Origin of the sequence: Amycolatopsis nalaikhensis, assembly GCF_030264295.1 — a bacterium.
Classification (GTDB): domain Bacteria; phylum Actinomycetota; class Actinomycetes; order Mycobacteriales; family Pseudonocardiaceae; genus Amycolatopsis; species Amycolatopsis nalaikhensis.
The window spans coordinates 1659795-1716523 of the sequence record NZ_CP127173.1 but is presented as its reverse complement, the minus strand read 5'-3'; the positions used below and the strand labels follow the sequence as shown (position 1 = coordinate 1716523).

Sequence of the window (56729 nt, the reverse complement as noted above, 5' to 3'; positions counted from 1 at the left end):
GTCGACGATCTGCTGGATCCGCGGCTGCAGGGCCTTCATGCGCTTGACGGTGAATTCGCCGACGACCTCGCGCCGCGCCGGACCGTGCTCCGGCGGGTCCATGTTGATCAGCGACGCGGTGAAGTTGCTCCGCCGCTGCGGCCGCCCCGACTTCAGGAGCACCGGGAACCCGGGGTTGAACCGGTCGGAGCTGAACCGCGGGTCGGTGAGCATCTGCCGGACGTCCTCGAGCCGGGTGATCGCCCACGCCTCCTGCCCGGACTGCAGCCGGACGCGCTGGACCGGGCCCGCTTCGCGCAACTCCTCGTAGGCCGGCGGCGGGGAGAACGGGCAGCTGCGTACGAGCGGGAACACCTCGCTCCGCGTGGCGGATTCGGCGACTTCGGTCATTTCGGGCCCCCTAAATCGGACGGAAAGTATGTGGAGGATTACATTCCGGTTCTATGGCCCAAGGTACCGATGTGGAAGGACTTCGTCCACTAGCTAACGGGTGACGGCTTGCGGATGCGGTGTGTGGCCGTCTGACCATGCGAGAATCACCCCGCGCGATTAAGCGGAAGGCGAACAGGCATGACGGCAGACCCCGAGACCACCCTGCGGGCGGACGCGCGGCGCAACCGCGACCAGATCCTGGCCGCCGCGAAGACCATCTTCGCCACTTCGGGGCCCGAGGTGCCGATGGAGGAGATCGCCCGCGCGGCCGGCGTCGGCGTCGGCACGCTGTACCGGCGGTTCCCCGACCGAGACGCGCTGGTCCGCGCGGTCGCGATGGACAACTTCGAGCGCGTCCTGATCGACGCCAAGGAGATCGCCGCGGAGGAGACGTCGTCGTGGCGCGCGCTGGAGCGCCTGCTGCGGCAGTCGGTGGAACTGCAGCTGAGCGTCCAGCTGGCGATGGTGTCGCAGCGCGCGCTGGTGATCCTGAAGAGCGACCCCGAGGTCCGCCGGCTGCGCGACGAGATCCTGGCGGTCCTCGACGACTTCGTCGCGGGCGCCAAGGCCGAGGGCAAGCTGCGCGAGGACGTCGGGGCGGGGGACATCGCGATCCTGTTCGCGACGCTGCTGCGGCAGATGCGCGCGAAGTCGGCGGACGTGGCCGAGATGGCGGCCCGCCGGTGCGTCGGGATCATGATCGACGGGCTGAGCGCGCGCCCGGGAACCGAGCTGCCCGGGCGGCCGATCACTTCCCGTGACCTCGACCCGGACTGAATTCCCCGTTTTTCGTGTTAGGGTTCCGCCTCGTTCTGCCGAAATGGTGCTGCGGGCGGGAAAATGCGACGAAGATCGGGTTTGTTGGTCATTTCCTTTCTTTTGCTCGCCGGGTGCGGCGACGGTGGTGGTGGCGCGGTGGCCGCGCCCCCGGCGTCCTCGCCGACGCCGGTCGCCTCGGTCGCCCCGCCGACGTCGGTGGCCGCGCCGTCCACGGCGTCAGCTACGCCTCGGCCTGCGGTTTCTTCGCCGCCGACGCCGGTGTCGACGCCGGTGCGCAGCTGCCGCAGCCCCGAGTTCACGACGAGTGAGCCGGACGGCGGCTGGGAGACCGGCGGCTACTACGTCCACAACAACATGTGGAACGAGGACGAAGCGGGCCCGGAAACACTGCGTGCGTGCTCCCACGACAATTGGTACGTCGATTCGACCCAGCCGTCGACGACGTCGGTGAAAACCTACCCGAATGTGCACAAGGACATCAACAGCCTGGACGGGAAACCGTTCGACGGCTATTCGGCGATCACCTCGACGTTCGCGGGCCGCGGTCCGGGGGTGGGCATCTACGACGTGGCGTACGACGTGTGGCTCAACGGAGTCGGCGACGGCGACGGCGTCACCGAGGTGATGGTGTGGACGGAGAACCTGAAGCAGGTCCCGTCGGGCGACAAGCTGACGACGTACACGGCGGGCGGCTTCACGTACGACGTCTGGACGAACGACGAGGGGTACGTGGCGTTCGTGTCCCGCACGACGCAGTACTCGGGGAGCGTGGACCTGAAGGCGATGATCGCGTGGGCGATCGGCAAGGGCCTGATCCCGCCGAACCCGACGGTCAACCAGATCGGCTACGGCATCGAGTTCTGCTCGACCGGCGGCGGGCAGGCGCGGTTCACCCTGACGGACTTCTCGGTGACGATGAACTAGCTGTAGCGGTGGATGGTCTCGCGGGAGGGCCGGAGCAGGGGCCACCCGATGGCGACGTCGACGACGCCGAGCGCGAAGGCGACCAGCGGCATGAGCAGGTAGACGGCGATCCCGAAGGTGATCTTGATGTAGCCGTGGGGGTTGTCCGGCCCGGGGTCCGACCAGGTCAGCGGGGTCGCGTAGAAGAGGTAGAAGAGCGGGAGCCCGACGATCGACGCGGCCCCGCCGCAGAGCGGCCCGACCGAGACGGAGGCGGGGCGGAGCCGCAGGATGTGCCCGGACCCGCCCGGGTGGTGCCCGACTTCCACCCAGGTGGGCGCGAACAGCAGCGCGACACCGGACATGAGCAGGAGAACGGCGCTGAACATGGCGACCATGACGGAGATGCCGTTGGTGGTGCTGTGCTGAGTGGGCAGGCTGTACCCCATGACGGGAACGGCGACGCACGTCGCGAGAGCGACGGCGGTGGTCACGGCGCCGAGCAGGGGGAGTGTGCGCTTCAGCTTGGCGACCATCCGGGGCGGGATCCAGACGTAGGCCCGCGAGTCCATCGGGGTGTACACGGCCTCAGCGTGGCGCAAAGCCGCGGGGGCCACCACCCGAGGTGGCGGCCCCCGCGGCTCCGGGAACTCAGACGCCCAGCGGGTGCCAGACCGTCTTGGCCTCCAGGTACCGGCGCAGCCGCGACAGGTCCGGCGCCGCCGTCCAGTCCGGCTCGGACTCCGGGACCGTCAGGACCCTCTTCACCGTTCCCGCCGCTTCGCGGGCCAGCTCCGGGCGGTCCTCCGGGGCCGCTCCCGTCGGGTCCAGCGCGTTCACGTCGCCGTGCGAAGCCAGCCACGAGCCCAGCTCCGACGCGCGCCCTGTCAGGATGTTCGCCACCCCGCCCGGGACGTCCGACGTCGCCAGGACCTCCGACAGCGTGATCGCCGGGAGGGGACGCTCCGCGCTCGACACCACCACCGCCGTCGAGCCCGTCGCCAGCACCGGGGCCAGGACCTCGACCAGGCCCAGCAACGACGACCGCTGCGGGGCCAGGACCGCGACCACGCCCGTCGGCTCCGGGACCGTGAACGAGAAGTACGGGCCCGCCACCGGGTTCGCCGCGCCCAGGACCGTCGCGATCTTGTCCGTCCAGCCCGCGTACCAGACCCAGCGGTCGATGGCCGCGTCCACAGTGGACTCGGCCTTCTTCGCCGACAGGCCCTCCGACGCCGACACCTCCGCGGCGAACTGGTCGCGACGCCCTTCCAGCACCTCGGCCACCCGGTACAGCACCTGGCCGCGGTTGTACGCCGTGGCCGACGACCAGCCCGGGAAGGCCTTGCGCGCGGCCACCACCGCGTCGCGCACGTCCTTGCGGGACGCGTGCGCCGCGTTCGCCAGGAACTTGCCCTTCGGGTCCGTCACCGGGTACACCCGGCCCGACTCCGAACGCGGGAACTTGCCGCCGATGTACAGCTTGTACGTCTTCGCGACGGAAATCCGGTCAGACATTCAGGTACGCCTCCAGCCCGGTGCGGCCGCCTTCGCGCCCGAAGCCGGATTCCTGGTAGCCGCCGAACGGGGCGGCGGGGTCGAAGCGGTTGAAGGTGTTGGCCCAGACCACGCCCGCGCGCAGCTGGTTCGCCATCCACAGGATGCGGGAGCCCTTTTCGGTCCAGATGCCCGCCGAAAGCCCGTACGGCGTGTTGTTCGCCTTCGCCACGGCCTCGTCCGGCGTGCGGAACGTCAGCACCGACAGCACCGGGCCGAAGATCTCCTCGCGCGCGATCCGCATCGACTGGTGGACGTTCGCGAACACCGTCGGCGCGAAGAAGAACCCGCGGTCCGGCACCGGGCACGGACTCGTCCAGCGCTGCGCGCCTTCGGCGTCACCCGACTCGACCAGCCCGCGGATCTTCGCCAGCTGCTCGGCCGAGTTGATCGCGCCGATGTCGGTGTTCTTGTCGAGGGGGTCGCCGATGCGCAGCGTCGAGACGCGGTAGTGCAGCTTCTCCAGCACCTCTTCGGCGATGGACTCCTGGACCAGCAGGCGCGAACCCGCGCAGCAGACGTGGCCCTGGTTGAAGAAGATGCCGTTGACGATGCCCTCGATGGCCTGGTCGAGCGGCGCGTCCTCGAACACGACGTTCGCCGCCTTGCCGCCCAGCTCCAGCGTCAGCTTCTTCGGCGTGCCCGCGACCTGACGCTGGATCGCCTTGCCGACCTCGGTGGAGCCGGTGAACGCGATCTTGTCGATGCCCGCGTGCTCCACAATGGACGCACCGATGTCGCCCGCGCCCGGCAGGATGTTCACGACGCCCGGCGGCAGCTCCGCCTGCTGGCAGATCTCCGCGAACACCAGCGCGGTCAACGGCGTCGTCTCGGCGGGCTTCAGCACCACCGTGTTGCCCGTCGCCAGCGCCGGGGCGATCTTCCACGCCAGCATCAGCAGCGGGAAGTTCCACGGGATGATCTGGCCCGCGACGCCGAGAGGCTGGGGGTTCGGGCCGTAACCGGCGTACTCCAGCTTGTCGGCCCAGCCCGCGTGGTAGAAGAAGTGCGCCGCCGCCGTCGGGACGTCGGAGTCGCGCGACTCCTTGATCGGCTTGCCGTTGTCCAGGCTTTCCAGCACCGCCAGCTCGCGCGAGCGCTCCTGGATCAGCCGCGCGATGCGGAACAGGTACTTCGCGCGCTCGGTGCCCGGCATCTTCGACCAGACGTTGTCGTACGCCTTGCGCGCGGCCTTGACCGCGATGTCCACATCGGACTTCGACGCCGTGCCGACCTCGGCCAGCACCTCTTCGGTGGCGGGGTTGATCGTCTTGAGCGGCTCACCCGAGCCGTCGACGAACTCGCCGTTCACGAACGGCTTGTAGGAGTCCTTCAGGTTCGCGATGGCGCGCGACTCCGGCGCCGGTGCGTACTCGAAAACAGGCATCAGTCCACCGTCACGTAGTCGGGGCCGCTGTAGTGGCCGTCCACCTGGGTGCGGCGCTGCAGCAGCAGGTCGTTGAGCAGGCTGGACGCGCCGAAGCGGAACAGGTCCGGGGTCAGCCACTGCTCGCCGGCGACCTCGTGCACGGCGACCAGGTACTTGATCGCGTCCTTCGTCGTCCGGATGCCGCCCGCGGGCTTGACGCCGCGCAGCTGGCCGGTCTGCCGGTGCCAGTCGTGGACGGCCTGCAGCATGATGTGGGTGACCGGCAGCGTCGCGGCGGGGGAGACCTTGCCGGTGGAGGTCTTGATGAAGTCCCCGCCGGCCAGCAGCGCCAGCCACGACGCGCGCCGCACGTTGTCGTAGGTCGCCAGCTCGCCGGTCTCGAGGATGACCTTCAGGTGCGCGTCGCCGCAGGCGGCTTTGACGGCCTGGATCTCCTCGAAGACGTCCATGTAGCGGCCTTCGAGGAAGGCACCGCGGTCGATCACCATGTCGACTTCGTGCGCACCGGCGTCGACGGCGATCTTGGTGTCGGCCAGCTTGATCTCGCGGCTGGTGCGGCCCGAGGGGAAGCCGGTGGCGACGCTGGCGACGTGCACGCCGCTGCCCTTCAGCGCTTCGAAGGCCGTGGCGACGAGGTCGGGGTACACGCAGACGGCGGCGACGCGCGGGGTGTCCTGGCGCTCGGGATCGGGGCGGACCGCCTTCGCGGCGAGCGCCCGGACCTTGCCGTGGGTGTCGGCGCCCTCCAGCGTGGTCAGGTCGACCATGGAGATGGCAGTGTCGATGGCCCACCGCTTGGCGTCCTTCTTGATGCTGCGCGTGCCGAGGCCCGCCGCGCGCTGCTCGACGCCGACCTGGTCGACACCGGGCAGCCCGAGCAGGAAGCGGCGCAGGCTCGCGTCGTCGCGAGTCGCGTCCGCCAGCGGTGCCGGGGTGGCCGGCGCCGCTGACGTGCTGGTCGTGGCTGTCATGCGCCTGAGTCTAGGCGGCGGGTCCGACAGCGCGCGGCGTCCGGCAGTGGGTCACCCGGTGTGACGCTCCCGGCTTGGTGTGTCACTGCGGCAAGCGCCCCAATGTGGCCTTCGGTGCGTCAGACGCAACCAAGGCGGCCTTCGGTGCGTCAGACGCAACCAAGGCCACATTGGGGCGCTCTGGGCCGCGGTCAGGCGCCTTCGATCCGCGGCGGCTCGGTCCGCTGAGCGGGTTTCCGGTAAACGACGACCCCGCCCCAGAACCCGAGCCCGTTGATCTTCACCGTCGGCGCGGTCGGCGGCGCGGGTGGTGCCCCCGACTTGTCCTCCAGCACGAACCCGCCCATGAAGCCGATCCCCGTGACGTCCACGTTGATGTCGTCCGGGACCGTGATCTGGATGCCGCCCATGATGGCTACCGCCGTGATCGTGCAGTGCTTGTCCGCGAAGCGCGCCTGCCTCAGGTCAATCTCCGTGCCGCCCCAGAACGCGAAGCTGTTGTGCTGCGGGGGCAGGACCCAGCTGCCCTTGCGGACCGCGCCCGACAGCACGCCGATCGACACCGGGGAGCCCGGGTGGCCGCCGATGCGCTGGTCCGGGAAGCCCACTGCCCGCGTCGTCGCCGGTTCGACCGCCGCCGACGCCGACGGGAGGTCTGCCGTCACCGGCTTGAGCTCCCCCAGCGTCTTCGCCGCGTAGACCGTCGAGAGCCGCTCTTCCAGCTCGTTCACCGTGATGCGCCCTTCCGAGAGGGCGTTGTGCAGCACCTGCGCGACGCGCTCGCGGTCCGCGTCGGAAGCCCGCATCTGGTCGGGCGTCAGTTCGCTCACCCGGGGCAGCCTAGCGGCGAAAACCACCCACCGTGTCCATCTTCCGGAGGACAATGAGCCGATGGTCGAGTTTCCGGACGGCACCCGCGTGCAGGGGCGTGGGCTGGCGCGCCCACGCCCCGACGGACCCGAGCCCGATTTCGGGCTCTACCTGGGCACGAGCAGGCTGCGGCGCAAGCACGGCGGTGGCCTCACCTGGCCGCACGAATGGGTCACCTGGCCCGACTTCCTGCTGCCGGTGGACACCGCGGACGCCCATCGCAAGATCAAGGCGCTCCACGAACGCGCGAAGACCGAGACCGTCGAGGTCGCCTGCTACGGCGGCGCCGGGCGGACCGGCACCGTGATGGCCTGCCTCGCCGTCCTCTCCGGCGTCCCCGCGGACCAAGCCGTGGCCTGGACCAGAGCGCACTACCACGAACGCGCCGTCGAAACGCCCTGGCAGCGCGGCTGGGTGAAACGCTTCGCGGGACGGCTAGATTGACCCGCATGGATGTGCACGTCGTCGACCACCCCCTCGCGAAGGCCCGGCTCTCCACGATGCGCGACGCGCGCACCGACAGCGCCGCGTTCCGGGCCGCGCTGCACGAACTGACCGTCATGCTGGTCTACGAAGCCACGCGCGACGTGCCGGTGAAGACCGAGCGGATCCACACGCCGGTCGCCCGCACCGAGGGCTACACGCTGGCCAAGCCGCCGCTGCTCGTCCCGGTGCTGCGGGCCGGGCTCGGCATGGCCGACCAGGCGCACAAGCTGATCCCGGACGCGCAGATGGGCTTCGTCGGCCTCGCGCGCGACGAGGAGACGCTGAAGCCGACGCCGTACCTGGAGTCGCTGCCGGAGTCGCTCGCCGACCGGCCGGTCATGGTGCTCGACCCGATGCTCGCCACCGGCGGCTCGATGGAGTACACGATCCGGCTGCTCACCGACCGCGGCGCCGACGACGTCACGGCCATCTGCGCGCTCGCCGCGCCGGAAGGCCTGGCGCACCTGGAAAAGACCGGCCTGCCGGTCCGGGTGGTCACCGCCAGCATCGACGAGCGCCTCAACGACTCGGGCTTCATCGTCCCGGGCCTCGGCGACGCCGGCGACCGCCAGTACGGCGCCGTCTAGCGTTGCCGGTCCTGAAGTGGCGGTGACCGCCGTCGCGGTCACCGCCGGGCTGCTCTGGCTCTTGTCAGGGCAACCGGACGCGCCGGTGCGGATCGACGCGGGTCCGCTCCGGGGACCGGTTCGAGTTCTCGTGGAGGCTCAGTTCGGTACGAGGTAGAGGTCCTGCCTCCCCAACGTCGGCGCATCGATGACCCAGTGCGCGAGAGCATCCGGCGGTGGGCTCGGCAGGCGACGCAGCACCAGATCGGGACGCCGCGGCTGGACGTCGTAATCAAAGAACGCATAGTCCACCCGAAGCGCCGCACGAAGCCAGCGGTTGCCCGAACCGCGAGCGTCGATGGCCGCTGGAACCAGGCCGCGGTCGGCGAACACGTCGACGATCGCGCACTCGCACGTGTACGCCAGCACGCCGATCTCCCCCGCGCTGCCGACCACGCGCGACCCCGCCAACTCCCGCAAGTCGCGGCCGATCGACGCGTACTTCGCCGTCGACGCGTAGTTCGACGTCAGCGGTGCGAACTCCCGCGACGAACCCACGTACGCGACGACGGAAGCCATCACCACCGCGAGGACGGCCCCAGTCGCGACCCGGCGAGAAGCCGCCCAAGCGCAGACGCACACCGTCGCCGCGGTGATCCCCGGCCCGTAGTACCAGTGGTAGGGCGGCACGTTCAGCAGCACGTACGCCCCGTAGTACAGCGCGGCACCCCAGGCCAGCGGCGCGAACGGCCGGAGCCGGAACGCGAAGGGCAACGCCACCAGCGGCAGGAACGACAGCACCGTCGGCCACGGTGCCGTCCGGATGTAGAACAGGGGCCCGTTGGCGAAGGTCCACTCACCCCACGTCCGTTGCGCGCCCTGCAGTGTCTTGATCACGAACGTGTCCGGCACCGCCGCGCCGAGCACCACCCAGCTGAACGCGAACCACGGCAGCGCGACCAGCACCACCCCGAGCAGCGCGCGGCCGGAGCGCACCGAGATGCCCAGGACCGCCGCGAAGATCAGCAGGTCCAGCCGGACCAGGGCGAGCGCGCCCGCGGTGAGCCCGAACTCCAACGGCCGCCGTTCGACGGCGAACACCGTCAGCCACCCCAGCACCGCTGCGCCCAGTGCGACCTCAAGCCCGATCGACGACAGCAGCAGCGGGTTCGCCGTCAGCGCCGCGAACGTCAACGCGGGGAACCAGCGCGGCAACGCCGTGCCGAGCCGGCGTAGGGCCAGGACGAACGCGACCTGGCACAGCACGTACAACACCCCGGCCGCGACGACGGCGTCCCGGACCACGAACGTCAGCGCGGCCAGGGCCAGGACGTTCGCCGGTGACGTCGCCGAGTTCGACGTCGCGTCGGCCAGCAGTCCCCAGTGCCCGTGGAACGCCAGGTTGCGCGCGTACGCGAGCGTGATGAACGTGTCGTCGACCAGGTGCCGCCGGGCCAGCACGAACACCGCCGCCGACACGCAAGCGACCACCACCGGGAGCACGCGCTTGTCCGTGGTCCGGACCTGTCCCATGATCACGACCGGAAGTGGCCGTCCGGTGCCGGGAAGTTGCGCGCAACAATCCGGCCGGTGCCGGCCACAGAGGGGTGTGACCAGCCATGCGACGGGGGCGCCGGTGGGCGATCAGGCGCTGTGGGACCGGGCCGCCGAGGGCGACGAGGCCGCGTTCAGCGAGCTCTTCGAACGGCACGCCGAGGCGGTCTGGAACCACGCCTACCGGCTGACCGGCTCGTGGTCGGGCGCCGAAGACCTGACCTCGACGACGTTCCTGACCGCCTGGCGCCGCCGCGCCGACGTGCGGCTCGTGCGCGACAGCGCCCTGCCGTGGCTCTACACGGTGGCGGGCAACGCCGCCCGCGACGAGCACCGCGGCGCGAGACGGCGGCTGCGGCTGATCCGGAAGATCCCGGACCCGCCGGTCGTGTCCGACCACGCCGACGCCGTGGCCGAACGGCTCGACGGCGAGCAGCGGCTGCGCGAGGTCGTCGACGCCGTGCGGAAGCTGCCGAAGTCGCAGCGGGACGTCGTCGAGCTCTGCCTGCTCGGCGAGCTGAGCACCGCCGACGCCGCCGAGCTGCTGGCCGTCGCCGAGGTCACCGTCCGCGCCCACCTGTCCCGGGCCCGCGCCCGCCTGCGCACGCTGCTGGAGGAGAAATGAGCGACGACCTCGGCCTCCCGCCGCGGCGGGACCTGCCCGACGACGTTCGCGACCGCCTCCGCGCCGAACTCCGCCGGGGCTTGGCGAAGCGCGGACCGTCGAAGGTCTGGTACGCGGCCGCGGCGGCGGTCGTGCTCGCCGCGGGCGCGCTCGTCGCGTCCCAGGTGCTGCGGCCGCAACCGGTCGCCGCTCCGCCGCCGGTCCCGGACCCGATCCCCGGCGATCACCTCACCCTCGACCCGAAGGTGGCGACGTCTTCGCTGGACCGCTGCTGGGCCGCGGTGCGGGCGGCGGGCAAGACGGACCGCGTGCCGCCGCGCGAAGACTGGGTCCCCCTCTTCACGGATGTCCAGGGGACGGACTCGGTGGTCGCGGCGACCGCCGGCGGCAAGCCGCTGTTCTGCGAGACCACCGAGACGACCGTGACGCTGTCGGACCCGGGAGCCACGCCCGCGTACGTGCCGGGCACCCGCACCGGGCTGCTGCTGCACACCGCGACCGGTGTGGTCGGCGGGGTGCTCGACCCGGCCGCGAAGGGCGCCCACCTCGACTCGTGGATCGAGGGCGGGGACTCCATGTCGCAGACCATCCGCCCGTCTTCGGTCACCGGCCAGTTCGTCGGGATGACCCGCTCCGACCCGGCGCGGACGACGCTCACCGTCGGCAAGCCCATGGACCCGGACCAGAAGACGCTGCCCGCCGCCCCGCCGCCGCTGGTCGCGGTCGCCGACCGGCCGATGGCCGCCGACCGGACCTCACCCGCGGGCCGCGCGCTGGGTGACTGCCTGGCCGCGGCGCGGACGGAGGTGATCCCGGACGCCGCGGCCTACTCCCCGGGGCCGCTCCTCGAAGCCGGGGACTTCCGGGTGGTCATGGGCCGCTTCGGCGGTCAGGTCGTGGTCTGCGAAACCCAGCCGGACTACCAGCGGCCCGGCCGGACGAAGTCCCGCGCGTTCCCCGACTTCACCGGCCCCAAGACCGAGGCGGCCCGCACGCTGACCGTGGACACCTTGGGCCACCCCGAGTCGGGTGCGCCGCCGGGAACGGCGCGGCACCCGTACGTCGCGGCCCTGCCCACGACCGCGGTCGAGGCCACCCTCGACTTCGGCATCGGGACGAGCGCCGAGGTCGAGGTCGTCGACGGCATGGCCGCCGCCTGGATCCCGGCGAACATCGCCCTCACGCCGGAGGCGATGGTCCACGTCCAGGCCCGCGACGCGCAGGGCAAGGTCGTCTACGACGGGTCGCTGCGGCTGGTCTGAGGCCGCAGCCAGCCGGCGGCGTTCGCGCGCAGGGCCCGCTCGTACGAGGCCGTGACGTCGAACTCCTCCGGCAGGTTGCCGGTCAGCTCCAGCGAGACGAGCCCGTGCACGCAGGCCCAGCAGCCGACCGCGATCGTCTCCGGCGGGACGTCGAGGAAGACGCCGTCGGCGATCGCGCGGCGGATGATGCGTTCCAGGGGCTTCAATGTCTGGCGGGCGAGCTTCTCGGCGTCCTCGTTGGGCTCGAACCCGGGCACCGACCTGGTGAACATGATCCCGTAGAGGTTCGGGTCGGCCAGCGCGCTCGCGCGGTAGGCGCTGCCGAGGGCGACGAGGTCCTCGACGGCGTCGCCGGTCAGCGGGGTGCCGGCCATCCGGGCGCCGAAGCGGCGGAAGCCTTCGGTGTAGAGGGCGTTCACCAGGTCGGGCTTGCTGCCGAAGAGGGAGTACACGGCGGTGGTCGACGTGCCGGCGTCGGCGGCCAGCTTCCGCAGGGAAAGCGCCTTCGGCCCGTCCGCGGCGATCAGCTCACCGGCGCGGTCCAGGAGCTTCAGCCGGAGCGCTTCGTCGTGCGTGCGGGGTCGAGCCATCGCCCCAGCGTATCGCAACACTGTTATGGAAGGCAGAGCGAGGATTTGACCTGGAGTGCACTCCAGGTCGTAGTGTCGGGCGCATGAGCTACTCGATAGCGGAAGCCGCTCGACGTAGCGGGCTGTCCATCGACACCCTCCGGTACTACGAGCGCATCAAACTGCTCGACCCGCCCGCCCGCGACACCGCGGGCCGCCGGGCGTACTCCGACGACGACCTCACCTGGCTCGGTTTCCTGACCAAGCTGCGCACCACCGGGATGCCCATCAAGAGCATGCGCGAGTACGCGTCGCTGCGCCGCCACGGCGTCGCGAGCGCGGGCCGCCGCAAGGCCCTGCTGGTGGAGCAGCGCCGGTCGGTGGCCGAGCGGATCGCCGAGCTGCAGACCTGCCTCGACGTCCTCGACTACAAGATCGACAACTACGAACGCATCGAGCAGAGCGTGCTCGGCGCCGGACCCCGTGTGGAGGGAATTTCCGCGTGAAGAACAGGAAGCTGGGCGGTCTGGAGGTCGGCGCCCAGGGGCTCGGCTGCATGGGGATGAGCCAGGCCTACGGCGTCCGCGACAACGACGAGGAGTCGATCGCCACGATCCACCGGGCGCTCGAGCTCGGCGTGACGCTGCTGGACACCGCGAACGTCTACGCGAACGGCGTCAACGAGGAGCTGGTCGGCCGCGCGATCGCCGGCCGCCGCGACGAGGTCGTGCTCGCGACGAAGTTCGGCATCGAGTGGACCGACGGCGTGATGGGGGCCCGGGGGGACGCCGCGTACGTCAAGCGGAGCTGCGACGAGTCGCTGCGCCGCCTCGGCGTCGACCACATCGACCTCTACTACCAGCACCGCGTCGACCCGGACACCCCGATCGAGGAGACCTGGGGCGCGCTGGCCGAGCTGGCCGAGGCCGGGAAGATCCGGTACGCCGGGATTTCCGAGGCGAGCGCCGCGACCATCCGGGCCGCGCACGCCGTGCACCCGGTGACCGCGCTGCAGAGCGAGTGGTCGCTGTGGACCCGCGGCATCGAAGGCGAAATCCTCGACACGTGCCGGGAAGCTCGGCATCGGCGTCGTGCCGTTCTCGCCACTCGGGCGGGGTTTCCTGACCGGCGCGGTGACGTCGGTGAAGGACCTGCCGGAAGACGACATGCGCCGCGGGCTGCCGCGGTTCGCCGAGGGCAACTTCGAGCGGAACCTGGCCATCGTCGACGCCCTGCGCGCGCTCGCCGAGCGGAAGGGCGTCACCGCCGGTCAGCTCGCGCTGGCCTGGGTGCAGGCCCAGGGCGAGGACGTCGTGCCGATCCCGGGCACCAAGCGCCGCAAGTACCTCGAGGAGAACGTGGCGGCGGCTTCGCTGGAGCTGACGGCGGAAGACCTGGCGGCCATCGAGGCGGCGGCGCCGGCGGACGCGATCGCGGGGGAGCGTTACCCCGAACGCCTGGCCCGCGCGGCCGGAAGGTAACCACTTCTGAGCCTTTTCTGAGATCTCCGGAGCAGGCTCGGCGCCGATCAAGCGGTCGGTGCCGAGTCGCAGGAGGTCGTCGTGGCGGAGGAAGTACTCGATTATCTGGTCGTCGGGGCCGGGCCGGCCGGGCTGCAGCTGGGGCAGCACCTCGGCCACGCCGGGCACCGGTACCTGGTGCTGGAGGCGGGGTCCGCGCCCGGCCACTTCTTCGAGACCTTCCCGCGGCACCGGACCCTCATCTCCATCAACAAGAAGCACACCGGCTACACCGACCCGGAGCTGAACCTCCGGATGGACTGGAACTCGATCCTCGCCGACGGCGACGCCGACCCGGTCCTGTTCACCGACTACAGCGAACTGCTCTTCCCGGACGCCCCGGACTTCCTGCACTACCTCGCCGATTACGCGGCGAAGCACCAGGTCCGCGTCCGCTACGACACCCGGGTGACGCGCATCGGCCGCGATCCGGAAAGCGCTCTCTTCGTCCTCACCGCCGGTGACGAAGAGTTCACGGCGCGCCGGCTGGTCATGGCCAGCGGCGTCACGAAGCCGTTCATCCCGGACTTCCCCGGTGTCGAGCTGATCGACCAGTACGCCGACGTCAGCGTCGACCCGGACGAGTTCACCGACCAGCGCGTCCTGGTGCTGGGCAAGGGGAACTCGGCCTTCGAGACCGCCGACAACCTCATCGAGAAGGCCGCGGTCGTGCACGTCGGCGGGCCGCGGCCGGTGAAGCTGGCCTGGCGCACGCACTTCGTCGGCCACCTGCGCGCCTACAACGCGGGCATCCTCGACATGTACCAGCTCAAGCTGCAGCACGCGATCCTCGACGGCGACGTGCGGGAGGTCCGCAAGGACGCCGACGGCTACCACGTCAAGTTCGCGTTCGCCCGCGCCGACGAGGTGATCAAGGAGATCCGCTACGACCGCGTGATCTGCTGCACCGGCTTCCGGTTCGACGCCTCGCTGTTCGACGAGGACTGCCGCCCGGAGCTGGTCATCGACGGCCGCTTCCCGGCGCAGACACCGGACTTCGAGTCGGTGAACGTGCCCGGCCTGTACTTCGCCGGCACGATCACCCAGTCCCGCGGCTTCAAGAAGGCCACCAACCCGTTCATCCACGGCTTCCGCTACGGCGTCCGCGCGCTGGCCAAGGTGCTGAACGAGCGGCACCACGACACGCCGTGGCCGCACGTCGAGCTGCCCGCCAAGCCGGACGCGCTGACCGAGGCCGTGATCGGCCGGATCAACCGGACTTCCGCGCTGTACCAGCAGTTCGGCTTCCTCGCCGACGTCCTGGTCGTGGACGGCGACACCGCCCGCTACCTCGAAGAGGTGCCGGTGGACCGGGTCCTGGCCGACCCGCCGGACGACGCCTACGTCGTCACCCTCGACTACGGGCCCGACCACGACAAGATCGACCCGTTCGACTTCGTCGCCCGCGCCGCCCAGGACAAGGCCAACGACCACGGCGAGGGCCACTACCTGCACCCGATCGTCCGGCACTACCGGCGCGGCGAGCTGGTCGCCACCCACCACGTCACCGAGAACCTCGAGAACGAGTGGGACAAGGAAGTCCACATCGGACCGCTGGCCGCGTTCTTCGCGCGGGAGCTGTGATGCGCACGGTTGCGGAGTTCGAGGCGTCGGCCCGGCAGCGCCTCGACCCGGTGCACTACGACTACTTCGCGGGCGGCGCGCAGGACGAGATCACCGTCGCGGAAAACGAGGCGGCGTTCAAGAGGCTGCGGCTGCTGCCCCGCGTGCTGCGCGGCAGCGACAAGCGCGACCTGAGCGTGACACTGCTCGGGACGCCGTCGTCGATGCCGATCCTCGTCGCGCCCACGGCGTTCCACCGGCTCGCCCACCCCGACGGCGAACTCGCCACGGCGCGCGCAGCGGCGCGCGCGGGCACCGTCCTCATCGTCAGCATGGCCGCCACCACGGCGATCGAGCACGTCGCCGCGGCGGCCCGCGAAGTGAGCCCGGACCCCGGCCTGTGGTTCCAGCTCTACCTGCAGCCCGACCTCGAGTTCACCGAGGCGATCGTGCGGCGCGCCGAAAACGCCGGGGTGAAGGCGTTCGTCGTCACCGTGGACTCGCCCGTGCTCGGCCGCCGCGCCCGCGACGACCGCAACGGCTTCCACGACCTGCCCGCCGGGCTGGCCGTGGAGAACCTGCGCGACATCGGCGAAAACCGCAGCGGTGGCACCACCAGTCACGTGCGTGACATCGTCATGTCGGCCGCGCTGAACTGGGACCACATCGCGTGGCTGCGGAGCAAGACCAAGCTGCCGGTGCTGATCAAGGGCGTGCTGCACGCCGAGGACGCGCGGCTGGCCGTGCACCACGGCGTCGCCGGGATCGTCGTGTCCAACCACGGGGGCCGTCAACTCGACACCGTGCCCGCCACGATCGACGTCCTGCCGGAGATCGCGGCGGCCGTCGGCGGGGCGATCCCGGTGCTGCTGGACGGCGGGATCCGCCGCGGCACCGACGTCGTCAAGGCCCTCGCGCTGGGCGCCGACGCGGTCGGCGTCGGCCGCCCGGTGGTGTGGGGGCTGGCCGCGGGCGGGCGCGAAGGCGTCACGGAAGTCCTCGAGCTGCTGCGGGCGGACTTCGACCAGGCCCTCGCCCTGTGCGGCGGGCGGCACCCGGCCGACCTCACCCCGGACCAGGTCCGGCGATGATCGGCAAGGTGCTGGCCGCGGCCGCGGTGGCCTCGGCGCCCGCGTGGCTGCCCGGCCGGGTCGTGGCCCTGCGGATGAAGATCTTCTCCCTGGTCAACGGCCAGGAAGTGGTGACGATCCCGGGCGAGCAGGTCGGGGCGCGGGACTTCAAGCGCGTCTACGCCGACCCGGCGGCGAACGGCCGCAGCCGCGGCGCCGCGCTGTCCGACCTGTTCTGGTACTGGCTCGCGCCCGGGCCCGAGGTGCACCAGGAGCACCTCGAAGCCGGGCCGCGCTACGACGAAGTCGCGAAGTGCACGCGCCACATCCTGGTCAAGTCCAAAAAGGACTCCGAGGAGCTGACCCGGCGGGTGGCCGCGCACGTGCTGGCCGACGTCCGGCCCGGGCTCGTCCGGCTGCGCGACGCGATGATGCCGATCTGGGCCGAGCTGTACTACGAGCTGGTCTTCGACGAGCCGTGCCCGCCCGAGGCGCGGGACCTCATCGTGGGCCACGCCGACGACGTCGTCTCGGCCCTGAAGTGCGTGCGGCCGCGGAACATGCGCCGCCGGGCGCGCCTGACGAAGTACCTGCGGCGCCGCCTCGACGACGTCCCGCACCCGCTGCCGGAATCACTGACGCGCGAGGAACAGGCGTACTACCTGCAGGGCACGTTCTTCAACACGGCCGTCGTGCAGATGTCCGAGGCGATGGCGCACCTGCTGATGATCATCGCCCAGCGGCCGGAGCTGCGGGAACAGCTGGACGACGACGCCTTCCTCGACCGCGTCATCGACGACGGCCTGCGCGAGTACCCGCTGTTCGGCATCGCGCACCGGATCTCCACCGGCGACATCGAGCTGGAGCACCTGACGATCCCGGCGGGCACCGTGTTGTGCTTCAGCTACCCGGGTTACGCCGCGCAGTCCGCAAAGGACGCTTTCATCCCCTTCGGGGTGGCACAGAACCGCGCGTGCCCGGCCCGCGGGCTCGCGCCGGTGACCATGCGGGTCGTGGCACGCGAAGTGCTGCGCCGCTTCGACCTCGCCTCGTCCGCCGGGCACACGCGCTCGATCCCCAACCGCGGCCCGGCGCTGCTCACCCCGCGCGGCGCGCGTCGCAAGCGCTGGCCGCTGGCGTGGCTGGCGGTCCGCGACCGCTGGGAAGACGTCTGGCGCAGCCTCGCCCAGCTGGTGTTCGGCACGTACATGGTGCTCGACGCCCGCCGCCAAGCCCTTTGCTCGAACTACTTCGCCGGAGGCGACGCATGACCCCGTCCGAAGCGGCACCGGTCTTCTTCCTCGCCGTCGTGGTGATCCTCCTGGTCGTGCGGCTGGTCTGCGCGGTCGCCGTGAAGCTCGGCCAGCCGCCGGTGGTCGGCGAGATGGTCGCCGGCGTCCTGCTCGGCCCGTCGCTGTTCGGGCTGCTGCTACCGGACGTGCAGGCGGCGCTGTTCCCGGACGCGGTCCGCTCGCTGCTCTACACCGGTGGCCAGATCGGCCTCGTCATCTACATGTTCGGCGCGGGGTACGAGTTCAACCTGCGCAGCATCGCGAACTCGCGGAAGTCGGTCGCCGCGATCTCCTCGGCCGGGACGCTGGTGCCGCTGGCGCTGGGGATCGCGGTCGCGGTGCTCGGGACGTCGTGGGTCGGCATCGGCAAGGAGGGCGTCTCCCCGGTGGTGTCGGCGGCGTTCGTCGGGGTGGCCGTGGCGATCACGGCGTTCCCGATGATGGTCCGGATCATCACCGAACGCGGGATCGCCTCGACGAAATTCGGTTCGCTGGCGCTGGCCTGCGGTGCGCTCGACGACGTCCTCGCGTGGCTGCTGCTGGCCGTCGTGCTCGGCATGCACGCGGGGTCGGCCGGGCCGGTCGCGCTCGCGCTCGGCGGTGGCCTGCTGTTCGCACTGCTGGTGTTCCTCGTCGGGCGGCGGCTGCTGAACCGGATGATGGGCAGCGACCGGGTGAGCGTCGACCAGCGGGTGCTCGTCACGGCGCTGATCCTGTTCGCGGCGGCCTGGTTCACCGACACCATCGGGCTGTACGCGGTGTTCGGCGCGTTCACCGTCGGGGTCGCGTTCCCGCGCGGCGCCGCTTCCGACGCCGTGCTCGCGAAGATCATGCCGATCGGGCGGATCGTGTTCGTCCCGCTGTTTTTCACCTATTCCGGCCTGAACACCCGGTTCGCGCTGCTCGCCGACCCGAAGCTGCTCGCCTTCGCGCTCGTCACGGTGGTGGTGGCGATCATCGGGAAGCTCGGCGCGTCGTGGGGCGCGGCCCGGCTGGCGGGGGAGCCGCCCGCGATCGCCACCCGCGTCGGCGTGCTCGTCAACGCCCGCGGGCTGATGCAGCTGATCGCGTTGAACGTCGGGCTCGCCGCCGGGATCGTCTCGTCGGCGTTGTTCACGGTGCTGGTGCTGGTCGCGTTGGTGACCACGATCATGACCGCGCCGGTGCTCGGCTGGCTCGACCGCCGCGATGCCCGCAAGGGGAGTACCGAGGTGCTCCTGATGGCCGATCCGGTCCCGGTCACCGGGAAAAGTTGAGGGTTCAATTTCGGAAAATCACTGCCAGTATGGACGTGTGCACGATGGGGCGGCGAAACCGAGGGTGCTCCTGGTCGAAGACGACCGCGAACTGGCGGGCATGCTCGCCGAGCTGCTCGCGGACGAAGGCTACGAAACCGAAGCGGCCCACGACGGCCAGCGGGGCCTGCACCTCGGGCTCACCGGGCGGTACGACGTGATGATCATCGACCGGCGCCTGCCGGTGCTGGACGGGCTCGAGCTGCTGCGGCGGCTGCGGGCCCGCGCGGTGACCACGCGGGTGCTGGTGCTCTCGGCGCTGGGCGAGCTGGCCGACCGCGTCGGCGGGCTCGACGCCGGCGCGGACGACTACCTCGTCAAGCCGTTCGAGGCGGAGGAGCTGCTCGCGCGGCTGCGGGCCCTGACGCGCCGGGACCTGGACGGCGCGGAGTGCCTCCCGCTCGGCGCGGCGGCCCTCGACCTGCAGCGGCACGAGGTCGTCCTGCCGCGCGGGGAGCGGATCACGCTGTCCGGGCGGGAGTTCGAGCTGCTCCGGACGCTGGCGCAGCGGCCGAAGGCGATCCACCCGCGGGCGGTGCTGCGCACGAGCGTGTTCGCCGACTCGACCGGTGAGTCCATTGTGGACACCTACGTGTACTACCTGCGGCGCAAGCTCGGCCGGGACGTCGTGCGGACCGTGCACGGCCTCGGCTACCAGCTCGGTGCGGTATGAGACCCGACGCCGAAGAGCGGGCCCTGCGGCGGGCGCGGTGGGCGATCACCGCGCAGATCGGCGTCGTGGTGTCGCTGCTGGTGGCCGTCGCGGGCGGGATCGCGTACGGGATGCTGCTGTCCGGGCAGCACGCCGACGCCGACCGGACGCTGGCGCGGACCATCCAGCTCGGCCCGGGCACCACGCCACCCGGCTGTGTCTGGCTGTTCACCCCGGCGGGACACGCACCGGCTGGCACCCCGCCGGCCGGGATGCCGCTGCCTGCCCTGACCGCGACGGTGCCTTCGCCCGGCGACGTCCACACGGAACGGCGGTCGATCGGCGGGATGACGTACACGATCCGCGTGGAGAACCGCGGCGGCGTCGTCTCGCAGGCGTACTTCGAGGAGGTCTACCAGATCCAGGACCGCTCGTCGCTGCTGTTCGGGCTCGGCGTCGCCGAGGTGCTCGCGCTGCTGGCGGCGCTGGTGTGCGGGCGCGTGCTGGCGTGCCGCGCGATCCGCCCGCTGGCGGACGCGCTGCGGCGGCAGCGGACGTTCGTCGCGGACGCGTCCCACGAGCTGCGCGCCCCGCTGACCCGCCTGCACACGCGGGCGCAGCTGCTGGCCCGCCGCGCGTCGAGCCGGGACGCGGCCGACCTCGACCAGCTGGTGCGCGGCACGCGCGAGCTCGGCGAGGTCGTCGAAGACTTGCTGCTGTCGGCACAAGCGTGCGACCGGCCGTCGCTGGAACCGGTGGAGCTGGGCTCGCTCGCGGAGGAGGCGGTGGCGGCCGAGGCCGTCCGCGCGGACCAGAGCCAGGTCCGCCTGGCGGTGACCCGCGAGCGGCGGCCGTACGTGGTCCAGGGCGTGCCGACGGCGTTGCGCCGCGTGCTGTCGGCGTTGCTGGACAACGCGTTGGGCCACACCCCGCCGGGCGGGTCGATCGAGGTGTGGCTCGGCCTGCCGGACGAGCGGCACGTGGAGCTGCGGGTGCGCGACACGGGCGTCGGCTTCCCGGCGGCGGACGCGGAGCGGATCTTCGAGCGGTTCGCCCGCGGTTCCGACGGGGACGGACGCCGGTTCGGCTTGGGGCTGGCGCTGGTCCGCGAAGTGGTGACGGGCCACGGCGGCACGATCGCCGCCGCGGGCCGTCCCGGCGCGGGCGCGACCTTCACCCTCCGGCTGCTGCGGGCCGACCCAGTGTGAACCGGATCCGGCGGGCCAAGCCCTCGGGCACGCGCACGAGCAGCGCCTCGATCTCCGCGGCCAGCTCCGGCGACGGTGTGGAGTAGATCCCGGCCGACTGCGCCAGCCACGTGTGGAGATCGCGGTGGGCGCTGTCGGCGAGGTCGTCGTCCCGCAGCAGGGCGAGGTCGGTGTGCAGGCGCGTCCAGACGTCGCGGTCGCGCAGCAGGGCCGCGGCCGCCCGGCGCGTGTGGAGCGGCTGATCGGCGGCCAGCAACGCCCGCAATGCGGTGCTGTCGACCGGCTTGCCGCGCAGGAACGCCACCACCTGCCGGGTCACCGCGGGCGACGGGTCGGTGAGCAGCGGCCGCACGGCCGCCGACTCCGGCGCGATCCGGCGCAGGCCGCGGACCGCCGTCGCGCGGACCCGGGGCCGCTCGTGGGTGAGGGCCTGTTCGAGCCGTCCGGCGTCGGCCGCGGTCCCGGTTTCGCCGAGCCCCGCGATCGAAGCCGGGGACACCGCCATCGCGCGGTAGCGGGCCGCGGGATCGCCGCCTGCCTTGAGGACCAGGGCCTGCGCCATCGACCGGACCGCCGCCGACCGGTCCGCCAGGCACTCCCCGGCCCGGTCGACCAGGGTCAGCGCCCGCATCCGGACCTTCGGCGCCCCGGCCGCGAGCAGCTCCTCGACGCACTCGCCGCGGTCGAGCAGCGCGGTGCCGCACAAGGTCCGGACCACGAGGTCGCGGTCCCGCGTGGCGATGTCCAGCAGGCGTTCGCGCGGCAGCAGCCCGAGCGCCTCCCGGTGGGCCCAGCGGCGGCTTTCCCGGTCTTCCAACGCCAACGCGGCTTCGAGGGCGTGCGGCAGCGCCTCGCGGAACAGCGCGGTCATCCAGTCGTCGACCTGGCGCCGCCGCAGGACGCCGATGAGCGGCAGCATCGCCCGCAGCGTTGGCTTGTCCAGTTTGGACAGGACCAGCGGGCGGGCGAGGTCGCGGATCGGCCGGACCCAGTCGACGCACCGGACCAGCAGCAGCGGCACCACTTCGGGGTCGTCGCGGACCGCCAGCTCCAGGACCGCCGCCTCCCGAAGGTGCCCATTGGCGTGGCAGGCGGCGACCGCCAGCACGTCGCGCGACGGACGGCGGCCCAGCCGCATGTCCCACGAGACCCACCACGCCCGCCGCACGGCCACGTCGAACTCCGCCCACCGCCGCGGGTCACCCGCGGCGAGGGCGTCGAGATCGGGCTGCTCGGTTTCGAACACCCCTCCAGCGTGGCAGGGGTGTCGAACCGATTTACGCCAGCAGCGCCTGGACCGCGGCCGGCGCGTCCGCGATCGCGACCGGGTTCTGCTCGCGCGTCGCGAGGCTGCGCACGGTCACGTTCCCCGCCGCCCAGTCCTCCTGGCCGACGATCACCACCGCGACCGCGCCCGCCTTGTCCGCGCGGCCCAGCTCCTTGCCCAGCTTGCGGTGCTCGATCGGCGTCGACGTCCGAAGCCCTGCGGCCCGCAGCGACGTCGCCACCGACCGGGCCGCGTCGAACAGGTCCTCGGTCACCGGGATCACCATCACGTCGACCTCGCTGCGCGGGGCCGGCGTGAGGCCATGCGTGTCGAGGAAGTCGATCAGCGTCACGTCGCCCATGCCGAAGCCGATGCCCGGGATCTGCTGCGGCGTGAACATCGACGCGAGGTCGCTGTAGCGGCCGCCGCCGAACAGCGCCCGGCGGTTCTCCGGCGAGGTGTCGAACACCTCGAACACGGTCGACGTGTAGTACGCCAGCCCGCGCACGATCATCGGCTCGTACTTGACCAGCGAACCCGCGCTGCTGTTCAGGACCCGGACCAGGTTGGACTGCTCGCGCACTTCGGCGGGCAGCTCGTCGAGCAGGGCCTCGCCCGCGTCGAGCGTCTCGGCCAGCTTCTCGAACTGCTTGTCCGACAGCCCGATCTCGCCCGCGTTCTCGGCCAGCTTCTCGCGCGGGTACTTCTCCCAGCGGTCGACCAGCGCGAACACCTGGGCGAGGTGGTCCTCCGAGACCCCGGCGACGTCGGTGAGCGCCGACGTCAGCAGGTTCCGGTCGTTGACGCGCAGCACGAACATGTCCGGCGTCGCGCCGAGCGCGGCCATCATGTCGTGCACCAGCTCGAAGATCTCGATCTCGCAGTTCGCGCTGTCCGAGCCGAAGATGTCCGCGTTGATCTGCCAGTGCTCGCGGACGCGGCCGCGCTGCGGGGCCTCGTACCGGTGGCAGTTCGGGTGGCTGTACCAGCGCACCGGGAACGACAGCGACTTCGCGCTCCCGGCGATCATCCGCGCCACCGACGGCGTCATCTCCGGCCGCAGCGCGAGCCGCCGCCCGCCCTTGTCCGTGAGGGTGTACAGCTGCTTGTCCGCGATCTCCTGGCCGGACTTGCGCTCGTAGATCTCGGCCGACTCGAGGATCGGGCCGTCGTAGCGGAGGAAGCCGCGGCGCTCGAGGACGTCGTAGAGATGACCGAACACCTGGGTACGCACGGACATTTCGGCGGGCAGGAAGTCCCGGGTCCCCTTGTAGGGCGCGGTCGGCAGGTATTCAGGCACGTCACCCAGCTTAACGACCGGCCGCATCCGGGTTTTCAGGGGAAGGCCACCCCGTACGCCGTGAGCAGCGTCGCGGCGGCCAGGAGCACCGCGCCCGCCGACGTGACACGGCCGCCGAGCGCCCCCTTGCCCGGGATCAGGTGGACGAAGAACCCGCCGGACTGGGCGAGGATCCCGAACAGCAGCAGGAAGCAGGTGATCCACACCGTCGTCTCCGGCAGCGTCGTCCGGTCCAGGATCTGCAGCGCGACCAGGGCGAGGATCAGCAGGACACCGGCGTGGGCGTGCCCGGCGCGGAACATCGCGCGCTGGTGCTCGGTGAGCTTCCGGTCGCGCAGGACGCCCATCAGCGCGTAGCCGCCGTACATCACGGTCGGCAGCGAGACCAGGGCGATCACGGTGAACAGCTGGATCGGTCCGTGCATCGGGGGACTCCTTCTCGGGGTGGTGACAGCTACGGTAACACTGTTTTAAAACGCTGTCACCAAACCAGGCATTCCCCGATCGGGGAACTAGGCGGAGTGGCCCTGGGCCAGCACCAGGAGAGGGTTGCGCAGCGCGGCGAGCGACGTGAGCGGGTCGCCCTCGACGACCAGGACGTCTGCCGCCAGCCCGGGTTCGAGGAGGCCCGTGACGTCGGCCAGCCCGAGGCCCGCCGCCGAATCGCACGTCGCGATCTCCAGGATCCGGCGGCGCGGGAAGCCGAGCCATTCGTAGAGCTCCAGCGCGCCGACCGGGTCGTCGAACACCGAGCCGGGCAGCCCCGCGTCGGTCCCGGACAGCAGCCGGACGCCGTGCTCCTCGAGCCAGGGGAGCCGCCCGTACATCGCCTGGGCGACGTCGTCGCCGAGCTTCTCGACGATCACCCGCCAGTTGCGGCTGCTCGTCGAGCACGCCGAGATCCCCTCGGTGGCCATCTTCTTCGCCACCGGCTCGCGCCGGTCGAACGAACGTGGCCCGGTGAGGAAGCTGCAGTGCTCGACCGTCGACACCCCGGCCTCGACGGCGGCTTCGATCGCGTCCGCGCCGTGGGCGTGCGCCGCGACCGGCAACCCGTGCGAAGCCGCGTGCGCGACGATCAGCCCGAGCTGGCGGGCGTCGAACTGCGACTCCCACATGTCGGCGCCGCCCTCGGTGATCTGGCCGCCGCTGGCCATCACCTTGATCACGTCCGCGCCCGCCTCGGCGTTCGCGTCGATCCGGGCGCGGAGCTCGTCGTCGGACGCCGCTTCGCCGCCGAAGAAATGGCAGTGCCCGCCCGGCACGGTGATCGGCGGGCCCGAGACGAGCAGCCGCGGCGCGACGTCGTCCGCGAACGACCGCCGGACGGCCGCGCCGAGGTGCCCGCGGTCGCCGAGGTCCCGCACGGTCGTGACGCCGCTGCGCAGCATCGACGTCAGCCGCTCGCGGGCGCCGTCCAGGAGGTCGTCGCTCTCGGAGAAGTGCGCGAGCATCTCGCGGGAGGCGTCGAACGCCAGGTGGACGTGGACGTTGAAGAGCCCGGCGAGCGCGGTGCCGGTGGGGAAGTCGTGGCGGGTGGCGTCCGGCGCGGCCTGCGCGAGAACGTCGGCACGTGGTCCGGCCGCGACGATCAGGCCGTCGCGCACCAGCACCGCGCCGTCGTCGACCGGTGTTGACGGGCGGATCAAGACCCGCCTCGCGGTGATCACGACGTCCACGTCACGCCCCGTTCGCCATCGCGGCCGACAACGCCAGCAGCGGCCGCACGTCGGATTCGATGTCGTCGGCGGGCGCGGGCAGGACCTGCTTGGCCTGGCCGTCGCTCTCCTCGCCCGCCGCGTGCCGCTCCAGCGCCGTCCGCAGCTCGGCCGCCGCGGCACCGGGATCGGTGGCGACGAGCTCGCCGAAACCCTCGTCCAGGTAGGGCGACAGCTGCACGAGCCCGTCGCGGATCTCGATCACGCGCCGGTAGTAGACGCGGTGGATGCTGCGCGGCGAAAGCCGTTCGGCGCGGCGGCGCGGCGGCGTCCGCAGGACGATGCTGGGGAACGCGCGGACCAAGGCCGTCCACAGTGGAGCCAGCGCGCGGTGCTCGCGCCGGTGCTGGCGGCGGCGCCGCAACGCCGAAAGCCGCGCCCGCACGCCGGGGTAGGTGACCCCGGCGAGGAACAGCACCGCGCCGACGATCACGAACGGCACGCCGAGCAGCAGCAGGATCTTCACCACCGGGCCGAACGCCCACGCCACCACGATGTACAGCGCGCGGAAGATGCTGCCGATCGCGGCGCTGGCCATGCCGAACGCGCTCAGCTTGAGGCCGATGCGCAGGTTCCGGTCGGCCACCCGCAGGTACCGCACGATCCAGGCGGTGCAGGCGATGAGGCCGTAGATCAGGTAGAGCCCGGCGCCGAGGTAGAAGATCGCGATCCCGGAGTCGTGGATCGTCGACGGTCCCAGCGGCAGTCCGCGCAGCTCGGACGGCGTCAGGACCATCGCGACGATCATCAGCGCGATCGCCGCCGCCAGCGGCACCAGCTCGGCCACCACCCGGTGGTAGCGGCGCGGGCCCAAGGCCGAGCCGAGGAAGAAGATGACGAGCGCGCAGATGCCGCACGCGAGCAGCGCGTTGTTCGCCACCCGCGCGGCTCCGCGGCCGATGACCGCGTCGACCTCGTCGGAGATGGCGGGCTGCTGGAGCAGGAACGCGGCGGCGAACCCGGCCACGCACGCGGTGACGGCCCAGTTCGGCACCGTCGGCGCGCGCTGAACCTGGTAGATCCGCCACGTCAAAGCCGCGGCGAACAGCACCATCGCGAACAGGTTCACGGGGCTGAAAAGTGTGCTCACAACCACCCTTGGTGATCGCCGAGCGCACCCTGGATCCGGCGAAGGTCCCGGTCCGCGGCGCGCCGGGGGATCGTGTAGTTCAGGACCGACGCCCATTCGAGGATGATCGTCGCGACCGTTTCGGCTTCCCACTCGTGCGCGTCATCGTAGGACGAGCGGCGCAGCGCGCGGTGTACGGCATCCGGGTCAAGATCGGGAGCGGGGCCGCGCAGGAAGTCGGCGGGCTCGGCGTCGCCGTGCGGGTGGTGGTCGGCGAGCATGTGCCCGAGCTCGTGCAGGATGATGTGGTCTTGGTGCGATTTCGTCGTTTCGGCCTGGTAGAAGATGTAGTCCGCGGACGACGTCGCGATCCAGCAGCCGAACGGCCCCGGCACCTCCAGCGGGTAGGCCATCAGCCGGATCGGCTTGCCCCGCTGCTCGCCCAGCCGCGCGCAGAGCACCTCGACGTCCAGCGGCGGGCCGATGTCGAGCTGCTTGAGCAGCTTCCGGCACCGGCGGCGCAGCTCGCGTTCCTTCATCGCGCGGCGTCCTCCGGGTTCCGGCCTTCGCGCTCGGCCCGCTCGTAGCGTTCGACCAGCTCCAGCAGGTCCATCACCTGGCGGCGGCCCTGCGGCGAGAGCTCCTGCGCCCGCATGGCCATCAGCTGGGCTTCGCCCGCCGGCGGCGCGGCCACCTCTTCGTCGAAGAAGTACGTCACCGGCACGCCGAACAGCCTGGCCAGCGCCTCGACGTAGTGGATCTTGGGGTTGACCCGCTTGCCGGTGGCCAGCTGCTGCAGGTAGGCGGGCGACATCGCCGGCCCGCCCGCCCGCTCCACGGCGGCCGAGATCTCGCGGTAGCTGTGCGGCGCGCGGCCGTCCACCCGAGCCGCCTCGATCAGGGCGCTCAGGCGTTCGGCGAAGGTGCGTTCCCGTGTCATACCCGCCCCCTAGGTTTCCACCGTGAAAATTCTAGCCGGGAAACCACTGTACGCACATGTTGACAGCTGACGTATGCAGTGGTTTACAGTTGGCACGCCTCTCGCCTGGGCGATCCGTACCCTGGGGGTGTACGGACCCGCCGAGGCGAGAGGCCGTCGCGCCTTCGACTCGTCATGATCGGCTGTCTGTAGTACGCTTCGTAGGCCAAGGTTGATCGCCCTCGAGGCGAACCCTTGGCCACGGCCTGTTGCCGGAGGTCGACCCCCAGGGCTTCCGGTGACAGGCCCCTTTATTTCTCAAGCCATGAGCGTCGCGGCCAGCGTGCCGCCCAGTTCGGTGCACGCTTCGAGGGTCTGCTTGTCCGGCTCGCCCGTCGTGATCACCGGGTCCGCCGCCTTCGTCCACCCCAGGCCCGTGGTGATGGCCAGCAGCTGGCGCTCGGTCCCGGACGTGTCGCTGTTGCCGTGGATCCAGTAGCCGAACGGCCGCCCCCGCGTCGCGTCCAGGCACGGGTAGTAGACGGTGTCGAAGAAGTGCTTCACCGCGCCGCTCATGCTGCCCAGGTTCGCCGGCGTGCCCACCAGATAGCCGTCCGCCTCGAGCACGTCGGGGACGGTGGCCGCCAGCGCCGCGCGGCGGACCACCTCCACCCCTTCGATGTCCGGGTGCGTCGCGCCCGCCAGCACGGCCTCGAACAACGCCTGCGTCGACGGCGACGGCGTGTGGTGCACGACCAGCAGCTTCGGCATCAGGCGAGCAGCTCCTCGACGGCGGACCGCAGCGCCGCCAGCCGTTCTTGCGCGGCCGCGCGCGCGTCCGCCAGCGAGTCCGTGACCGGCGCCACCACCTGCAGGTACGCCTTCAGCTTCGGTTCCGTGCCGGACGGCCGGACCACCACCCGCACGCCGTCGCCGGTCAGGCGCAGGACGTCGGCGTCCGGGAGCAGGTCCTCCAGCGTCACCGCGACCCCGCCGAGGCTCGACGGCGGCGTCTCACGCACCTTCGTCATCAACCGGCCGCGGACCGCGAGGTCGGTGACCCGCAGGGAAACCTGGTCGGTCAGGTGGACGCCGTGCCGCTGGGCCAGCTCGTCGAGCACATCAAGCGGGGTGCGGCCCGCCGCCTTCAGCTGGGCGGCGAGGCCCGCGGCGAGCGTCGCGGCGGCGATACCGTCCTTGTCCCGCACGAAACCGGGGTTCACGCACAGGCCGAGCGCCTCTTCGTAGGCGAACACGAGCCCTTCGCCCGCGCGCACCAGCCACTTGAACCCGGTGAGCGTCTCCGCGTAGCGGGCGCCCTCGGCCTTCGCGATCTCGCCCAGCATCGACGACGACACGATCGTCGTGGCCACCAGCGGGTCCGGCACCAGCGTCCGGTCCACTGTGGACAGAACGTAGGAGCCGAGCAGCACGCCCGTCTCGTCGCCGCGGAGCATGCGCCACGAGCCGTCCCGCTCGCGGACGCCCAGCGCGCACCGGTCGGCGTCCGGGTCGAGGGCGATCGCCAGATCGGCGTCCACTTCGGACGCGAGCGCCAGCAGCAGGTCCGTCGCGCCCGGCTCCTCCGGGTTGGGGAACGACACCGTCGGGAAATCCGGGTCCGGCGTGGCCTGCGCGCCGACCAGGTGCAGGTCGGGGAACCCGGCCCGCTCGAACGCCGCGCGCAGCGTGTCGGCGCCGACGCCGTGCAACGCCGTCGCGGCCACGCGGACCGTGCGGTCGTGGCCCAGCGGCAGCGTCGCGACCTCGTCGAGGTAGCGGGGGAGCAGGTCGACGACCTCGGCGCCGGCCGCACGCGGCACGCCGACCGCGGGCGGCGCGGCCTGGATGGCGCGTTCGATCTCGCCGTCGGACGGCGGCACGATCTGCCCGCCGGTCGCGTCGTAGAGCTTGTACCCGTTGTCCGCCGGCGGGTTGTGCGACGCGGTGATCTGGATCCCGGCCACCGCGCCGAGCCTGCCGACGGCGAACGCGAGCACCGGCGTCGGCAGCGGCCGGCCGAACACCTTGACGTCGAACCCGGCCGCGGTGAGCACCTCGGCGGCCGCGGTCGCGAAGGCCTCGGAGCCATGCCGCGCGTCGCGGCCGACGACGACCAGCGCACCCGCGTGCCCGTGGGCCTTCAGCCACTCCGCGACCCCGGCGGTGGTGCGGGTGACGACGGCGACGTTCATCCCGTTCGGCCCGGCGCGCACCGGTCCGCGCAGCCCCGCCGTGCCGAACTCGAGCGGCCCGGCCATCCGGTCGGCCAGCTCCTCGGCGGCACTCGCGTCACCGCCCATCGCCTTCGCGAGGACGTTCTGCAGCTCGGCGCGCGTGCCGTCGTCGGGGTCGTCGGCGATCCAGCGGAAGGCGGCGTCGCGCAGGGTGGAGGTCAAGGTCACCGCGCCAGCCTACGGGCTAGGGTCGGGTGGGTGCGCTTGCTCTTCACCTCACTGGGGTCCTTCGGTCACGCGTTCCCACTAGTCCCGCTGGCGGTCGCCGCGCGCGACGCCGGCCACGACGTCGTCTTCGCCACTTCCGAGGACTTCCTGCCGCAGCTGCGGAAAGCCGGGCTCGAGACGGCGGCCGCCGGGCTCGGCATCCGCGACGCGTTCGGCCGGGCGTTCGCCGAGTCCGGCCCGCCCGGCCCGCGCCGCCCGCCGGGCGAGGTCCCGCCGGAGGTGCTGACGCCGATCGTGGCGAAGGTGTTCGGCGAGGTCATGCCCGAGCGGTTCGGCGCCGACCTGCCGCCGGTGTTCGCGCGCTTCCGACCCGACCTCGTCGTGAGCGAGTCCGGCAACTGGGGCGGGGTGTTCGCCGCGCTGCAGGCCGGGCTCCCGGCGGTGTCCCACGGCTTCGGCCGCGTCTCGACCGGCGACCCGATGGTGACGCGGATCCGGGAGGCGATCCGCGAGCACGGCGCGTCGCTCGGCATCTCGGTGGACGAGGACCTGGACGCGGGCTCGTACCTCGACATCTGCCCGGAGTCGGTGCAGGACCCGGACTTCCTGGCGCGCACGCCGCGCCGGGTGCCGCTGCGGCCGGTCGGCTGGAGCGAGCCGGGCGAGCTGCCGCCGGGCGTGCTGGACCGGTCGCGGCCGCTGGTCTACCTGACCCTCGGCACGGCGATGGGCCACGCGGGCGTCTTCGGCGCGGCGATCACCGGACTGTCCGGTTTGGACGTCGACGTCCTGGTCGCCACCGGCCCGACGGTCGACCCGGCCACGCTCGGCGAGGTGCCGCCGAACGTCCGGCTCGAGGCGTGGGTCCCGCAGGCGGCGCTGCTCCCGCACGTGGACCTGGTGGTCCACCACGGCGGCAGCGGCACGACGCTCGGCGCGTTCGGCGCGGGTCTCCCGCAGCTGCTGCTGCCGCAGGGCGCGGACCAGTTCAGCAACGCGGACGCGGTCCGCGCGGCCGGAGTGGGCGACCGCCTGCTCGGCACGGAGGTGACGGCCGAGGCCGTCGCCACCCAGGCCCGTCACCTGCTGACGGACACTGCAGTCCGCGACGCGGCCCGCGCTTTGGCGGCGGAGGTGGCGGCAATGCCGTCCCCAGCCGAGGTGGCGGCCCAGCTCCCGACCCTGGCCTGAAGCGCCCCAATGTGGCCTTGGTTGCGTCTGACGCACCCAAGGCGGCCTTCGTTGCGTCTGACGCACCGAAGGCCACATTGGGGCGCTCGGGTCAGGCGCGGGTGACCAGGTCGCGCAGCAGGGAGCCCATCTTGGTCGCCGCCGCGCGGCCCGCTTCCAGGACTTCTTCGTGGTTGAGCGGTTCGCCCGTCATGCCCGCCGCCAGGTTCGTCACCAGGGACAGGCCGAACACCTCGACGCCGGCCGCGCGGGCCGCGATCGCCTCCAGGACCGTCGACATGCCGACCAGGTCCGCGCCCAGCGTGCGCAGCATCCGGATCTCGGCCGGGGTCTCGAAGTGCGGCCCCACCAGGCCCGCGTAGACGCCTTCCTCGAGCGACGGGTCGATCTCGCGGGCGATGTCCCGCAGCCGCTTCGAGTACAGGTCCGTCAGGTCGACGAAGTTCGCGCCGACGATCGGCGAGCGCGCGGTCAGGTTCAGGTGGTCGGCGATCAGCACCGGCTGCCCGACGTGGAACCCTTCGCGCAGCCCGCCCGCCGCGTTCGTCAGCAGCACCGTCCGGACGCCCGCCGCCGCCGCGGTGCGCACGTTGTGCACCACCTGGTCGACGCCCTTGCCCTCGTAGAAGTGCGTGCGCCCCAGCATGACCAGGACGTTCTTGTCGCCGATCTTCAGCGAGCGGATGGTGCCGCCGTGGCCCACCGCGCCGGGCGTGGTGAAGCCGGGGAGCTCGGCGAACGGGATCTCCGTCTCGCACTCCCCGATGACGTCCGCCGCCGGGCGCCAGCCCGATCCCAGGACCACCGCGATGTCGTGCGCGTCCACGCCGGTGCGCTTGGCGATGGCGGCCGCGGCCTCGTGTTCACTCATGCCGCCGAGCGTATCCGGACGCTCCGGACCACCAGGAACACCACCAGCCCGAACGGTGACAGGAAGATCGTCAGCACCAGGATCGGGCTCACGATCCACGGCGAGATGTCCCGCGAGCGTGCCTCGAAGTACATCCACCGCGCGATGAACAGGTCGAACGCGATGAGGTGCGCCCAGACGAGCCCGGCACCCCACGGCGTCGCCAGGATCCCTTGCAAGACACCGAGATCGGGCCGGAGCATCGCCCGGCCCCACTCGCCGAAGTGCGGCAGCACGAGCGCGAAGTAGCAGGCCAGCGGCAGCAGCGGCACCCACGGCGACGCCATGATCCGCGGTGTCCACCGCCACTTCGGCGCGAGGATCATCGCCGCCCAGAACGGCACGGCCAGCGGGAACGCCACGTCGAAGAGGGTCATCGGGCCCGCACCGCGCCCCACGAGCCCAGCCCGACGACCGCGGCCAGCAGCGCGAGCACGCCGAGCGTCGCCGCGTCCGGGTGCACGATCGACTGCGCCCGCAGCGCCTGCCACGTGACCAGCGCGGTCAGCCCCGCGTACCCGAGCGCACCGACGAGGACGAGCCGCGCGCGGACGACGTCGTCGCGCAGCCGCGGGAAGCGCGAGGCCAGCGCCGCCAGCCCGATGGCCAGCAGCGGCAGCGCCTGCAGGGCGTGCATCCCGACGAAGTGCGGGATCCGCAGGTCGCCCGCCACCGTGCTCCAGCCGAGGACCGGCAGGCCGGGTCCGCCGTCGGGGATCCCGACGGTGTGCGCGCCGACCATGTCCGGCGTGCCGCCGGTCTTCCACTGCGCGAGCTGCTGCGCGGTCGGGTTCGTCATCAGGATGCCCAGCGAGATGCCCACGAGCGAGAGCACCGCTCCGGCGCGAACGGCCCAGAAGCTCGCGCGGTCTTCGAGCTTCGTGAACATCACCAGGACCGTCAGCACCAGCGTCGCGACCCACAGCCCCATGATCATCTTGCCCATGACGTTGTAGATCAGCGCGTCCTGTGGCGTCGCGATGTTGAAATGGCTCGCCCGGCCGCGCGCGGCCTGGAACACGAGCAGGACGTATTCGGCGGCGAAGATCGCGACCAGGAGGTTCGTCAGCCACCCCGCCGTGCGCCGGAACCGCGGCAGCAGCGAGACGAGCCAGCTCCAGGTCGCGAAGTAGAGCGCGCCGGACACGGCGAACTTGAACGGCTTGGCCCAGATCGGCGCCCCGGCCAGGGTGCGCTGGTCGAGCAGCATCGCGGCGACGCACAGCACGGCGACGGCGCCCAGCACGGCGGCCGCGATCGCGGATGGCCGGTGCCACCCGTGCGTTCTGCTCCGGACGTCGGCGAGGATGGTCATGGTTCCTCCCAGAATGGATAGTCAAACTCTCCGTTATGGGAAGCTAAGCTATCCATACTGAGAAGTCTTCAGGGTTGACCCCGAGTCCGACCCTGGGATCGGAGCGGATGCGCATGCGGATGGCCGAACTGAGCGCCGAGTCCGGGGTGCCGGTCGCGACCGTCAAGTACTACCTGCGCGAAGGTTTGCTCCCGCCGGGGGAGCGCACCAGCCCCAACCAGGCCCGGTACTCCGCGGCGCACGTCCAGCGGCTGCGGCTGATCAAGGCGCTCACCGAGGTGGGCGGGCTGCCGCTGGCCTCGGTCGGCGCCGTGCTCGGCGCGATCGACGGCGACGAGACCCCGCACGAGACGATGGGTGTCGTCCAGCAGGAGCTGGCCGGGACGCCGCCCAAGGTGTCCGACGAGGCCGCCGAGTGGGCGACGGCTCTGCTGCGGGACTTCGCCGGCCGCCACGGCTGGAAGTGGCACCCGGCGGAGAACAAGACGACCGGCAACCTGATCGCCGCCTTGGCGACGGCGAAGGAGCTGGGCCACGAGGAGCTCGCCGACCGCCTCGACGAGTACTTCGCGCTCGCGATGCGCGTCGCCGAGCTGGACGTCGAGGTGGTGACCGGGCTGACGTCGTTCGACAAGATCATCGAGGCCGGGCTGGTCGCGACCGTGCTCGGCGACCGGATCTTCACCGGCCTGCGCCACCTCGCCCAGGAGTTCGTGTCCCGCGAGGTGCTCGGCCGGGCGCCTAGTCGCTGACGCTCAGGGTGGTCGCGATGCGGTCGAAGACGTCCTGGCGGGTCGCGTCCTCCTGCTCGACCGGCGCGGTGACCGACAGGACCCACAGGCTGGCCCCCGACTTGAGCAGGTACACGAACGTCACCCGGGTGACGGCCTTGTCGCCGCCGTCGGGCAGCGTGCCGTGCTCGGTCGTGCGGTAGGTCAGCTTCGTGCCCTTGCCGTCCTCCGCCGGTTCCGGTCCGAAGAGCTGGAAGGCGTCGGAGGGGTAGGTCTGCTTGAGCCAGGTGATGTACTCGCCCTCGCCCGTGAACTGCTTGAAGTAGCCGGCCAGCCGCTCGAGCCGCAGCGACCGGCGGCCGTCCGGCGAGACGTACTGGACGACCGTGCTCACCCCGAGCCGCGTGCTGTGCGGGGCGACGAACTTCTGCCAGCCCTCCGGCACGGCGAGGCCGAACTGCCCGCCGGTGCCGGTCGCGTAGCCCGCGTCGCCCGACTGCTGGACCAGCGACGGCGCCGGCACGTCGGTGGGGCCGTTCGGGGTGGTCCGCGGCTCGGCGGCCGGCGGCAGCAACGGCTGCCCGCCGACGGTCCTGGCCAGCGCGAACCCGCCGCCCGCGGCGAGCAGGAAGAGCAGGATCGCGATGGCGACGAGCGCGGCGGTGGCCGCCGTGCCGCGCCGCGAGAGCCGCGGCGGCGGGGCGAACACCGTCGCCGCCTCCGGCGCGGGTGCGGGCGCCGGAGCCGGGGTGGGCGGGCGCAGGAACGGCAGCGGGCCCGGGTCGGTGGCGAGCTCGCTGCTCGACTCCCCGGCCTTCTTCTCCGGCTTGTCCGGCAGGACGGTCTTGATGACCTGCGTGTCGGTCGCGTCCGGCTGCGCCGACGTCTTCTTGCCGTCCGGCGTGCGGAACAGCTCGGGCCCGAACAGGTCGAGCGGCGTCTTCGTCTGCAGCGGGTAGAGCCGGTGCCGCACCTCGCGCAGGGTGATCCGGTCGCCGGGCTCCTTCTTCATCAGCGCGGTGATGACGTCGGCGAGCGGCCCGGACTTGGGCTTGGGCACCTTCCCGTTGACGACCTTGCCGACGGTCTCCAGCGGGTCGCCGTCGGCGTCGTAGGGCGGGTGGCCCTCGACGGCGGCGAACAGCGTCGCGCCGAGGCCCCACAGGTCGGCGGCCGGGATGACGGCGCCGCCGGACGCGACCTCCGGCGCGATGTAGGCGGGCGAGCCGAGCATGATCCCGGTGCGGGTCATGGTCGCCTCGGAGACGTTGCGGGCGATGCCGAAGTCGGTCAGCTTGATCCGGCCGTCGCTGGCGACGAGGACGTTGCCCGGCTTGACGTCGCGGTGGGTGATGCCGGCGGCGTGCGCGGCCTCCAACGCCGACGCCACGGCGATGCCGACCGCGGCGGCCTGCTCGACGGTCAGCGGCCCGTGGTCGCGCAGGATGTGCGCGAGGCTGCGCGAGGGCAGCAGCTCCATCACCACGAACGGCTGGTCGTCCTCGCGGGCGACGTCGTGCAGGATGATCACGTTCGGGTGAGAGAGGACGGCGATCGCGCGGGCCTCGCGCAGCGTCCGCTCCCGCAGCTCGTCCGCCTGCGACGCCGGGATGCCCGGCGGCACCTTCATCTCCTTGACGGCGACCTGCCGGTGGAGGAACTCGTCGTAGGCCGACCACACCGTGCCCATCGACCCGGAGCCCAGCACCGACCGCAGCCGGTAGCGGCCGGCGACCACTCGTGTCTCTTCGCTGGAAGGGGGCACGCCCCAATTGTGGCGTACCCGGGCACTGGCCCCTAACCTGCCCGGCCCGCCCCCTAGCGCGACTAGAGTCACAAGTCGGCCTCGGCCCGTGCCTCTACCATCACTGGGTATGACTGAAGTGGCCGGTCCGGAGTCAGTGCCGATCTCCGAGCTCGACCTCGCGGCCGAGTTTCCGCAGGCGACGCGCGAGCAGTGGCGGGAGCTCGTCGCGGGTGTGCTGCGCAAGAGCGGCAAGCTGCCCGAGGACTTCACGGGCGCCCCGGAGAGCAAGCTCGTCACGCGGACCTACGACGGGATCGAGATCCAGCCGCTGTACACGGCCGAAGACGCGCCGGGCGACAGCGGGTTCCCCGGCCTGCCGCCGTACGTGCGCGGCGCCCGCCCGGACGGGCAGGTCAGCACCGGCTGGGACGTGCGCGCCCGGTTCACCGGGGACGACGCCCGCGCGGTCAACAAGGCGATCCTCGCCGACCTCGAAGGCGGCGTGACGTCGATCTGGCTTTCGGTGCCGCCCGCGGCGTTGGCCGACGCGCTGAACGAGGTCTACCTCGACCTCGCGCAGGTGGTCCTGGACGCGGGCGCGGAGTACGAAGCCGCCGCCGACGCGCTGTTCGAGCTGTTCGACGAGCGTGAGATCCCGGCGAGCGAAGCCGCCGCGGTGCTGGGTGCCGACCCGCTCGGGCTGGCGGCCCGGTCCGGGGCGGCCGCCGACCTCGGACCGGCCGCCGCGCTCGCCGCGCGTGTCGCCGGGAAGTACCCGAAGGTGCGCACGATCGTCGCCGACGGCCTGCCGTTCCACGAAGCCGGCGGGTCCGACGCGCAGGAGCTGGGCGCCGTCGTGGCCGCCGGGGTCGCGTACCTGCGGGCCCTGACCGACGCCGGGCTCGACGCGGAAACCGCGGCCGGGCAGCTGGAGTTCCGGATCGCCGCGACCGCCGACCAGTTCTCCACCATCGCGAAGCTCCGCGCGGCGCGCCGCCTGTGGGCGCGCGTGGCCGAGGTGTGCGGGTTCTCCTCGCCCATGCGCCAGCACGCCGTGACGTCGCCGGCGATGCTGACCCAGCGCGACCCGTGGGTGAACATGCTGCGCACCACCGTTGCCTGCTTCGGTGCCGGAGTCGGCGGCGCGGACGCGGTCACCGTGCTGCCGTTCGACGCCGCGATCGGCAAGCCCGACGCGTTCTCCGCGCGGATCGCCCGCAACACGCACGCCGTGCTGCTGGAGGAGTCCAAGCTGGCCGGGGTCGTCGACCCGGCGGGCGGCTCCTGGTACGTCGAGAAGCTCACCGACGACCTCGCGCACGCGGCCTGGGCCGAGTTCACCGCCATCGAAGGCGCGGGCGGCATCGCCGCCGAGCTGGCGTCCGGCGCGCTGGCCGGGCGGCTGGCCGAGACGTGGGAGAAGCGGTCCAAGCGGATCGCCATCCGCCGCGACCCGCTCACCGGCGTCAGCGAATTCCCGAACCTGACCGAGAAGCCGGTCGTCCGGGCGCCGCTGGAGTCCACTGTGGAAGGCGGGTTGCCGCGGCACCGGTACGCCGAAGGCTTCGAAGCCCTGCGCGACGCCTCCGACGCCTACCTGGCCGAACACGGCGAGCGGCCGAAGGTCTTCCTCGCGACGCTCGGCCCGGTCGCCGCGCACACCGCGCGGGCCGGGTTCGCCGCCAACCTGTTCCAGGCGGGCGGGATCGAAGCCGTCAACCCGGGCGCGACCGGCGACCTGCCGGGCGCGTTCCGCGCGTCCGGCGCGAAGATCGCCTGCCTCTGCGGCACCGACGACGCCTACGCCGAACAGGCGGCCGACGTCGCCGCGTCGCTCGGCGCCGAACACGTCTTACTGGCGGGCAAGGGCTCCTACGACGGCGTCGACGGCAACGTCTTCGCCGGGTGCGACGCCCTCGAAGTCCTCAACGGCCTGCACGCCGAGCTGGGAGTCACGCGATGAGCATCCCGAACTTCGCCGGTCTCGACCTCGGCACGCCGTCGCCGGGCGACCGCGACGCCTGGGCGCGCGCCGTCGAAAGCGCCACCGGCAAGGGCCCGGACGCCCTCGCCTGGGAGACGCCGGAGGGCATCGGCGTCAAGCCGGTCTACACCGCCGCCGACCTGTCCGATGTGGACTTCCTCGGCACGTACCCCGGCATCGCGCCGTTCCTGCGCGGCCCGTACCCGACGATGTACGTCAACCAGCCGTGGACCATCCGCCAGTACGCCGGGTTCTCCACCGCCGAGGAGTCCAACGCCTTCTACCGGCGCAACCTCGCGGCCGGCCAGAAAGGGCTTTCGGTCGCCTTCGACCTGGCCACCCACCGCGGTTACGACTCCGACCACCCGCGCGTCTCCGGTGACGTCGGCATGGCGGGCGTCGCGATCGACTCCATCTACGACATGCGGCAGCTGTTCGACGGGATCCCGCTCGACAAGATGTCCGTGTCGATGACGATGAACGGCGCGGTGCTGCCGGTGCTCGCGCTCTACGTCGTCGCGGCCGAGGAGCAGGGGGTGAAGCCGGAACAGCTCGCGGGGACCATCCAGAACGACATCCTCAAGGAGTTCATGGTCCGCAACACCTACATCTACCCGCCGCAGCCGTCGATGCGGATCATCTCCGACATCTTCTCCTTCACTTCGCAGCACATGCCGAAGTACAACTCGATCTCCATCTCCGGCTACCACATGCAGGAGGCCGGGGCGACCGCCGACCTGGAGCTGGCGTACACGCTCGCCGACGGCGTCGAGTACATCCGCTCGGGCGTCGACGCCGGGCTGAGCGTCGACAAGTTCGCGCCGCGGCTGTCGTTCTTCTGGGCGATCGGCATGAACTTCTTCATGGAGGTCGCGAAGCTGCGCGCGGCGCGTCTCCTGTGGGCGAAGCTGGTCAAGGGCTTCGACCCGAAGTCGCAGAAGTCGCTGTCGCTGCGGACGCACTCCCAGACGTCGGGCTGGTCGCTGACCGCGCAGGACGTCTACAACAACGTCGTGCGCACTTGCGTCGAGGCGATGGCCGCGACCCAGGGGCACACGCAGTCGCTGCACACGAACGCCCTCGACGAGGCCTTGGCCCTCCCGACGGACTTCTCCGCGCGGATCGCCCGCAACACGCAGCTGCTGCTGCAGCAGGAATCCGGCACCACGCGCGTGATCGACCCGTGGGGCGGCAGCGCGTTCGTCGAGAAGCTGACCTACGACCTCGCGCGCAAGGCGTGGGGCCACATCACCGAGGTCGAGCAGGCCGGCGGCATGGCCAAGGCGATCGACGCGGGCATCCCCAAGCTGCGCATCGAAGAGGCCGCCGCGCGCACCCAGGCGCGCATCGACTCCGGCCGCCAGCCGGTGATCGGCGTCAACAAGTACCAGGTCACCGACGACGAAGAGATCGACGTCCTCAAGGTCGACAACGCGGGCGTGCGCGCGCAGCAGCTGGAGAAGCTGCGTCGGCTGCGCTCCGAACGGGACTCGGCGGCGACGGAAGACGCCCTGCGGCGGCTCACCGAAGGCGCGCAGAACGGCGGCAACCTCCTCGCGCTGGCCATCGACGCGGCCCGCGCGAAGGCCACGGTCGGCGAGATCTCCGACGCGCTCGAGAAGATCTGGGGCCGCCACGCCGGGCAGATCCGGACGATCTCGGGCGTCTACCGCGAAGAGGTGGGTAAGTCGCAGAACGTCGAGAAGGCCCGCGAGCTCGTCGAGAAGTTCGCCGAGGAGGAGGGCCGCCGCCCGCGCATCCTCGTCGCGAAGATGGGCCAGGACGGCCACGACCGCGGCCAGAAGGTGATCGCCACCGGCTTCGCCGACCTCGGCTTCGACGTCGACGTCGGCCCGCTGTTCTCCACCCCGGCCGAGGTCGCCCGCCAGGCGATCGAGGCGGACGTGCACGTCGTCGGCGTCTCGTCGCTGGCCGCCGGGCACCTCTCGCTGGTGCCCGCGCTGCGCCACGAGCTCGCCGAGCTGGGCCGCGAGGACATCATGGTCGTCGTCGGCGGCGTCATCCCGCCGCAGGACTACCCGGCCCTGCGCGAAGCGGGGGCGGCGGCGATCTTCGGCCCCGGCACGGTGCTCGCGGACGCGGCCATCGACCTGCTCGGCCAGCTGTCGGCGCAGGAGTCCTGACCCTTGCCGCGCAAGATCGACGTCACCGCCTACGCCAAGGGCGTCCTGGCGGGGGACCGCGGGACGCTGTCGAAGGCGATCACGCTGGTCGAGTCGCAGCGGGAGGACCACCGGGCGCAGGCGCAGGAGCTGCTGGTCGAGCTGCTGCCGTCGTCGGGCGGCGCCCGGCGCGTCGGCATCACCGGCGTCCCCGGTGTCGGCAAGTCGACATTCATCGACCAGCTCGGCACCGACCTGACCGCCGCCGGGCACAAGGTGGCCGTGCTGGCCGTCGACCCGTCGTCGACCCGCACCGGCGGGTCGATCCTCGGCGACAAGACCCGGATGGCGCGCCTGGCGGTCGACGAACGGGCGTTCATCCGCCCGTCGCCGACGTCGGGGACCTTGGGCGGGGTCGCGCGGGCCACCCGCGAGACGATCGTGCTGATGGAAGCCGCGGGCTACGACACCGTGCTGGTCGAGACGGTCGGCGTCGGGCAGTCCGAGGTGACCGTCGCCAACATGGTCGACTGCTTCCTCTTCCTGACCCTGGCCCGCACCGGCGACCAGCTCCAGGGCATCAAGAAGGGCGTGCTGGAGCTGGCCGACGTCATCGCCGTCAACAAGGCCGACGGCGACCACGAGCGGGACGCCCGCCGGGCGGCTCGTGAGCTTTCGGGCGCGCTGCGGATGATCTACGGTCCCGAGGCGTCGTGGACGCCACCCGTGCTGACCTGCAGCGGCCTGCACAACCTGCGCCTGGACGAGGTCTGGGGCGCGATCGAGCAGCACCGCGAGACGCTTTCGGCGTCCGGCGAGCTGGACGCCCGCCGCCGTCAGCAGCAGGTCGACTGGACCTGGGCGATGGTGCGCGAGCAGCTGCTGAGTCGCCTGGCGGCGCATCCGGACGTGCGAACGGTCGTTCCCGACGTCGAACGGGCGGTGCGGGACGGTGAGCTGACGGCTACCCTCGGTGCTCAGCGGATCCTCGACGCGTTCAGTCCACCGCGTGGGGGCTGACGTCGGCGGCGGTCCGCGGGCAGAATGCCCGGTGGCGAAGGGATGACATGGCGAAACTGCGGGGTCTGGTCCTGGTCGGGCTGCTGGGCGCGGTGCTGTTCACCGCGTCGCCGGCACTGGCCGAGCCGGTGCGCCCGGCCGCCGTCGCGGTGACCGTGGCACACGGGGCGGCGCCGGTGGTGGCGCAGTCGACGCCCAACCCTGGCCCGGTGCTCGACCCGGCCCAGACCGACAAGGCGAACAGCGAAAAGACGAAGAACAAGCTGATCGCGGGCCTGATCGCGGTGGTTCTGCTCGGCATCGTGATCTGGGGACGGCGGATCCGTTCGAAGAAGGCCAAGGGGTCCTGAGGTTTTCGGCTTTGCCGAACTACTGCACGCCGTTCAACGCAGATCCGGTACCGGCCATCTAGGACGGCCGTTTTCGAGGCGCGGCTTGCCGCCTGCATGGTGCACGATCATCTGCAAATGCGTAGGACAGATCGATCGGCACGACGCGTGACCCCAGCCGCTGCGCGGGTTGCCCGTGTTGCGGGAGGAGGTGCGGCGTGACGGTGCTCGACTCACGACCGGACGTTCCAGGTGACCCCCAAGGGCGCATCATCACCCCGATGGAGGGGCCGGAGGCGCTCATTTCCGACGCCGGCGTAAGCATGGCTCCCGTGGAGGACCTTGGTGCGGGCCGCGGCCCGTTCTGGCTCGACGACTGGCTCCGCGCCAACGCGACCGACGTGCTCGCCTGGCGGCGGCACATCCACGCCCACCCGGAGCTGTCGCGGCACGAGTTCGCGACCACCGAACTGGTCGTCACGCTGCTGCGCGCCGTCGGCCTCAAGCCGTGGGTGCTGCCCGGCGGCACCGGCGTGGTGTGCGACATCGGCAGCGGCGAGAAGTGCGTCGCGCTGCGTGCGGACATGGACGCGCTGCCGCTCACCGAGGCGACCGGGCTGCCGTACGCGTCGACGATCGAGGGCGCGGCCCACATGTGCGGCCACGACGCCCACACGGCGATCCTGCTCGGCGCGGCCCGCGCCCTGGCCGGCGCGCCCGAGCTGCCGGGTCGCGTGCGGTTGATCTTCCAGCCCGCCGAGGAGGTCATGCCCGGCGGCGCGCTGGACATGATCGCGGCGGGCGCGCTCGACGGCGTCGAGCGGATCTACGGCCTGCACGTCGACCCGCGGCTGGAGGTCGGGTCCGTCGGCATGCGCGTCGGCGCGCTGACCTCGGCCGCGGACCTGATCGAGCTGCGCCTCACCTCACCGGGCGGGCACACGTCCCGGCCGCACCTGACGGCCGACCTGGTGCACGCGCTGGGCACGGTGATCACGTCGCTGCCCGCGCTGCTCTCGCGCCGGGTCGATCCGCGCTCGGGCACGGTCTTGGTGTGGGGCGCGGTCCACGCGGGCCAGGCGGCCAACGCGGTCCCGCAGGACGGCGTCCTCCGCGGCACCCTGCGCACGGCCGACCACGAGGTCTGGACGGCGCTGGAACCGCTGGTGGCGTCGTCGGTGGAGTCCCTGCTGGCCCCGACCGGGGTCGGTTTTTCGTTGGACTACCGCCGCGGAGTCCCACCGGTGGTCTCCGACCCGGACTCGACGGCCCTGATGCGCGCGGGCGTCGAAGCGGCGCTCGGCGAGGGCGCGGTGGCGTCGACGGAGCAGTCATCCGGCGGCGAGGACTTCGGCTGGTACCTGGAGCACGTCCAGGGCGCATTCGCCCGCCTCGGCGTCTGGTCCGGCTCGCCGGCCGCCCAGTCGGACATCCACCGCCCGACGTTCGTGCTCGACGAACGAGCCCTGCTCTGCGGGGTCCGGACCCTGGTCCACACCGCCTTGGCCGCCCTCGCCTGAGCGAGGTTGTCCACAGCTTCCCCCAGTTGTCCACAGGCCGTGAACCGGCCCTTCCCTCGATCGGGGGAAGGGCCGTTTTGCGCGTCCGCGATCATGGCGGCAAACTGGGTCGGGACCAGTGCGTCTGCCTGCGGTTTTCCTTGTGTCGCAAGGCATTTCCCGCGGGCCGGGCTATTGGCCCGAGCGGGCGCGCGCGAACTCCGGCCGGGGGTGCGCGGCGTCGCCCGGAGCGCCGTGGTAGCGCTCAGGCCGCCGAGTTGTCCACAGGGTGGGGAGCGTCAGCCCGCGATGCCCGAACAGGGGCGGGTGCGCAGGTCGTCGACGTAGTCGGCGGGTGCCCCGGCCGCCTCCGCGGCGTCGGCCAGCACCCCCAGGTACCGCGCCGAGGGCAGACCGCCCTCGTAGGCGTCCAGGACGTACAGCCACGCCAGCACCGAGCCGTCCATGGTCTGGACGCGCAGCCGGATCTTGTTGTGGATCCCGAGCTCGCCGCCTTCCCAGCGGTCCAGCCCGGCCTCGTCCAGCGGGGTCACGTCGTAGAGGACGACGAAGACCCGCGAACCCGGGTCCTCGACGATCGTGGCCAGGGCACCTTCCCAGCCGAGGTCCTCGCCGCCGAAGGTCAGGCGCCACCCCTCCAGCCAGCCGGTGCCGGCCATCGGAGAGTGCGGCGCGCGCTCCAGCATCTGGGCGGGCTCCATGTTCGATCCGTACGCGGCATACAACGGCACGCGGACAGCCTAGCGACCCCCGCCCGGCCCGAGTGGACGCACTCGCCGTGTTCGCCCACTTCAGTGTCCGGTCACCGCCGCCGCGTACGGTGAGGGCACCGCAATCTCGCACTTCGAGGAGGACTCAGGTGACCAGGATCGTGATCATGGGCGGGGGCCCGGCCGGCTACGAAGCCGCGCTCGTCGCGGCCCAGCACGGCGCCGACGTCACGATCGTCGAGCGGGACGGCCTCGGCGGCGCCTGCGTGCTCTACGACTGCGTCCCCTCGAAGACGTTCATCGCGAGCTCCGGCGCGCTGGCGAAGATGCACGACCTCGGCGAGCTCGGCATCAACACCGACATGGCCGACACGAGCGTCGACCTGCCGACCGTCCACGGCCGGGTGAAGGGCCTCGCCCTCGCCCAGTCCGCCGACATCCGCGCCCGCGTCCAGCGCGAAGGCGTCCGCGTCATCGCGGGCGAAGCGCGCTTCTGCGACGAAGAGCCCGGCCTCGCGACCCACAAGGTCGCCGTGACGACGTCCGAAGGCACCGAGAAGCTGCCCGCCGACGTCGTCCTCATCGCCACCGGCGCGACCCCGCGCGTGCTGCCCGGCGCGGTGCCGGACGGCGAGCGCATCCTCGACTGGCGCCAGCTCTACGAGCTCCAGGAGCTGCCCGAGCACCTCGCCGTGATCGGCTCCGGCGTCACCGGCGCCGAGTTCGCGTCCGCCTACACCGAGATGGGCGTCAAGGTCACCGTCGTCTCCAGCCGCGACCGCGTCCTCCCGCACGAGGACGCCGACGCCGCCGCGGTGCTCGAGGAGGTCTTCTCGCAGCGCGGCACGACCGTCGCGAAGCAGGCGCGCGCCGACCGCGTCGAGCGCACCGAAAAGGGCGTCGAGATCTTCCTCGCCGACGGCCGCGTGATCGAAGCCAGCCACGCGCTGATGACCGTCGGCTCGGTCCCCAACACCAAGGACATCGGCCTGGACAAGGTCGGCATCGAGCCCGGCCCCGGCGGGTTCATCACCGTCGACCGCGTTTCGCGCACCTCCGTTCCCGGGATCTACGCCGCCGGCGACTGCACCGGCGTGCTGATGCTGGCCTCGGTGGCGAGCATGCAGGGCCGCATCGCGATGTGGCACGCGCTGGGCGAAGGCGTCGCGCCGATCAAGCTCAAGACCGTCGCCGCCAACGTGTTCACCCACCCGGAGATCGCCACCGTCGGCATCAGCCAGCAGGCGATCGACTCCGGCGAGGTGCCCGCGCGCACCATCATGCTGCCCCTGGCCACCAACGCGCGCGCGAAGATGGAGGGCCTCCGCCGAGGCTTCGTGAAGCTGTTCTGCCGCCCCGCCACCGGCGTGGTCGTCGGTGGTGTCGTCGTGGCGCCGACGGCGAGCGAGCTCATCCTCCCCATCGCGCTCGCCGTCCAGAACCAGCTCACAGTGGACCACCTGGCACTGACATTTTCGGTGTACCCGTCGCTGTCGGGCTCGATCACCGAGGCCGGGCGCCAGCTCATGCGCCACGACGATCTCGACTGATTCCGGCCGGTTTCGTAGGCAACCCGTCGCGCCCCGTCGCGTCTTGTCGGTTGTCAGGCTGAAGGACGCGAAGGGTGCGATGGTGCGCAAGACGGTGGTTTTCGTTGCGGCAGCGGTGATCGGAGCGACGGCGCTGGCGGCGCCCGCGACTGCGCAGCAGAGCACCGGTGCCGCGCCGGGCATGGTCCAGCTGAACGTCAACACGGCGATCAACCAGACGCTCGTGGACAAGTACGTCCGGGACGCGCCGAACGTCGCGCTGGCCAAGTGCGAAGGCGCGTCGCCGACGTTCGCCTCGCCGGTGCTCACCTTCTCCAACTACACGCCGGGGCCGTTCATGGGCGTCGACGCGAACATCAGCGCCGACGCCGCGATCAAGCCGGGCACCGCGGCGGGGACGTACCCGCTGACCGTGACCTGCGGCGGCCAGACATACAGCACGCAGTTCTCGGTGCCCGCGGCTCAGGTCGCGAAGGTGCCGTCCGGTGCCGCGAAAGCGGGCGACGGCAGCATGGCGGGCTGATCCCGAAATCTCCGCTGACCGCCTCGGGTGTTCCCGGGGCGGTTTTTTCATGGGCGCAACCTGAATCGGGCCGAGACGTCTTCAGAGGTACAGGAAGACGGGAAAGCCGAGGCAGGGGGACTGCGGCCGGCGCCCGTGAACGCGAATCCGCGAATGCGTCAAAAGGGGAGAGAAATGCGCAGGATCCTGGTTTTCGCCGGTGTTTCGGCCGGACTGGTGCTGAGTGCCCCGATGGCTTTCGCCGCTCCTTCGCCGACGGACGCCCCGGCGGGGAACCCGAAGGCCTACCTCCGCGTGCTGCCCGCGGCGGCCCGCCCGGGCGCGAAGGTGGAGATCCGCCTCGGCTGCGAGGCCTCGGCCACCCAGAACCTGAGTTCTCCCGTCCTCACCATCGGCTCGCTGCGCCGCGTCGGCCCGCAGCACGACCCGGCGAAGGCGCCGGCCGCGGCCGCGTCGGCGGTGGTGAACCAGGCGAAGCCGGGGGTCTACGCGGTGTCGTTCTCCTGCGGCGGCGCGGAGCTGACCACGAAGTTCACCGTGTCGAGTGACGTCAAGCAGGTCGTCAAGGTGCCGACGGGGGCCCCGCAGACCGGCGGCGGCCCGTCCGGCGACTCCGGCGGCCCGCTCGCGGCCGCGGCGGCGATGGGCGCGCTCGCGGTGGGCGGCGGCGGGCTCGTGCTCGCCCGGCGGGCCTGGCGGCGCTGACCGGAGCGTACGGTCGGAGCCCGACCACCCGGACGTGTGAACGGCAGGCGCCGGTCACGGGGGAGAAGATGACCACGAGGAGCACGAGCCGACGGGGCTACCTGATCGCCCTCGTCGTGGCCCTGCTGGCCGCGCTGGTGGTGGTGCTGGTGCTGACGCTCGGTGGCGACCCGGAGCCGTCGACCGCGCAGCCGCCGCCCGCCCGTCCGGTGGCGGTGGACCCGCGGCCCGCCGTAGCGGCGCTGCCGAAGTCCGAACCGGTCTCGATCGACATCCCGAAGATCGACGCGCGTTCGTCGCTGGTCCCGCTGGGCCTCAACCCGGACAACACCATCCAGGTGCCGCCGGTGACGACGCCGTTGCAGGCGGGTTGGTACACGTACGCGCCGACGCCGGGCGAGGTCGGCCCCGCGATCGTCCTCGGGCACGTCGACGGCAACCACCAGAAGGGGATCTTCTTCCGGCTGAAGGAGCTGGCCCCCGGTGACCGCGTCGAGATCGCCCGAAAGGATGGCACGACGGCGTCGTTCGAGGTGACGAAGGTGCACCAGGTGCCGAAGGAGACGTTCGAGAACGAAGGCGTCTACGACGACACAGCGGGTCCTGAGCTGCGCCTGATCACCTGCGGCGGTGTTTTCGACCGGACCGCGCACAACTACGTCGACAACATCGTCGTCTACGCGAAGCTCGTCAGCCCCTGAGTCCTTCGGCCCTGGTTTTGTCGGTGGTGGGTGCAAGACTGTGTCGGCCGTCACCCGAGGCGGCGCGGACGAGGGTTGGGAGTCGAGATGTTGTTCCGGGACGAGCGGTGGCCTGACGGCACGCCCAGCTGGGTGGACCTGATGGTGCCGGACCAGGCGAAGGCGGTGGCGTTCTACAGCGGCCTGTTCGGCTGGGACGTGCAGACGGGCGGTGAAGAGACCGGGTTCTACGGCATGGCGATGCTCGCCGGCCGGCCGGTCGCGGGCATCGGCCAGACCCCACCGGGCCAGGAGATGCCGCCGGTGTGGACGACGTACCTGTCGGTGTCCGATGTGGACAAGACGGTCGCGGCCATCACCGAGGCGGGCGGGCAGCTCCTGATGCCGGTGATGGAGGTGATGAAGGAAGGCCGGATGGCGGTGGCGGCCGACCCGGCGGGAGCGGTGTTCGGCCTGTGGGAGGACGGCAACCACATCGGCACCCAGGTGACGGCGGCCCCGGGCACGCTGGCCTGGAACGAGTGCATGAGCCGCGACTACCCGGCGGCGAAGGCGTTCTACGAGCAGGTCTTCGGCTACGGCTTCCAGGACCTGTCGAACGAGGACTTCACGTACGCGGTGCTGCTGATCGACGGCCGCCCGGTGGGCGGACTGGGAGCCCTCCCGGAATCGGTCCCGGCGGAGGTGCCGTCGAACTGGTCGACGTACTTCTCGGTGGCGGACGCCGACGCCAGCGCGGCGAAGGTGGTCGAGCTGGGCGGGCAGGCGCTGGACCAGCCGTTCGACTCCCCGTACGGCAGGCAGGTCCGCGTCATGGACGACCAGGGGGTGCATTTCCTGGTCATCGCGCCGAACGAGCAGTCCGGCAAGCCCGAGGGTTGGGAGGACTGAGCCAGGAGGCCGAGCATGCACGGTTGACCGGGCGCGGTGGCGGCCGCGCCGGGTCGAGCGGGCGAGTCCCGCCAGGCGAACCCACCCGGCAGCCGCGCTCAGCGGCACTGCGGCCCGGCGAGTTGCGCCGGGTCGGTCTGCCGGGCGCACCTAACCGGCGGCCGCCGTAGCCGCGCTGAGCGTGTGGTGGCGCGGGCGGCGGGCCGAGGTGCAGCGTTGCCCAGGCCCGGCGAGCCGCGTCGGGCGAAGTCGGGCCGGGCGAACCCGCCTCGGCGGCGCACCCGCGCTGAGCGGCATGGCGGCGGGCCGGGCGACCGTCCCCGCGGCGTGCCAACCAGGCTGAGCAGCCCGGCCACGCAACACCGGCCGAGTCGGCAGGCGGGCCGGAGGCGCCCGAGCGACGCCCCCGGCCCCGCCGGTCAGTCCTCGTCCGTGACCCAGTCGAAGGTCTTCGTCACGGCCTTCTTCCAGTTGCGGTACTCGCGCTCGCGGCGGGACTCGTCCATCGCCGGATTCCACTGCTTGTCCTGGGCCCAGTTGGTGCGGATGTCGTCCTCGGACTCCCAGAACCCGACCGCCAGCCCGGCGGCGTACGCGGCACCCAGCGCCGTCGTCTCGTTTACCACCGGGCGGATCACCGGCACGCCGAGGATGTCGGCCTGGAACTGCATGAGCAGCTCGTTGACGACCATCCCGCCGTCGACCTTCAGCGACTTCAGCGGGACCCCGGAGTCGGCGTTCATCGCGTCGATGACCTCGCGCGACTGGAAGGCCGTCGCCTCCAGGACCGCGCGGGCCAGATGTCCCTTGTTGACGAACCGGGTGAGCCCGACGATCGCCCCGCGCGCGTCGGAGCGCCAGTAAGGAGCGAACAGACCCGAGAACGCCGGGACGAAGTACGCGCCGCCGTTGTCCTCGACGCTGCGCGCGTGCTCCTCGATCTCGGCCGCGGTCGTGATCATGCCGAGGTTGTCGCGCAGCCACTGCACCAGCGAACCGGTGACGGCGATGGAGCCTTCCAGCGCGTACACCGTGTCGTTCGAGCCGATCTTGTAGCAGACCGTGGTGAGCAGCCCGTTCTGCGACATCACCTTCTCGGTGCCGGTGTTGAGCAGCATGAAGTTGCCGGTGCCGTAGGTGTTCTTGGCCTCGCCGGGAGACAGGCAGGCCTGGCCGAACGTCGCGGCCTGCTGGTCGCCCAGGATGCCCGCGATCGGCACGCCGGCCAGCGCGCCCTTCTCGCGGACCTTGCCGTACTCCTCGGACGAGGAGCGGATCTCCGGCAGCATCGAAAGGGGGATGCCCATCTCACCGGCGATCTCGGCGTCCCACTGCAGGGTGTCGAGGTCCATCAGCATGGTGCGGGAGGCGTTGGTCGGGTCGGTGACGTGCACGCCGCCGTCGGCGCCGCCGGTCATGTTCCACAGCACCCACGTGTCCATGTTGCCGAAGATCAGGTCGCCGGCTTCGGCCTTCTCGCGCGCGCCTTCGACGTTGTCCAGGATCCACTTGATCTTGGGGCCGGAGAAGTACGTCGCGAGCGGGAGGCCGACCTTGTCGCGGTAGCGCTCCTGGCCGCCGCCGAGGTTGCCGAGGTCGGTGACGATCTTGTCGGTACGTGTGTCCTGCCAGACGATCGCGTTGTACACCGGCTTGCCGGTCTTCTTGTCCCAGACCAGCGCGGTTTCGCGCTGGTTGGTGATGCCGACGGCGACGATGTCCTTGCTGTGCAGGTCGGCCTTGGCCAACGCGCCCGCCGCGACCTGGCGCGTGTTCTCCCAGATCTCTTCGGCGTTGTGCTCGACCCAGCCGGCGCGCGGGAAGATCTGCTCGTGCTCGCGCTGGTCGACGGCGACCACGCGGCCTTCGTGGTTGAAGATCATGCACCGGGTCGACGTGGTGCCCTGGTCGATCGCGGCTACGTACGAAGTCATGTGTGCTCCCGGGAATCCGTCGAACGGGCGATCAGGTCAGGTTGTGGACGGCGAGGTACAGCAGGGCCGCGAGGGCGCCGCCGGCGAGCGGGCCGACGACGGGGATCCACGAGTAGCCCCAGTTGGCGTTGGCCTTGTTCTTGATCGGCAGCAGGAACGCGTACGCGATCCGCGGGCCGAGGTCGCGGGCCGGGTTGATGGCGTAGCCCGTCGGCCCGCCGAGCGACGTGCCGATCACGAGCACCACGAACGAGACGCCGGCGTAGCCCAGTGCGGAGTTGCCGAAGGTCGGCACGCCGTCCGGCGACGCGGCCGCGGCGACCGGGCTGAGCAGGATCCAGGCGACCAGGACGAAGGTGCCGATGATCTCGGTGACGAGGTTCCAGGCGGTGTTGGGGATCTGCGGCGCGGTGGAGAAGATGCCGAGCGTGTTTTCGGGCTCGGGGTGGTCGTCGAACTGCAGCTTGTAGGCGGCCCAGCAGAGCACGGCGCCGATGATCGCACCGGCCATCTCGCCGATGAAGTAGAAGGGGACGTCGGCCCAGGAGACCTTGCCGGAGATGGCCAGGCCCAGCGTCACCGCCGGGTTGAGGTGGGCGCCGGTGGGCGCGGCGATGCTGGCGCCGGTGAAGACGGCGAACGCCCAGCCGAAGGTGATGAACAGGAATCCGCCGTTGTGACCGTTGTTCTTGCGGAGCACGTGGTTCGCGACCACACCGTTGCCGAGCAGGATCAGCGCGGCCGTTCCCAGTAGTTCCCAGACGATTATTGCCCCAGCACTCACCGCTGCACCTCCACACTGGACACTCTGCGCAGGGTCGATCACGGCGTGCCACGGCCCCGTTGCCGACCCACGTCCGGGCGACGTTACCGGGGTGGCGAAGATCATTCCAGGCACCGGGTAGCCGAATCTCGACAAGATCGCGGAGGGTTACGCCACACGTGTCATCCGTGGACGGGCGGATGATCACCAGGTCGTGCGATGCTGGAAGCCTCGCCAGCACGAGGAGGATGTCACGTGGCGCAGCAGCACGCAGCGGAGACGAACCCGGCTCGACTGGGCCCGGCCAGGCGGGAAGAGACCTGGCGACGGCTCGGTGAGGAGACGTTCGACCTCGTCGTCATCGGCGGCGGCGTCGTCGGCGCGGGCACGGCGCTGGACGCCGCGACGCGCGGGTTGCGGGTCGCCCTGGTCGAAGCGCGGGATCTCGCGTCGGGCACGTCGAGCCGGTCGAGCAAGCTCTTCCACGGTGGCTTGCGGTACCTGGAGCAGCTCGAGTTCGGACTGGTCCGGGAAGCGCTTCGCGAACGCGAGCTGATGTTGACGACGATCGCGCCGCACCTGGTGAAGCCGGTCAGCTTCCTGTACCCGTTGACGCACCGCGTGTGGGAGCGGCCGTACACGGCGGCGGGGCTGCTGATGTACGACACGATGGGCGGCGCGCGCAGCGTCCCCGGCCAGAAGCACCTGACGCGCGCGGGTGCGCTGCGGATGGTGCCGGCGTTGAAGCGGTCGGCGCTGATCGGCGGGATCCGCTACTACGACGCGCAGTCCGACGACGCCCGCCACACGATGACGGTGGCGCGGACGGCGGCGCACTACGGCGCGGTCGTCCGGACGTCGACCCAGGTGGTCGGCTTCCTGCGCGAGGCGGACCGGGTGTCGGGCGTGCGCGTGCGCGACGTCGAGGACGGCCGCGAGACGGAGATCTCGGCGGGCGCGGTGATCAACTGCACGGGCGTGTGGACCGACGAGCTGCAGCGGCTGTCGGGTGGCCGCGGGCGGTTCCGGGTGCGCGCGAGCAAGGGCGTGCACATCGTCGTGGCGCGCGACCGGATCGTCTCGGAGTCGGGGATGATCCTGCGCACGGAGAAGTCGGTGCTGTTCGTGATCCCGTGGCGCAACCACTGGATCGTCGGCACGACGGACACGGACTGGAACCTCGACCTGGCGCACCCGGCGGCGACGAAGCACGACATCGACTACATCCTCGAGCACGTCAACAGCGTGTTGGCGACACCGCTGACGCACGACGACATCGAAGGCGTGTACGCGGGTCTTCGGCCGTTGCTGGCGGGGGAAAGCGAAGAGACGTCGAAGCTTTCGCGCGAGCACGCGGTGGCCAGGGTGGCCCCGGGCCTGGTGGCGATCGCGGGCGGCAAGTACACGACGTACCGGGTGATGGCGGCGGACGCGGTCGACGCGGCGGCGGTCGACTTGCCGGGCCGGTCCCAGCCGTCGATCACGGACAAGGTCCCGCTGCTGGGCGCGGACGGCTACCACGCACTGGTGAACCAGGCAGACCACCTGGCCGCCGAGCACGGCTTGCACCCGTACCGGGTCCGGCACCTGCTGGACCGCTACGGGTCGCTGGTCCACGAGGTCTTGGCATCGGCGGATGGCCGCCCGGAGCTGCTGAAGCCGATCGAGCACGCACCGGATTACCTGGGCGTCGAGGTGGTGTACGCGGCTTCGCACGAAGGGGCGCTGCACCTGGAGGACGTCTTGGCGCGCCGGACGCGCATCTCGATCGAGTACGCCCACCGCGGCGTGGACTGCGCGGAACAGGTGGCGACGCTGGTGGGCGAGGTGCTCGGCTGGTCGCCGGAGACGGTGAAGCGGGAGATCGAGGTGTACCGCGCCCGGGTCGAGGCGGAGCGCAAGTCCCAGTCCCAGCCGAGCGACGAGGCGGCGGACGCGTTGCGCTCGGCGGCCCCGGAGGCGCGGGCGGGCATCGTGGAGCCGGTGAGCTGAGCGGCGGTCAGGCGGTGCGGTGCCACCGGATCAGGCGCTCCCCGGTCGGCGCCCGCTCGGCCTCCGGGCCCACCAGCGTGAACCCGCACCGCTCCGCCACGATCGCCGACGCCGTGTTGCTCTCCTCGTACCGGTAGCTCACCTCGCGCAGCCCGAGCCCGCCGAACCCGAAGCGCAACGCCGCGTTCAACGCCGTCGTCGCGATGCCCTTGCCTCGCTCGGCCGGGTGGACCCAGATCGTCGCTTCCGCGTAGTCCGACGCCAGGTCCAGCTCGCGCAGTCCCACTTCGCCCAGCAGTCTCCCCGATGTCGGCTCCGCGATCGCCCACGAACAGCGCTCGTCGCCCGCCCACTGGGCCGCCCGCAGCGCCACGTACTCCGTCGCCTCGTCCAGCGTCCGGAGGCGGTAGTTCAGCACGTACTTGCGGTGCGTCGGATCGGCGAACGCCTCCATCAGCAACGGGCGGTCGTCGATGTACCGGTCGGCGCGCAGCTGGCGCAGGTAGTAGGTGCCCGCGTTGATCTCCACCGGTTCCACTCCGCCCAGCCTAGCCAGGCCGGGAGCACGTCGCCCCCGGCCCGGCGATCAAGGCCCCGGCCTCAGCGGAGGCGGTACCGCCACACCACCGGACGGCCGCCGTCCGACGGGTCCAGGTTCGACACCACCCCGGCGATCGTCCCGTCGTCGCCCACCGCCTTCGCGTAGCCCGCCGCGTACCCGGCCAGGGGCAGCGGGCCCGTCGCCCGTCCGGCGAGCCACGTCGAGAGGGGACCCACCGGACCGACCGGGTCGGGGCGGGGGCCGTTCCCGGCGATCAGGCCGAACCCGTTGAGCCCGAACGTCGTGCTCGACGACGGCAGCACCTCCGGCTGACCCGGGGAACGCCAGCGCACGCCTTGACTGGTGAGCAGGTCGGAGGCGAGGGCGTTGCCGGTGATCTGCCCGTTCCGGATGGCCGCCGCGGTGACCCACGCCGCGCCCGGCGGGGCCGTGAGCTGCTGGAACGTTCCGTCGCGCCAGGTGTAGGACTTGCCGAACGAGTTCAGCAGGACCGTGCCGTCGTCGTCGATGTCCGCCGCGCTCAGGTACGGCAGGCCGGTGATCACCACCGGGTGCGCCCGGTCGCCGGCCGGCCAGAGCACCGCCGCCCCGGGGCCGCCGTCGTTCGGCTGGGCGCCGGCGAGGACGTCGCCGCGTTCGTTCAGCGCCACCGCGCGCAGGCTCGCCCAGTCGCCCGGGGTGAACAAGAGCTCGTAGCGGCCGTGGTCGAGCAGCATCGGCTGCGACCAGAAGCCGCCCTTGGCGTTGCCGAGGATCGTCCCGGCGGAGTTCTCGTCCACGACGTCGGCGGCCTCGTAGCCCTCGGGCTGCGGGTGGACCGTGGGCTTCCCCTGCGTCCACGTCACGATGTGGGAGATCCCGTCCAGCCAGAGGTCCCCGGCGTACCCGCCGTGGCTGTCGGTGCCCTGCACGTGCCCGGTCGCGTCCGCGAAACCGTCGGGCATGGCCAGCAGCTCGGCCCGCCACTGCCCGAGCCCCGCCGCCTCGGCGGGCTGCGCCAGTGTCACCGCGCACACCGCGGCCGCCGCCAGCACGGCCGCGCGTCTCATCGATCCGAATCCCATGTGGATCTCCTCCCCTGAAATCGACGTCACCGACACGCGTGACGCCGGGGAAGGGTTTAGCGACGGCGGCGCATCCCCGCGATCGCCGCGACCACCAGCGGCAGCGCCACCGAGATGATGAGCAACCGGCCCCGCGACAGGATGAGCACCACGATCGCCAGCACGATCGCGATCGGCACCGCGCTCCTGGTCAGGAAGTTCGCCAGCGGGTTGTCGCCGGACATGGCCGGCACCGGGGGCGCCCCGTGCACCAGCGCGCTCGGGCGCGGCGACGGCAGGTCGTCGAACAACGGGATGAGCTCGCTGACCCGTTTGGCCGCCGTGACCTTGGCGGAGCGGGTCCCGTACTCGTCGATGTCGAGCCGCCCGGTGCGGACGTGTTCTTCCAGGACGTCCAGGGCGTCCTGGCGTTCGGCGTCGCTCAACCGCATGTCGCCCACGGCAGGATCAGCGACCCAGCTCGCGCCGGTAGGAGTCCCGCAGCGCGCGGCGGCGTTCGCGGTCGCGCAGGTGCCGGTCGTGGCGGCGGGGCCCGCCGTGGCCCCACATCGACCGGCCGAAGACGGCGAGGCCGATCGGGACGAGGATGAGCGTCCCGTGGACGACGCCGGTGGCGATCAGCGCGATCGTGACGATGAACAGCAGCGGGACGAAGGCGGCGAGGAACCGCTGCGGCGGCGACCAGTTACCCGGCCCGGACGGCGCGGGCGCGGCGGCGGGTTCGGGTGCTGCGACCGGCGGCGGGCTGTCTTCGTAGCGCGGGTGCGGGGCGGGGAGGTCCGCGAAGATCTCGCCGAGCTCGCCGCGCGTCTTCGCCGCCGTGATGCGGGCCGACCGCTCGCCGTACTCGTCGATGTCGATCCGCCCCGCGGTCATGTGCTCACCGAGCGCGGACAGCGCGGATTCGCGGTTCTGGTCGCTGATCCGCAGCTGCGGAGCCGGAACGTCGGTCACGTAGTCGATGGTAGGCCGCCTCGGGGGCGGCCCACCACGACATCTGTAACGAACTGTCCTACTTGATCTCGAGAAGCTGCGTGCCCTGCGTCACGGCGGCGCCCACCTCGACCGCGAGGCCGGTGACGGTGCCCGCTTTGTGTGCGGTGACCGGGTTTTCCATCTTCATCGCCTCGAGGACGACGATCAGCTCACCGGCTTCGACCGTCTGGCCCTCTTCGACGGCCACCTTCACGATGGTGCCCTGCATCGGCGCCGTGACGGCGTCGCCGCTCACCGCGGCCTTGCCGCCGCCCGCGCGCTTGCGCGGCTTCGCCTTGACGGCCGTGCCGCCACCGCCGCCGCCTTCGAGCGCGAACCCGCCCGGCAGCGACACCTCGAGCCGGCGCCCGCCGACCTCGACGACGACGTTCTGCCGCGGTGCCTCTTCGGCGGCCTCGACCTGGGGCGCCACGAAGGGTTCGATCTGGTTGTCGAACTCGGTTTCGATCCACCGCGTGTGCACGCTGAAACCGTTCTCATCACCGATGAACGCGGGGTCGTTGACGATCACGCGGTCGAACGGCAGCACCGTCGCCATGCCCTCGACGACCATCTCGTCGAGCGCGCGGCGGCTGCGCTCCAAGGCGTTGTTCCGGTCCGAGCCGGTGACGATCAGCTTCGCCAGCATCGAGTCGAACTGGCCGCCGATCACGCTGCCGGACTCGACACCGGAGTCGACGCGCACGCCCGGCCCGCTCGGCGCGACGAACTTCGTCACCGTGCCCGGCGCGGGCAGGAAGCCGCGGCCGGCGTCCTCGCCGTTGATGCGGAACTCGATCGAATGGCCGCGCGGCTCGGGGTCTTCGGTGATCCGCAGCTTTTCGCCGCGCGCGATGCGGAACATCTCGCGGACGAGGTCGAGGCCGGTGGTTTCCTCCGACACCGGGTGCTCGACCTGCAGGCGCGTGTTGACCTCGAGGAAGGAGATGGTGCCGTCGACGGCGACGAGGTATTCGACCGTGCCGGCGCCGTAGTACCCGGCTTCCTTGCAGATCGCCTTCGCCGATTCGTGGATGCGCGCCCGCTGCTCGTCGCTCAGGAACGGCGCCGGCGCCTCCTCGACGAGCTTCTGGTGGCGGCGCTGCAGCGAGCAGTCGCGGGTGCCGACGACGATCGCGTTGCCGTGCATGTCGGCCAGCACCTGCGCTTCGACGTGGCGCGGCTTGTCCAGGTACCGCTCGACGAAGCACTCGCCGCGGCCGAACGCGGCGACCGCCTCGCGGGTGGCCGACTCGAACAGCTCCGGGATCTCTTCGCGGGTGCGCGCGACCTTCAGGCCGCGGCCACCGCCGCCGAACGCGGCCTTGATGGCCACCGGCAGGCCGTGCTCGTCGGCGAACGCGACGATCTCGGCGGCGTCCTTGACCGGCTCCTTGGTGCCCGGCACCAGCGGCGCGCCCGCGCGCATCGCGATGTGGCGCGCCGTGACCTTGTCGCCGAGGTCGCGGATCGACTGCGGGCTCGGCCCGATCCAGGTCAGCCCGGCGTCGAGGACGGCCTGGGCGAAGTCCGCGTTCTCGGAGAGGAAGCCGTAGCCCGGGTGCACCGAGTCGGCACCCGACCGCTTGGCGGCGTCGAGGAGCTTGTCGAAGTTCAGGTAGCTCTCGGCGGCCGTCGTGCCGCCCAGCGCGAAGGCTTCGTCGGCCAGGCGGACGTGCGGTGCGTCGCGATCCGGGTCGGCGTACACGGCGACGCTGGCGAGACCGGCGTCCTTGGCCGCTCTGATCACGCGTACCGCGATTTCACCCCGGTTGGCGACCAGGATCTTGGTCACCGGACCACCCGTGGTTTCGCCGACCTGCTCGGCCACCCCGCACCTCCTGCGTCCCGACAGCTGCTCTGCTGACCTTCGGGAAGTCTACGGATCTGACGTCGTGCGTCCCTTGAGTGAGAGCTGAACCACCCTCACGCGGGGTGACGCAGCTCCGCGGGCAGCGGCGAGTCGAGCACGATGACGTCGTACGGGTTCGCGGCGTGCACCTTCGGCAGGTGCTCGGTGTTCACCAGCACCCACGGCTGGTGCTCGCCGCAGCAGTCGATCAGCCGGTCCAGCGCGGTGAAGGCGACCAGCGCGGTGCGGCCGTCGGGCGTGCGGCGCAGTTCGATCGACGCGCCTTCGGCCGCGGGGTCGACCGGTCCGGTCGGGAGGTACAGGGCGGGGGGAAGGTTCGGGTTCGTCACCCGGACAACATAGACGGGTACTCTCCGCTAGCCGTGACCCCGTC

Annotated in this window: 55 protein-coding genes and 2 pseudogenes (1 of these 57 only partly in view); 27 read left to right on the top strand and 30 right to left on the bottom strand. The window is 71.6% G+C overall.

Going from position 1 to position 56729, the window contains the following annotated elements; translation table 11 throughout:
* Positions 1-390 (bottom strand): annotated as a pseudogene (locus QP939_RS08180) (cytochrome P450); it reaches 835 nt to the left of the window's first position.
* 180 nt (positions 391-570) lie between these two features.
* Here QP939_RS08180 and QP939_RS08175 point away from each other — a divergent pair.
* Positions 571-1209: a TetR/AcrR family transcriptional regulator gene (locus tag QP939_RS08175; protein ID WP_285455984.1), complete on the top strand. Its 639-nt coding sequence runs from the start codon at positions 571-573 to the stop codon at positions 1207-1209.
* Between the two features lie 138 nt (positions 1210-1347).
* Positions 1348-2136 carry a GH12 family glycosyl hydrolase domain-containing protein gene (locus QP939_RS08170; RefSeq protein WP_285455983.1) on the top strand — a complete coding sequence of 263 codons (789 nt, stop codon included), beginning with the start codon at positions 1348-1350 and terminating at the stop codon, positions 2134-2136.
* On the opposite strand, the gene QP939_RS08165 is transcribed toward QP939_RS08170, so the two are convergent.
* The 5 genes from QP939_RS08165 to QP939_RS08145 form a co-directional block, all read right to left on the bottom strand.
* Positions 2133-2699: a hypothetical protein gene (locus tag QP939_RS08165; protein WP_285455982.1), complete on the bottom strand. Its 567-nt coding sequence runs from the start codon at positions 2697-2699 to the stop codon at positions 2133-2135. The two genes, QP939_RS08170 and QP939_RS08165, sit on opposite strands and share 4 nt — an antisense overlap.
* Before the next feature lie 67 nt (positions 2700-2766).
* Positions 2767-3633 (bottom strand): aldehyde dehydrogenase family protein, encoded by an 867-nt coding sequence (locus tag QP939_RS08160; protein ID WP_285455981.1) that lies wholly within the window; start codon positions 3631-3633, stop codon positions 2767-2769.
* A complete protein-coding gene (locus QP939_RS08155; protein ID WP_285455980.1) occupies positions 3626-5059 on the bottom strand; it encodes an aldehyde dehydrogenase family protein in 1434 nt (477 codons plus the stop codon). The genes QP939_RS08160 and QP939_RS08155 overlap by 8 nt, the downstream gene beginning before the upstream one ends.
* Entirely contained in the window at positions 5059-6033 is a 975-nt protein-coding gene (deoC, locus tag QP939_RS08150) for a deoxyribose-phosphate aldolase (protein ID WP_285455979.1), read from the bottom strand. Before deoC ends, QP939_RS08155 begins: the two co-directional genes overlap by 1 nt.
* A gap of 191 nt (positions 6034-6224) precedes the next feature.
* Complete coding sequence (locus tag QP939_RS08145) at positions 6225-6839, bottom strand: DUF1707 SHOCT-like domain-containing protein (RefSeq protein WP_285459693.1); 615 nt, start codon at positions 6837-6839, stop codon at positions 6225-6227.
* A gap of 85 nt (positions 6840-6924) precedes the next feature.
* Between QP939_RS08145 and QP939_RS08140 the strand changes: the two genes are divergently transcribed.
* Positions 6925-7347 (top strand): protein-tyrosine phosphatase family protein, encoded by a 423-nt coding sequence (locus tag QP939_RS08140; RefSeq protein WP_285455978.1) that lies wholly within the window; start codon positions 6925-6927, stop codon positions 7345-7347.
* A 5-nt stretch (positions 7348-7352) separates the two neighbouring features.
* Positions 7353-7976, top strand: a complete 624-nt coding sequence (upp, locus tag QP939_RS08135; RefSeq protein WP_285455977.1) for a uracil phosphoribosyltransferase — start codon at positions 7353-7355, stop codon at positions 7974-7976.
* A 138-nt stretch (positions 7977-8114) separates the two neighbouring features.
* Here the strand turns inward: upp and QP939_RS08130 are convergent, their stop codons facing one another.
* Positions 8115-9488 (bottom strand): hypothetical protein, encoded by a 1374-nt coding sequence (locus QP939_RS08130; RefSeq protein ID WP_285455976.1) that lies wholly within the window; start codon positions 9486-9488, stop codon positions 8115-8117.
* Positions 9489-9564: 76 nt separating this feature from the next.
* Between QP939_RS08130 and QP939_RS08125 the strand changes: the two genes are divergently transcribed.
* Both QP939_RS08125 and QP939_RS08120 read left to right on the top strand, forming a co-directional pair.
* Positions 9565-10134 carry an RNA polymerase sigma factor gene (locus QP939_RS08125; RefSeq protein ID WP_414641951.1) on the top strand — a complete coding sequence of 190 codons (570 nt, stop codon included), beginning with the start codon at positions 9565-9567 and terminating at the stop codon, positions 10132-10134.
* Positions 10131-11396: a hypothetical protein gene (locus QP939_RS08120; protein ID WP_285455974.1), complete on the top strand. Its 1266-nt coding sequence runs from the start codon at positions 10131-10133 to the stop codon at positions 11394-11396. Before QP939_RS08125 ends, QP939_RS08120 begins: the two co-directional genes overlap by 4 nt.
* On the opposite strand, the gene QP939_RS08115 is transcribed toward QP939_RS08120, so the two are convergent.
* Entirely contained in the window at positions 11369-11986 is a 618-nt protein-coding gene (locus tag QP939_RS08115; RefSeq protein WP_285455972.1) for a TetR/AcrR family transcriptional regulator, read from the bottom strand. The two genes, QP939_RS08120 and QP939_RS08115, sit on opposite strands and share 28 nt — an antisense overlap.
* Before the next feature lie 83 nt (positions 11987-12069).
* Here QP939_RS08115 and QP939_RS08110 point away from each other — a divergent pair, with 83 nt between their 5' ends.
* From QP939_RS08110 to QP939_RS08075, 8 genes and pseudogenes are all read left to right on the top strand, one after another.
* Positions 12070-12471, top strand: a complete 402-nt coding sequence (locus QP939_RS08110) for a MerR family transcriptional regulator (protein WP_285455971.1) — start codon at positions 12070-12072, stop codon at positions 12469-12471.
* Between the two features lie 50 nt (positions 12472-12521).
* A pseudogene (locus QP939_RS08105) lies at positions 12522-13446 on the top strand (aldo/keto reductase).
* A gap of 81 nt (positions 13447-13527) precedes the next feature.
* Positions 13528-15069 carry an NAD(P)-binding domain-containing protein gene (locus QP939_RS08100; RefSeq protein WP_285455970.1) on the top strand — a complete coding sequence of 514 codons (1542 nt, stop codon included), beginning with the start codon at positions 13528-13530 and terminating at the stop codon, positions 15067-15069.
* Positions 15069-16139 (top strand): alpha-hydroxy acid oxidase, encoded by a 1071-nt coding sequence (locus QP939_RS08095; protein ID WP_285455969.1) that lies wholly within the window; start codon positions 15069-15071, stop codon positions 16137-16139. Before QP939_RS08100 ends, QP939_RS08095 begins: the two co-directional genes overlap by 1 nt.
* A complete protein-coding gene (locus QP939_RS08090) occupies positions 16136-17389 on the top strand; it encodes a cytochrome P450 family protein (protein WP_285455968.1) in 1254 nt (417 codons plus the stop codon). The genes QP939_RS08095 and QP939_RS08090 overlap by 4 nt, the downstream gene beginning before the upstream one ends.
* Entirely contained in the window at positions 17386-18666 is a 1281-nt protein-coding gene (locus QP939_RS08085) for a cation:proton antiporter (protein ID WP_285455967.1), read from the top strand. Before QP939_RS08090 ends, QP939_RS08085 begins: the two co-directional genes overlap by 4 nt.
* Before the next feature lie 64 nt (positions 18667-18730).
* Positions 18731-19378 (top strand): response regulator transcription factor, encoded by a 648-nt coding sequence (locus QP939_RS08080; protein ID WP_285459692.1) that lies wholly within the window; start codon positions 18731-18733, stop codon positions 19376-19378.
* A complete protein-coding gene (locus tag QP939_RS08075) occupies positions 19375-20565 on the top strand; it encodes a sensor histidine kinase (RefSeq protein WP_285455966.1) in 1191 nt (396 codons plus the stop codon). Before QP939_RS08080 ends, QP939_RS08075 begins: the two co-directional genes overlap by 4 nt.
* Here QP939_RS08075 and QP939_RS08070 read toward each other — a convergent pair.
* The 9 genes from QP939_RS08070 to QP939_RS08030 all read right to left on the bottom strand — a co-directional run bounded on the left by QP939_RS08070 (position 20531) and on the right by QP939_RS08030 (position 29243).
* Complete coding sequence (locus QP939_RS08070) at positions 20531-21811, bottom strand: HEAT repeat domain-containing protein (RefSeq protein ID WP_285455965.1); 1281 nt, start codon at positions 21809-21811, stop codon at positions 20531-20533. The two genes, QP939_RS08075 and QP939_RS08070, sit on opposite strands and share 35 nt — an antisense overlap.
* Positions 21812-21842: 31 nt before the next feature.
* Complete coding sequence (gene hisS / locus QP939_RS08065; RefSeq protein WP_285455964.1) at positions 21843-23132, bottom strand: histidine--tRNA ligase; 1290 nt, start codon at positions 23130-23132, stop codon at positions 21843-21845.
* 35 nt (positions 23133-23167) lie between these two features.
* Positions 23168-23557, bottom strand: a complete 390-nt coding sequence (locus QP939_RS08060; RefSeq protein WP_285455963.1) for a hypothetical protein — start codon at positions 23555-23557, stop codon at positions 23168-23170.
* A gap of 87 nt (positions 23558-23644) precedes the next feature.
* Positions 23645-24811: an amidohydrolase family protein gene (locus QP939_RS08055; protein WP_285455962.1), complete on the bottom strand. Its 1167-nt coding sequence runs from the start codon at positions 24809-24811 to the stop codon at positions 23645-23647.
* 1 nt (position 24812) lies between these two features.
* Positions 24813-25940: an MAB_1171c family putative transporter gene (locus QP939_RS08050; RefSeq protein WP_285455960.1), complete on the bottom strand. Its 1128-nt coding sequence runs from the start codon at positions 25938-25940 to the stop codon at positions 24813-24815.
* Positions 25937-26458, bottom strand: a complete 522-nt coding sequence (locus QP939_RS08045; protein WP_285455959.1) for a hypothetical protein — start codon at positions 26456-26458, stop codon at positions 25937-25939. Before QP939_RS08045 ends, QP939_RS08050 begins: the two co-directional genes overlap by 4 nt.
* Positions 26455-26859, bottom strand: coding sequence for an XRE family transcriptional regulator (locus tag QP939_RS08040; protein WP_285455957.1), 405 nt, complete (start codon positions 26857-26859; stop codon positions 26455-26457). Before QP939_RS08040 ends, QP939_RS08045 begins: the two co-directional genes overlap by 4 nt.
* A gap of 297 nt (positions 26860-27156) precedes the next feature.
* Positions 27157-27609: a flavodoxin family protein gene (locus tag QP939_RS08035; protein ID WP_285455956.1), complete on the bottom strand. Its 453-nt coding sequence runs from the start codon at positions 27607-27609 to the stop codon at positions 27157-27159.
* The gene (locus QP939_RS08030) at positions 27609-29243 is read right to left on the bottom strand and encodes a phospho-sugar mutase (RefSeq protein ID WP_285455955.1); all 1635 of its coding nucleotides are present in this window, start codon (positions 29241-29243) and stop codon (positions 27609-27611) included. The genes QP939_RS08035 and QP939_RS08030 overlap by 1 nt, the downstream gene beginning before the upstream one ends.
* A gap of 30 nt (positions 29244-29273) precedes the next feature.
* On the opposite strand from QP939_RS08030, the gene QP939_RS08025 reads away from it, so the two are divergent.
* A complete protein-coding gene (locus tag QP939_RS08025; protein ID WP_285455954.1) occupies positions 29274-30434 on the top strand; it encodes a glycosyltransferase in 1161 nt (386 codons plus the stop codon).
* Positions 30435-30525: 91 nt separating this feature from the next.
* Here the strand turns inward: QP939_RS08025 and QP939_RS08020 are convergent, their stop codons facing one another.
* Genes QP939_RS08020 through QP939_RS08010 form a run of 3 tightly spaced genes read right to left on the bottom strand, consistent with a single transcriptional unit; the run spans position 30526 to position 32659 of the window.
* Positions 30526-31305 carry a purine-nucleoside phosphorylase gene (locus QP939_RS08020; RefSeq protein WP_285455953.1) on the bottom strand — a complete coding sequence of 260 codons (780 nt, stop codon included), beginning with the start codon at positions 31303-31305 and terminating at the stop codon, positions 30526-30528.
* Positions 31302-31721: an ABA4-like family protein gene (locus QP939_RS08015; RefSeq protein WP_285455952.1), complete on the bottom strand. Its 420-nt coding sequence runs from the start codon at positions 31719-31721 to the stop codon at positions 31302-31304. Before QP939_RS08015 ends, QP939_RS08020 begins: the two co-directional genes overlap by 4 nt.
* Positions 31718-32659, bottom strand: a complete 942-nt coding sequence (locus QP939_RS08010) for a hypothetical protein (RefSeq protein WP_285455951.1) — start codon at positions 32657-32659, stop codon at positions 31718-31720. The genes QP939_RS08015 and QP939_RS08010 overlap by 4 nt, the downstream gene beginning before the upstream one ends.
* Positions 32660-32772: 113 nt before the next feature.
* On the opposite strand from QP939_RS08010, the gene QP939_RS08005 reads away from it, so the two are divergent.
* Complete coding sequence (locus QP939_RS08005) at positions 32773-33411, top strand: MerR family transcriptional regulator (RefSeq protein WP_285459691.1); 639 nt, start codon at positions 32773-32775, stop codon at positions 33409-33411.
* Here the strand turns inward: QP939_RS08005 and QP939_RS08000 are convergent.
* A complete protein-coding gene (locus QP939_RS08000; protein WP_285459690.1) occupies positions 33401-35128 on the bottom strand; it encodes a serine/threonine-protein kinase in 1728 nt (575 codons plus the stop codon). The two genes, QP939_RS08005 and QP939_RS08000, sit on opposite strands and share 11 nt — an antisense overlap.
* Before the next feature lie 136 nt (positions 35129-35264).
* Here QP939_RS08000 and QP939_RS07995 point away from each other — a divergent pair, with 136 nt between their 5' ends.
* The 5 genes from QP939_RS07995 (at position 35265) to QP939_RS07975 (ending at position 42113) form a co-directional block, all read left to right on the top strand.
* Positions 35265-37100, top strand: coding sequence for a methylmalonyl-CoA mutase family protein (locus QP939_RS07995; protein ID WP_285455950.1), 1836 nt, complete (start codon positions 35265-35267; stop codon positions 37098-37100).
* Positions 37097-39265 (top strand): methylmalonyl-CoA mutase, encoded by a 2169-nt coding sequence (gene scpA, locus QP939_RS07990; RefSeq protein WP_285455948.1) that lies wholly within the window; start codon positions 37097-37099, stop codon positions 39263-39265. The genes QP939_RS07995 and scpA overlap by 4 nt, the downstream gene beginning before the upstream one ends.
* Positions 39266-39268: 3 nt before the next feature.
* Positions 39269-40264 (top strand): methylmalonyl Co-A mutase-associated GTPase MeaB, encoded by a 996-nt coding sequence (meaB, locus tag QP939_RS07985; RefSeq protein ID WP_285455947.1) that lies wholly within the window; start codon positions 39269-39271, stop codon positions 40262-40264.
* A 47-nt stretch (positions 40265-40311) separates the two neighbouring features.
* Positions 40312-40614 carry a hypothetical protein gene (locus tag QP939_RS07980; RefSeq protein WP_285455946.1) on the top strand — a complete coding sequence of 101 codons (303 nt, stop codon included), beginning with the start codon at positions 40312-40314 and terminating at the stop codon, positions 40612-40614.
* 197 nt (positions 40615-40811) lie between these two features.
* Positions 40812-42113: an amidohydrolase gene (locus QP939_RS07975; protein WP_285455945.1), complete on the top strand. Its 1302-nt coding sequence runs from the start codon at positions 40812-40814 to the stop codon at positions 42111-42113.
* Positions 42114-42391: 278 nt separating this feature from the next.
* Here the strand turns inward: QP939_RS07975 and QP939_RS07970 are convergent, their stop codons facing one another.
* Complete coding sequence (locus QP939_RS07970) at positions 42392-42844, bottom strand: gamma-glutamylcyclotransferase family protein (RefSeq protein WP_285455944.1); 453 nt, start codon at positions 42842-42844, stop codon at positions 42392-42394.
* A gap of 128 nt (positions 42845-42972) precedes the next feature.
* Between QP939_RS07970 and QP939_RS07965 the strand changes: the two genes are divergently transcribed.
* The 5 genes from QP939_RS07965 (at position 42973) to QP939_RS07945 (ending at position 47193) form a co-directional block, all read left to right on the top strand.
* The gene (locus QP939_RS07965) at positions 42973-44373 is read left to right on the top strand and encodes an NAD(P)H-quinone dehydrogenase (RefSeq protein ID WP_285455943.1); all 1401 of its coding nucleotides are present in this window, start codon (positions 42973-42975) and stop codon (positions 44371-44373) included.
* A gap of 82 nt (positions 44374-44455) precedes the next feature.
* Positions 44456-44896, top strand: coding sequence for a hypothetical protein (locus QP939_RS07960; RefSeq protein WP_285459689.1), 441 nt, complete (start codon positions 44456-44458; stop codon positions 44894-44896).
* A gap of 174 nt (positions 44897-45070) precedes the next feature.
* Positions 45071-45601, top strand: a complete 531-nt coding sequence (locus QP939_RS07955; protein WP_285455942.1) for a hypothetical protein — start codon at positions 45071-45073, stop codon at positions 45599-45601.
* A 68-nt stretch (positions 45602-45669) separates the two neighbouring features.
* The gene (locus QP939_RS07950; protein ID WP_285455940.1) at positions 45670-46302 is read left to right on the top strand and encodes a class F sortase; all 633 of its coding nucleotides are present in this window, start codon (positions 45670-45672) and stop codon (positions 46300-46302) included.
* A gap of 87 nt (positions 46303-46389) precedes the next feature.
* Positions 46390-47193, top strand: a complete 804-nt coding sequence (locus QP939_RS07945) for a VOC family protein (protein WP_285455938.1) — start codon at positions 46390-46392, stop codon at positions 47191-47193.
* Between the two features lie 419 nt (positions 47194-47612).
* Here the strand turns inward: QP939_RS07945 and glpK are convergent, their stop codons facing one another.
* Positions 47613-49127 carry a glycerol kinase GlpK gene (glpK, locus tag QP939_RS07940; protein WP_285455937.1) on the bottom strand — a complete coding sequence of 505 codons (1515 nt, stop codon included), beginning with the start codon at positions 49125-49127 and terminating at the stop codon, positions 47613-47615.
* 31 nt (positions 49128-49158) lie between these two features.
* A complete protein-coding gene (locus QP939_RS07935; protein WP_285455936.1) occupies positions 49159-49911 on the bottom strand; it encodes an MIP/aquaporin family protein in 753 nt (250 codons plus the stop codon).
* A gap of 198 nt (positions 49912-50109) precedes the next feature.
* On the opposite strand from QP939_RS07935, the gene QP939_RS07930 reads away from it, so the two are divergent.
* Complete coding sequence (locus QP939_RS07930) at positions 50110-51882, top strand: glycerol-3-phosphate dehydrogenase/oxidase (protein WP_434219638.1); 1773 nt, start codon at positions 50110-50112, stop codon at positions 51880-51882.
* A 7-nt stretch (positions 51883-51889) separates the two neighbouring features.
* On the opposite strand, the gene QP939_RS07925 is transcribed toward QP939_RS07930, so the two are convergent.
* The 6 genes from QP939_RS07925 to QP939_RS07900 form a co-directional block, all read right to left on the bottom strand.
* Entirely contained in the window at positions 51890-52420 is a 531-nt protein-coding gene (locus QP939_RS07925; RefSeq protein ID WP_285455934.1) for a GNAT family N-acetyltransferase, read from the bottom strand.
* 62 nt (positions 52421-52482) lie between these two features.
* Positions 52483-53508 carry a hypothetical protein gene (locus QP939_RS07920; RefSeq protein WP_285455933.1) on the bottom strand — a complete coding sequence of 342 codons (1026 nt, stop codon included), beginning with the start codon at positions 53506-53508 and terminating at the stop codon, positions 52483-52485.
* 56 nt (positions 53509-53564) lie between these two features.
* Entirely contained in the window at positions 53565-53948 is a 384-nt protein-coding gene (locus tag QP939_RS07915) for a DUF1707 SHOCT-like domain-containing protein (protein ID WP_285455932.1), read from the bottom strand.
* Between the two features lie 7 nt (positions 53949-53955).
* Positions 53956-54462, bottom strand: a complete 507-nt coding sequence (locus QP939_RS07910; RefSeq protein WP_285455931.1) for a DUF1707 SHOCT-like domain-containing protein — start codon at positions 54460-54462, stop codon at positions 53956-53958.
* Between the two features lie 58 nt (positions 54463-54520).
* Positions 54521-56314, bottom strand: a complete 1794-nt coding sequence (locus QP939_RS07905) for an acetyl/propionyl/methylcrotonyl-CoA carboxylase subunit alpha (protein ID WP_285455930.1) — start codon at positions 56312-56314, stop codon at positions 54521-54523.
* Between the two features lie 95 nt (positions 56315-56409).
* A complete protein-coding gene (locus tag QP939_RS07900; RefSeq protein WP_285455929.1) occupies positions 56410-56685 on the bottom strand; it encodes an SAV_915 family protein in 276 nt (91 codons plus the stop codon).
* Positions 56686-56729: the final 44 nt, after the last annotated feature.

Bases quoted from the DNA above. Each gene is read 5' to 3' on its own strand.
- QP939_RS07945 (WP_285455938.1), top strand. From the start codon at position 46,390: ATGTTGTTCCGGGACGAGCGGTGGCCTGACGGCACGCCCAGCTGGGTG.
- QP939_RS08015 (WP_285455952.1), bottom strand. From the start codon at position 31,721: ATGACCCTCTTCGACGTGGCGTTCCCGCTGGCCGTGCCGTTCTGGGCG.
- QP939_RS08130 (WP_285455976.1), bottom strand. From the start codon at position 9,488: ATGGGACAGGTCCGGACCACGGACAAGCGCGTGCTCCCGGTGGTGGTC.
- QP939_RS08060 (WP_285455963.1), bottom strand. From the start codon at position 23,557: ATGCACGGACCGATCCAGCTGTTCACCGTGATCGCCCTGGTCTCGCTG.
- QP939_RS08085 (WP_285455967.1), top strand. From the start codon at position 17,386: ATGACCCCGTCCGAAGCGGCACCGGTCTTCTTCCTCGCCGTCGTGGTG.
- QP939_RS07980 (WP_285455946.1), top strand. From the start codon at position 40,312: ATGGCGAAACTGCGGGGTCTGGTCCTGGTCGGGCTGCTGGGCGCGGTG.
- QP939_RS07920 (WP_285455933.1), bottom strand. From the start codon at position 53,508: ATGGGATTCGGATCGATGAGACGCGCGGCCGTGCTGGCGGCGGCCGCG.
- QP939_RS07950 (WP_285455940.1), top strand. From the start codon at position 45,670: ATGACCACGAGGAGCACGAGCCGACGGGGCTACCTGATCGCCCTCGTC.
- QP939_RS08075 (WP_285455966.1), top strand. From the start codon at position 19,375: ATGAGACCCGACGCCGAAGAGCGGGCCCTGCGGCGGGCGCGGTGGGCG.
- upp (WP_285455977.1), top strand. From the start codon at position 7,353: ATGGATGTGCACGTCGTCGACCACCCCCTCGCGAAGGCCCGGCTCTCC.
- QP939_RS08040 (WP_285455957.1), bottom strand. From the start codon at position 26,859: ATGACACGGGAACGCACCTTCGCCGAACGCCTGAGCGCCCTGATCGAG.
- deoC (WP_285455979.1), bottom strand. From the start codon at position 6,033: ATGACAGCCACGACCAGCACGTCAGCGGCGCCGGCCACCCCGGCACCG.
- QP939_RS08120 (WP_285455974.1), top strand. From the start codon at position 10,131: ATGAGCGACGACCTCGGCCTCCCGCCGCGGCGGGACCTGCCCGACGAC.
- QP939_RS08115 (WP_285455972.1), bottom strand. From the start codon at position 11,986: ATGGCTCGACCCCGCACGCACGACGAAGCGCTCCGGCTGAAGCTCCTG.
- scpA (WP_285455948.1), top strand. From the start codon at position 37,097: ATGAGCATCCCGAACTTCGCCGGTCTCGACCTCGGCACGCCGTCGCCG.
- QP939_RS08035 (WP_285455956.1), bottom strand. From the start codon at position 27,609: ATGCCGAAGCTGCTGGTCGTGCACCACACGCCGTCGCCGTCGACGCAG.
- QP939_RS08110 (WP_285455971.1), top strand. From the start codon at position 12,070: ATGAGCTACTCGATAGCGGAAGCCGCTCGACGTAGCGGGCTGTCCATC.
- QP939_RS08010 (WP_285455951.1), bottom strand. From the start codon at position 32,659: ATGACCATCCTCGCCGACGTCCGGAGCAGAACGCACGGGTGGCACCGG.
- QP939_RS08095 (WP_285455969.1), top strand. From the start codon at position 15,069: ATGCGCACGGTTGCGGAGTTCGAGGCGTCGGCCCGGCAGCGCCTCGAC.
- glpK (WP_285455937.1), bottom strand. From the start codon at position 49,127: ATGACTTCGTACGTAGCCGCGATCGACCAGGGCACCACGTCGACCCGG.
- QP939_RS08175 (WP_285455984.1), top strand. From the start codon at position 571: ATGACGGCAGACCCCGAGACCACCCTGCGGGCGGACGCGCGGCGCAAC.
- QP939_RS07995 (WP_285455950.1), top strand. From the start codon at position 35,265: ATGACTGAAGTGGCCGGTCCGGAGTCAGTGCCGATCTCCGAGCTCGAC.
- QP939_RS08045 (WP_285455959.1), bottom strand. From the start codon at position 26,458: ATGAAGGAACGCGAGCTGCGCCGCCGGTGCCGGAAGCTGCTCAAGCAG.
- QP939_RS08090 (WP_285455968.1), top strand. From the start codon at position 16,136: ATGATCGGCAAGGTGCTGGCCGCGGCCGCGGTGGCCTCGGCGCCCGCG.
- QP939_RS08005 (WP_285459691.1), top strand. From the start codon at position 32,773: ATGCGGATGGCCGAACTGAGCGCCGAGTCCGGGGTGCCGGTCGCGACC.
- QP939_RS08020 (WP_285455953.1), bottom strand. From the start codon at position 31,305: ATGAGTGAACACGAGGCCGCGGCCGCCATCGCCAAGCGCACCGGCGTG.
- QP939_RS08140 (WP_285455978.1), top strand. From the start codon at position 6,925: ATGGTCGAGTTTCCGGACGGCACCCGCGTGCAGGGGCGTGGGCTGGCG.
- QP939_RS08160 (WP_285455981.1), bottom strand. From the start codon at position 3,633: ATGTCTGACCGGATTTCCGTCGCGAAGACGTACAAGCTGTACATCGGC.
- QP939_RS07955 (WP_285455942.1), top strand. From the start codon at position 45,071: ATGCGCAGGATCCTGGTTTTCGCCGGTGTTTCGGCCGGACTGGTGCTG.
- QP939_RS08145 (WP_285459693.1), bottom strand. From the start codon at position 6,839: ATGCGGGCTTCCGACGCGGACCGCGAGCGCGTCGCGCAGGTGCTGCAC.
- QP939_RS07930 (WP_434219638.1), top strand. From the start codon at position 50,110: ATGCTGGAAGCCTCGCCAGCACGAGGAGGATGTCACGTGGCGCAGCAG.
- QP939_RS08155 (WP_285455980.1), bottom strand. From the start codon at position 5,059: ATGCCTGTTTTCGAGTACGCACCGGCGCCGGAGTCGCGCGCCATCGCG.